General features: G+C 42.0%; 45 protein-coding genes, 7 tRNA genes, 3 rRNA genes and 1 other annotated feature (2 of these 56 only partly in view). Of the genes, 41 read left to right on the forward strand and 14 right to left on the reverse strand.

Going from position 1 to position 57,671, the window contains the following annotated elements:
* From nqrE to nqrM, 4 genes are all read left to right on the forward strand, one after another.
* Positions 1-202 carry the end of an NADH:ubiquinone reductase (Na(+)-transporting) subunit E gene (nqrE, locus tag M1E86_RS04540; protein WP_125893647.1) on the forward strand. 395 nt of this gene lie to the left of the window's left edge, so the window shows 202 of its 597 coding nt (coding positions 396-597); the start codon falls outside the window, past its left edge; its stop codon occupies positions 200-202.
* 15 nt (positions 203-217) lie between these two features.
* Complete coding sequence (nqrF, locus tag M1E86_RS04545) at positions 218-1,444, forward strand: NADH:ubiquinone reductase (Na(+)-transporting) subunit F (protein WP_213912863.1); 1,227 nt, start codon at positions 218-220, stop codon at positions 1,442-1,444.
* Positions 1,445-1,684: 240 nt separating this feature from the next.
* A complete protein-coding gene (locus tag M1E86_RS04550) occupies positions 1,685-2,716 on the forward strand; it encodes an FAD:protein FMN transferase (protein ID WP_125893643.1) in 1,032 nt (343 codons plus the stop codon).
* Positions 2,717-2,734: 18 nt separating this feature from the next.
* The gene (gene nqrM / locus M1E86_RS04555) at positions 2,735-2,962 is read left to right on the forward strand and encodes a (Na+)-NQR maturation NqrM (protein ID WP_102139747.1); all 228 of its coding nucleotides are present in this window, start codon (positions 2,735-2,737) and stop codon (positions 2,960-2,962) included.
* Positions 2,963-3,159: 197 nt separating this feature from the next.
* On the opposite strand, the gene M1E86_RS04560 is transcribed toward nqrM, so the two are convergent.
* Complete coding sequence (locus M1E86_RS04560; protein ID WP_213912862.1) at positions 3,160-4,056, reverse strand: glycerophosphodiester phosphodiesterase family protein; 897 nt, start codon at positions 4,054-4,056, stop codon at positions 3,160-3,162.
* A 282-nt stretch (positions 4,057-4,338) separates the two neighbouring features.
* Between M1E86_RS04560 and dinB the strand changes: the two genes are divergently transcribed.
* Positions 4,339-5,394: a DNA polymerase IV gene (gene dinB / locus M1E86_RS04565; protein ID WP_125893639.1), complete on the forward strand. Its 1,056-nt coding sequence runs from the start codon at positions 4,339-4,341 to the stop codon at positions 5,392-5,394.
* A gap of 47 nt (positions 5,395-5,441) precedes the next feature.
* On the opposite strand, the gene pepD is transcribed toward dinB, so the two are convergent.
* A complete protein-coding gene (gene pepD / locus M1E86_RS04570) occupies positions 5,442-6,902 on the reverse strand; it encodes a beta-Ala-His dipeptidase (protein ID WP_125893637.1) in 1,461 nt (486 codons plus the stop codon).
* A gap of 435 nt (positions 6,903-7,337) precedes the next feature.
* Here pepD and gpt point away from each other — a divergent pair, with 435 nt between their 5' ends.
* From gpt to luxS, 18 genes are all read left to right on the forward strand, one after another.
* A complete protein-coding gene (gene gpt, locus M1E86_RS04575) occupies positions 7,338-7,802 on the forward strand; it encodes a xanthine phosphoribosyltransferase (RefSeq protein WP_102139783.1) in 465 nt (154 codons plus the stop codon).
* A gap of 189 nt (positions 7,803-7,991) precedes the next feature.
* On the forward strand, positions 7,992-9,242 hold the full coding sequence (frsA, locus tag M1E86_RS04580) for an esterase FrsA (protein ID WP_213912861.1): 1,251 nt from the start codon (positions 7,992-7,994) through the stop codon (positions 9,240-9,242).
* Between the two features lie 71 nt (positions 9,243-9,313).
* The gene (gene crl, locus M1E86_RS04585; protein ID WP_213912860.1) at positions 9,314-9,715 is read left to right on the forward strand and encodes a sigma factor-binding protein Crl; all 402 of its coding nucleotides are present in this window, start codon (positions 9,314-9,316) and stop codon (positions 9,713-9,715) included.
* A gap of 116 nt (positions 9,716-9,831) precedes the next feature.
* The gene (gene proB / locus M1E86_RS04590) at positions 9,832-10,935 is read left to right on the forward strand and encodes a glutamate 5-kinase (protein ID WP_102139782.1); all 1,104 of its coding nucleotides are present in this window, start codon (positions 9,832-9,834) and stop codon (positions 10,933-10,935) included.
* 2 nt (positions 10,936-10,937) lie between these two features.
* Complete coding sequence (gene proA / locus M1E86_RS04595) at positions 10,938-12,191, forward strand: glutamate-5-semialdehyde dehydrogenase (RefSeq protein ID WP_213912859.1); 1,254 nt, start codon at positions 10,938-10,940, stop codon at positions 12,189-12,191.
* Positions 12,192-12,318: 127 nt separating this feature from the next.
* A complete protein-coding gene (gene aroL / locus M1E86_RS04600) occupies positions 12,319-12,816 on the forward strand; it encodes a shikimate kinase AroL (protein ID WP_125893629.1) in 498 nt (165 codons plus the stop codon).
* A gap of 140 nt (positions 12,817-12,956) precedes the next feature.
* A complete protein-coding gene (gene aas, locus M1E86_RS04605) occupies positions 12,957-15,104 on the forward strand; it encodes a bifunctional acyl-ACP--phospholipid O-acyltransferase/long-chain-fatty-acid--ACP ligase (RefSeq protein ID WP_213912858.1) in 2,148 nt (715 codons plus the stop codon).
* Between the two features lies 1 nt (position 15,105).
* Positions 15,106-16,308 (forward strand): lysophospholipid transporter LplT, encoded by a 1,203-nt coding sequence (gene lplT, locus M1E86_RS04610; protein WP_125893625.1) that lies wholly within the window; start codon positions 15,106-15,108, stop codon positions 16,306-16,308.
* A 14-nt stretch (positions 16,309-16,322) separates the two neighbouring features.
* Positions 16,323-16,826, forward strand: a complete 504-nt coding sequence (pncC, locus tag M1E86_RS04615) for a nicotinamide-nucleotide amidase (RefSeq protein WP_213912857.1) — start codon at positions 16,323-16,325, stop codon at positions 16,824-16,826.
* A 104-nt stretch (positions 16,827-16,930) separates the two neighbouring features.
* Positions 16,931-17,998 (forward strand): recombinase RecA, encoded by a 1,068-nt coding sequence (gene recA / locus M1E86_RS04620; protein ID WP_125893621.1) that lies wholly within the window; start codon positions 16,931-16,933, stop codon positions 17,996-17,998.
* Between the two features lie 326 nt (positions 17,999-18,324).
* Complete coding sequence (gene alaS, locus M1E86_RS04625) at positions 18,325-20,952, forward strand: alanine--tRNA ligase (protein WP_213912856.1); 2,628 nt, start codon at positions 18,325-18,327, stop codon at positions 20,950-20,952.
* 227 nt (positions 20,953-21,179) lie between these two features.
* Positions 21,180-21,365 carry a carbon storage regulator CsrA gene (csrA, locus tag M1E86_RS04630; RefSeq protein ID WP_004264815.1) on the forward strand — a complete coding sequence of 62 codons (186 nt, stop codon included), beginning with the start codon at positions 21,180-21,182 and terminating at the stop codon, positions 21,363-21,365.
* A 436-nt stretch (positions 21,366-21,801) separates the two neighbouring features.
* Positions 21,802-21,894 (forward strand) — tRNA-Ser (locus M1E86_RS04635).
* An 11-nt stretch (positions 21,895-21,905) separates the two neighbouring features.
* Positions 21,906-21,982 (forward strand) — tRNA-Arg (locus tag M1E86_RS04640).
* Between the two features lie 138 nt (positions 21,983-22,120).
* Positions 22,121-22,197: transfer RNA gene (locus M1E86_RS04645), tRNA-Arg, on the forward strand.
* 95 nt (positions 22,198-22,292) lie between these two features.
* Positions 22,293-22,369, forward strand: a tRNA-Arg gene (locus tag M1E86_RS04650).
* Positions 22,370-22,565: 196 nt separating this feature from the next.
* Entirely contained in the window at positions 22,566-24,125 is a 1,560-nt protein-coding gene (gene gshA, locus M1E86_RS04655; protein ID WP_125893617.1) for a glutamate--cysteine ligase, read from the forward strand.
* Positions 24,126-24,278: 153 nt separating this feature from the next.
* The gene (gene luxS / locus M1E86_RS04660; protein ID WP_125893615.1) at positions 24,279-24,794 is read left to right on the forward strand and encodes an S-ribosylhomocysteine lyase; all 516 of its coding nucleotides are present in this window, start codon (positions 24,279-24,281) and stop codon (positions 24,792-24,794) included.
* 84 nt (positions 24,795-24,878) lie between these two features.
* Here the strand turns inward: luxS and M1E86_RS04665 are convergent, their stop codons facing one another.
* Both M1E86_RS04665 and M1E86_RS04670 read right to left on the reverse strand, forming a co-directional pair.
* Positions 24,879-26,165, reverse strand: a complete 1,287-nt coding sequence (locus M1E86_RS04665; protein ID WP_125893613.1) for a CNNM domain-containing protein — start codon at positions 26,163-26,165, stop codon at positions 24,879-24,881.
* Positions 26,166-26,207: 42 nt separating this feature from the next.
* On the reverse strand, positions 26,208-26,999 hold the full coding sequence (locus tag M1E86_RS04670; RefSeq protein ID WP_102139731.1) for a cytochrome C assembly family protein: 792 nt from the start codon (positions 26,997-26,999) through the stop codon (positions 26,208-26,210).
* Positions 27,000-27,383: 384 nt separating this feature from the next.
* Between M1E86_RS04670 and ffh the strand changes: the two genes are divergently transcribed.
* The 8 genes from ffh to M1E86_RS04710 all read left to right on the forward strand — a co-directional run bounded on the left by ffh (position 27,384) and on the right by M1E86_RS04710 (position 35,531).
* Positions 27,384-28,745: a signal recognition particle protein gene (ffh, locus tag M1E86_RS04675; RefSeq protein ID WP_004914034.1), complete on the forward strand. Its 1,362-nt coding sequence runs from the start codon at positions 27,384-27,386 to the stop codon at positions 28,743-28,745.
* A gap of 136 nt (positions 28,746-28,881) precedes the next feature.
* Positions 28,882-29,130, forward strand: coding sequence for a 30S ribosomal protein S16 (gene rpsP / locus M1E86_RS04680; RefSeq protein WP_004264823.1), 249 nt, complete (start codon positions 28,882-28,884; stop codon positions 29,128-29,130).
* 18 nt (positions 29,131-29,148) lie between these two features.
* On the forward strand, positions 29,149-29,694 hold the full coding sequence (gene rimM / locus M1E86_RS04685; protein WP_125893611.1) for a ribosome maturation factor RimM: 546 nt from the start codon (positions 29,149-29,151) through the stop codon (positions 29,692-29,694).
* 38 nt (positions 29,695-29,732) lie between these two features.
* Complete coding sequence (gene trmD / locus M1E86_RS04690) at positions 29,733-30,497, forward strand: tRNA (guanosine(37)-N1)-methyltransferase TrmD (protein ID WP_125893610.1); 765 nt, start codon at positions 29,733-29,735, stop codon at positions 30,495-30,497.
* 41 nt (positions 30,498-30,538) lie between these two features.
* Complete coding sequence (gene rplS / locus M1E86_RS04695) at positions 30,539-30,892, forward strand: 50S ribosomal protein L19 (RefSeq protein ID WP_096864779.1); 354 nt, start codon at positions 30,539-30,541, stop codon at positions 30,890-30,892.
* Between the two features lie 525 nt (positions 30,893-31,417).
* A complete protein-coding gene (locus M1E86_RS04700) occupies positions 31,418-32,512 on the forward strand; it encodes a 3-deoxy-7-phosphoheptulonate synthase (RefSeq protein WP_319863389.1) in 1,095 nt (364 codons plus the stop codon).
* Positions 32,513-32,525: 13 nt separating this feature from the next.
* Complete coding sequence (gene tyrA / locus M1E86_RS04705) at positions 32,526-33,647, forward strand: bifunctional chorismate mutase/prephenate dehydrogenase (RefSeq protein ID WP_213912855.1); 1,122 nt, start codon at positions 32,526-32,528, stop codon at positions 33,645-33,647.
* A 315-nt stretch (positions 33,648-33,962) separates the two neighbouring features.
* On the forward strand, positions 33,963-35,531 hold the full coding sequence (locus tag M1E86_RS04710; protein WP_125893603.1) for a methyl-accepting chemotaxis protein: 1,569 nt from the start codon (positions 33,963-33,965) through the stop codon (positions 35,529-35,531).
* A gap of 48 nt (positions 35,532-35,579) precedes the next feature.
* Here M1E86_RS04710 and pheA read toward each other — a convergent pair whose 3' ends face one another.
* The 3 genes from pheA to bamD form a co-directional block, all read right to left on the reverse strand.
* Positions 35,580-36,752, reverse strand: a complete 1,173-nt coding sequence (gene pheA / locus M1E86_RS04715) for a bifunctional chorismate mutase/prephenate dehydratase (RefSeq protein ID WP_426099266.1) — start codon at positions 36,750-36,752, stop codon at positions 35,580-35,582.
* Positions 36,753-36,779: 27 nt separating this feature from the next.
* Positions 36,780-36,897, reverse strand: a sequence feature (Phe leader region).
* Between the two features lie 139 nt (positions 36,898-37,036).
* Positions 37,037-37,369 (reverse strand): ribosome-associated translation inhibitor RaiA, encoded by a 333-nt coding sequence (raiA, locus tag M1E86_RS04720; protein WP_036958924.1) that lies wholly within the window; start codon positions 37,367-37,369, stop codon positions 37,037-37,039.
* Between the two features lie 315 nt (positions 37,370-37,684).
* Positions 37,685-38,416, reverse strand: a complete 732-nt coding sequence (gene bamD, locus M1E86_RS04725) for an outer membrane protein assembly factor BamD (protein WP_102139722.1) — start codon at positions 38,414-38,416, stop codon at positions 37,685-37,687.
* A 137-nt stretch (positions 38,417-38,553) separates the two neighbouring features.
* On the opposite strand from bamD, the gene rluD reads away from it, so the two are divergent.
* The 9 genes from rluD to M1E86_RS04770 all read left to right on the forward strand — a co-directional run bounded on the left by rluD (position 38,554) and on the right by M1E86_RS04770 (position 49,208).
* Positions 38,554-39,531, forward strand: a complete 978-nt coding sequence (gene rluD / locus M1E86_RS04730) for a 23S rRNA pseudouridine(1911/1915/1917) synthase RluD (RefSeq protein ID WP_213912854.1) — start codon at positions 38,554-38,556, stop codon at positions 39,529-39,531.
* Positions 39,531-40,265, forward strand: coding sequence for a purine nucleoside phosphorylase YfiH (gene yfiH / locus M1E86_RS04735; RefSeq protein WP_213912853.1), 735 nt, complete (start codon positions 39,531-39,533; stop codon positions 40,263-40,265). The genes rluD and yfiH overlap by 1 nt, the downstream gene beginning before the upstream one ends.
* Before the next feature lie 123 nt (positions 40,266-40,388).
* The gene (gene clpB, locus M1E86_RS04740; RefSeq protein WP_213912852.1) at positions 40,389-42,962 is read left to right on the forward strand and encodes an ATP-dependent chaperone ClpB; all 2,574 of its coding nucleotides are present in this window, start codon (positions 40,389-40,391) and stop codon (positions 42,960-42,962) included.
* Positions 42,963-43,584: 622 nt separating this feature from the next.
* Positions 43,585-45,123: ribosomal RNA gene (locus tag M1E86_RS04745) — 16S ribosomal RNA — on the forward strand.
* 65 nt (positions 45,124-45,188) lie between these two features.
* Positions 45,189-45,265 (forward strand) — tRNA-Ile (locus tag M1E86_RS04750).
* A 139-nt stretch (positions 45,266-45,404) separates the two neighbouring features.
* A tRNA-Ala gene (locus M1E86_RS04755) sits at positions 45,405-45,480 on the forward strand.
* A gap of 315 nt (positions 45,481-45,795) precedes the next feature.
* Positions 45,796-48,813 (forward strand): 23S ribosomal RNA (locus tag M1E86_RS04760).
* A gap of 144 nt (positions 48,814-48,957) precedes the next feature.
* A 5S ribosomal RNA gene (gene rrf, locus M1E86_RS04765) occupies positions 48,958-49,073 on the forward strand.
* Together the 16S, 23S and 5S rRNA genes with 3 tRNA genes alongside form the textbook arrangement of a ribosomal RNA operon.
* A 58-nt stretch (positions 49,074-49,131) precedes the next feature.
* Positions 49,132-49,208, forward strand: a tRNA-Asp gene (locus M1E86_RS04770).
* Positions 49,209-49,407: 199 nt separating this feature from the next.
* Here M1E86_RS04770 and M1E86_RS04775 read toward each other — a convergent pair.
* The 7 genes from M1E86_RS04775 to M1E86_RS04805 form a co-directional block, all read right to left on the reverse strand.
* The gene (locus M1E86_RS04775) at positions 49,408-50,118 is read right to left on the reverse strand and encodes an ArsR/SmtB family transcription factor (RefSeq protein WP_125894254.1); all 711 of its coding nucleotides are present in this window, start codon (positions 50,116-50,118) and stop codon (positions 49,408-49,410) included.
* Positions 50,115-50,504: an amino acid-binding protein gene (locus M1E86_RS04780; protein ID WP_125894252.1), complete on the reverse strand. Its 390-nt coding sequence runs from the start codon at positions 50,502-50,504 to the stop codon at positions 50,115-50,117. The genes M1E86_RS04775 and M1E86_RS04780 overlap by 4 nt, the downstream gene beginning before the upstream one ends.
* Positions 50,497-50,820 carry an antibiotic biosynthesis monooxygenase family protein gene (locus M1E86_RS04785; RefSeq protein WP_102138272.1) on the reverse strand — a complete coding sequence of 108 codons (324 nt, stop codon included), beginning with the start codon at positions 50,818-50,820 and terminating at the stop codon, positions 50,497-50,499. The genes M1E86_RS04780 and M1E86_RS04785 overlap by 8 nt, the downstream gene beginning before the upstream one ends.
* A 115-nt stretch (positions 50,821-50,935) precedes the next feature.
* Positions 50,936-51,268, reverse strand: coding sequence for a YfiM family lipoprotein (locus M1E86_RS04790; RefSeq protein WP_213914217.1), 333 nt, complete (start codon positions 51,266-51,268; stop codon positions 50,936-50,938).
* Positions 51,269-51,341: 73 nt separating this feature from the next.
* Entirely contained in the window at positions 51,342-52,697 is a 1,356-nt protein-coding gene (gene pssA / locus M1E86_RS04795; protein ID WP_125894246.1) for a CDP-diacylglycerol--serine O-phosphatidyltransferase, read from the reverse strand.
* Positions 52,698-52,856: 159 nt separating this feature from the next.
* A complete protein-coding gene (locus M1E86_RS04800) occupies positions 52,857-55,502 on the reverse strand; it encodes a bifunctional acetate--CoA ligase family protein/GNAT family N-acetyltransferase (RefSeq protein WP_125894244.1) in 2,646 nt (881 codons plus the stop codon).
* Positions 55,503-55,730: 228 nt separating this feature from the next.
* Positions 55,731-56,432: a tRNA-uridine aminocarboxypropyltransferase gene (locus M1E86_RS04805; RefSeq protein ID WP_185746945.1), complete on the reverse strand. Its 702-nt coding sequence runs from the start codon at positions 56,430-56,432 to the stop codon at positions 55,731-55,733.
* A 169-nt stretch (positions 56,433-56,601) separates the two neighbouring features.
* Here M1E86_RS04805 and M1E86_RS04810 point away from each other — a divergent pair, with 169 nt between their 5' ends.
* On the forward strand, positions 56,602-57,671 hold the 5' portion of the coding sequence (locus M1E86_RS04810; protein ID WP_426099267.1) for a tRNA/rRNA methyltransferase. The gene runs 25 nt beyond the window's last position; the window shows 1,070 of its 1,095 coding nt (coding positions 1-1,070); it begins with the start codon at positions 56,602-56,604; its stop codon lies beyond the right edge, outside the window.

A 57,671-nucleotide genomic window follows, 5' to 3' on the forward strand; every position in this document is an offset into this window, starting at 1 on the left:
TGATTATAACTTTAGCGAATCGGTCGTGTATGGGTTTGGTTCGGGGATCGGTTGGATGCTCGCAATCGTATTACTGGCGGCTATCCGTGAGAAGATGAAGTACTCAGATATTCCATCGGGTCTAAAAGGGTTAGGTATCACCTTTGTGACAACCGGTTTAATGGCATTGGGCTTTATGTCCTTCTCCGGTGTGCAGCTATAAAGGCGAGAAGAATTCATGGAAATTATTATTTTAGGTGTCGTGATGTTTACCCTGATTGTCTTGGTGCTGACAGGTTTAATCCTGTTTGCAAAATCCAAGCTAGTCAATACAGGGAACATCAAAGTTGAAGTTAATGGCGATCCGGACAAAAGCTTTGAAGCTCCAGCGGGTGACAAGCTATTAGGCATGTTATCAAACCAAGGTATTTTTGTTTCATCAGCGTGTGGTGGTGGTGGTTCTTGTGGTCAATGCCGTGTGACAATCAAAGAAGGCGGTGGTGATATCCTGCCGACTGAGCTTTCTCACATTAATAAGCGCGAAGCAAAAGAAGGCTGCCGGTTAGCGTGTCAGGTCAACGTTAAACAAGATTTAAAAATTGAGCTTCCAGAAGAAATTTTTGGTGTGAAAAAATGGGAGTGTGAAGTTATTTCTAATGATAACAAAGCCACTTTCATTAAAGAGCTGAAACTGAAAATCCCAGAAGGCGAGGTTGTACCTTTCCGTGCAGGTGGTTTTATTCAGATTGAGTGTCCACCACATGTTGTCAAATATGAAGATTTTGATGTGCCTGAAGAGTACCGAGAAGATTGGGATAAATTTAACCTGTTCCGTTATGTGTCTGAGGTTAAAGAGCCAACTGTTCGCGCCTATTCTATGGCAAACTACCCGGAAGAGTATGGCATTATTATGCTAAACGTGCGTATAGCTACGCCACCTCCTCGTAATCCAGATGTCCCACCGGGGATCATGTCTTCTTATATTTGGTCATTAAAGCCAGGGGATAAAGTAACGATTTCTGGGCCGTTTGGTGAGTTTTTCGCGAAAGAAACGGATGCAGAAATGGTGTTTATCGGTGGTGGTGCAGGAATGGCGCCAATGCGTTCTCATATATTTGACCAGCTGCGTCGTTTGAATTCTAAACGTAAGATCAGTTTCTGGTATGGTGCACGTTCAGTCCGTGAAATGTTCTACACAGAAGATTTTGACCAACTGGCTGCAGAACATGAAAACTTTACATGGCATGTCGCGCTTTCAGACCCTATGCCTGAAGATAATTGGGATGGTTATACAGGTTTCATCCATAATGTTTTATATGAAAACTACTTAAAAGACCATCCAGCGCCAGAAGATTGTGAGTTCTATATGTGTGGGCCTCCAATGATGAATGCTGCTGTGATTAAAATGTTGAAAGACCTCGGTGTTGAAGATGAAAATATCTTATTGGATGACTTCGGTGGTTAAGCAACTCAGCTGATTTTATTAGACTTATCAAAGTCAGTAGGCAGTAATACTTTAAAGAGGGGAAATATTTTCCCTCTTTGTGATTTTAGTAAATCGATTAAGTGCTAATTTGTTAGCATTTAATCGATATATTTATAATTATTTTGACTGGAACATTCTCTGCATGGGTGACGATGTAAAGTGTGTTAATAGTCTGGGCGACCTTAACAAAATGCGCTCATGATTGACGCGGAGAAAATTATGCTAAGTAAAAGAATCTATACCCCAATACTGCTATTTGTTGCGGCTCTGTTTCTTACTGCCTGTGGTGGACCTGAACAACAGAACCTTCAGGGACAAACGATGGGCACGTACTATTCGGTTAAATATGTTACAGACTCTTCGGAGCCAAAGCCTGAAGCTATTCAAGCTGAAATAGATAAACGGTTAGAAGAAGTTAACGACCAAATGTCAACATACCGCCCAGATTCAGAATTAAGTCGTTTTAACCAATTTAAAGAAGTGAATACACCATTCCCTGTTTCTGCTGCAACGGCAACAGTGGTTAAAAAAGCGATTGAAATTAATAAGCTGACAAGTGGTTCATTAGATGTAACGGTTGGACCTTTAGTTAATTTATGGGGTTTTGGCCCTGAAGGAAGAGTGACTAAAGCACCTTCAGATGAAGAGTTGGCTAAACGTAGAGCCTGGACAGGTATCGAAAAACTCTCCGTTCAAGATAATAACCTAATTAAAACAATCCCTGAGCTGTACGTCGACCTTTCCTCAATTGCTAAAGGTTATGGTGTTGACGTTGTTGCTGAATATTTAGAATCATTAGATATCAATAATTATATGGTTGATATTGGTGGTGAAGTACGTACAAAAGGAACAAATGGTAAAGAAGTACCATGGCGTATTGCAATAGAAAAACCTGTAGCGGATGGGGTAAGCCAAACAGCACAGGAGGTCATTGAACCCGGTGACCGTTCTATTGCCACATCAGGGGACTATCGCAATTATTTCGAACAAGATGGTGTTCGTTTTTCTCATACCATTGACCCGAAAACAGGAAAACCAATCACCCATAATTTAGTTTCTATTACGGTGATTGCAGAAAATTGCATGAGTGCTGATGGCTTATCTACAGGGCTAAATGTTTTGGGGCCTGAAGCTGGCTTTGCTTTAGCTGAAAAAATGAATATTCCTGTTTTCATGATTGTTAAGACAGATAAAGGTTTTGAAGAGCGTTATACTAAGGCATTCGAACCGTTTTTAACCAAAAAACAGTAGTTGTGGGAGGACAAAAAAATGCTTAATATTTTCATTGCAGCCTTTGCACTGTTTTTGTTGGCCTTTTTAGGCATGTCACTTGGGTACATTATTAAGCGTAAGAGTATTCAAGGTAGCTGCGGTGGGTTAAGCAGTATTGGTGTTGAAAAAGTGTGTGATTGTCCCGAACCTTGTGATGCACGTAAGAAACGCATGGCACGCGAAGAAGCACGTAAAAAACTGCTCAATAAAAACCGTATTATATAATTCAACTCTTCATTTATAGACCTTAGCTAACAGTATTGTTGGCTAAGGTCGCTATGAAAGACCATTATACAATTTAATCTTACAGACATGCTTTAATATAACTTGTTATTATGTAATAAAATAAAATGATTATTTTAAATAATGTAAGTTAAAACTAAGCTATTATTGAAATAACTTAGTTTTTATATTGAAGTATATTATTTTCTAAATGCTTTAGGTGAATCAACCATTACAGCATCAGCACCAATTTCTTTTGCGAGTTGGTAGTCACTTTCATTATTAACACCAAAAACAATGATATAAGCCTTGCCATTTTTTCTAAAACAATCAATAGCTTCTTTGTCCCATGAAATAACCGCAGGTGAACGAGCTTCACCTAGAGTGTATTTCTCAACAACTTCAATTTTTCGATGTAATTCAAAACCGAACCAACGGGTTTCAGATTCATGATTTTTCATAGGACATTGATGGCTTATCACACTATTTGCCAGTATAGTGCGAGTTTCATCTCGGCTTTCGAATAACTGTAATTTAGGCTCAAGAGTTTTTAGTGCATTTAAAAATGCGCCATTAGTTGAATAAAAACGTACTCGATTAACACTATGTGTGTCTTTCAATAGATTAAGAATAGCTTTTGCTTGAATATTAGGGTCTGCATCAGGTGATTTCAGGTCAACATAGAAAGTTGTATTCGGATATTCTTGCAAAATAGTTTTTAACGTACTAATCGTGGTTTTCTGCAAAGGAAATTGTTGATTATGTTTTTGGCTAAATTGGTAAGCTGCATTGACTTGGTTTAGTTGCTCAGCTGTGTAAGTGGATACCTTACCTTTTTTATCGGTTAGTTCATCCAGTTTACTTGGACGATATAAAACTAATTGATTGTCTTTACTTAATTGTACGGTTATCCAAATCGCATCTGACTTATTTTTAATCGCTAAATCAATAGCGTAAAGCGTATTTTCAGGAGCATCCGCAGTTCCTGCTCGGTGCGCAACAATTTTAGGGGATAGTGCAAAAGCGGTCTGGCTAGCAAACAGTATTATGAGAGTTGCCATAAACTTAACATATTTTGATGTTGATATAATTGCCATAGATATAATCCATAGATAGTTTTCAAGGTATTGTCGTTGATAAAACAACTCTTTTTATTACTTTCTTGTTTAAAAGTAAGTATTAATGCTTGTTTTTAAGACAAACTTTAAATAAAGCATTTAATTAGGTAGCTTGGCAGATAATTATTGCAATATGATGAATTGCCTAATTATCATTAAGTTATCTCCCTGCTCATCAATTTTATGGTGACGTAGCAATAATTGCATAGCCAATAAATATACTGTATATTTAATCAGGTGTTTGATTGGCAGAGCTAACCCGTGCGTAAAATTATTCATATTGATATGGACTGCTTTTATGCAGCGATAGAAATGCGGGACGATCCCAGCCTTCGCAATGTGCCTATTGCGGTGGGGGGAAGTGCAGATCGTCGAGGTGTGATTAGCACTGCAAATTATGAAGCTCGTCGCTACGGTGTTCACAGTGCGATGTCCACAGCAATTGCACTTAGGCTTTGCCCGCACTTGAAAGTTGTTCCTGGGCATATGGCACTTTATAAAGAAACCTCTTTGCATATTCAAAAGATATTTGCACGCTATACAGACCTCATAGAACCTCTTTCTCTTGATGAAGCTTATTTGGATGTCACGGATTGCACACAATTGCACGGCTCTGCAACGTTAATCGCAGAGGCTATTCGTCAGCAAATTTTCGATGAACTGCAATTAACGGCTTCAGCAGGGATAGCGCCAATAAAATTTTTGGCAAAGATTGCTTCAGATATGAATAAACCTAATGGTCAATTCGTAATCACTCCGCAAAATATCGAACAATTCGTTCTTAACTTGCCTCTAAAAAAGATCCCTGGTGTGGGTAAGGTAACAGCCCAAAAATTAGCGGATATGGGGTTGATGACTTGTGCTGATGTTCAAAAATATGATGTTGTTGCATTGATTAAAAGTATGGGTAAATTTGGGCAGGTACTATGGGAGCGTTGCCATGGTATCGATGAGCGAGCTATTAACCCTGATAGGCTAAGAAAATCAGTGGGGGTTGAACGCACGCTTGCAGTGGATATTGACCAATGGACCGATTGTTTACAGTTACTTGATAAATTATATGACGAATTACAACGGCGTTTGGCGAAGGTAAAACCTGACCTACGAATTGCTCGCCAAGGTGTGAAATTTAAATTTGCAGACTTCCAGCAAACCACACAAGAACACGTATATCCAGTTCTTAATAAACAAGATTTGGTGCAAATAGCGAAACAAGTTTGGGATAATCGTCGCTTAGGGCGTGGTGTTCGGCTAGTTGGTTTACATGTCATGCTGCAAAGCCCGCAGCTTGAACGACAATTGTTACTCGAATTATAAAAACACCCATCTGGTGATGGGTGTTTGGCTTTTAGGTCATCAACAGTTTATTCTTTGACAGGAATAGCTTTTAAAACCGCTGTTAATAATTTCCAATACTCACCAACGCTTGCAATATGCACACGTTCATCAGGGGAGTGTGCACCGCGAATCGTTGGCCCAATTGAAACCATATCCATGTCTGGGTAAGGTTTTTTGAATAGACCACATTCAAGGCCTGCGTGGATCACCATCACATTAGGGATTTTACCAAACAGCTTGTTATAGGTCTCGCTGACTAAATGCATGACTGGTGAGTCTGCATCCGGCTGCCAACCAGGGTAACTGCCTTCTGCTCGGTATTGGGCTTGTGCTAGTTTACTGATAGATGTCAGCATGTTAACAACGTAGTTTTTACCGCTATCAATGAGTGAGCGAACAAGGAAGATAATTTCTGCTTTATCTTCAGTAAGGCGTACAACACCTTCGTTAAGTGACGTTTCAACGACGCCGATAGCAACATCACTCATGCGAATTACACCGTTTGGCGCCGCATTTAAGAAGAAAACAAAACGTTTTTGGCAGTCATCAGAAAGCGCTTTTAGCTCACTCTGTGTTTCGTCTAGTAGCAGCACAAGGTTAGGTTCGACGACAGCTAATTCGTTTTTCAGAATATCTTCATAGCGTGTTCTTAATGCCGTTAATTCAGTAACTTTGTTTGCTGGAACAGCAATAACGGCATAGGCTTCACGAGGAATCGCATTACGGACAGTACCGCCTCTGAAATCTAATAATTTTAGGCTTAAATCTTCTGCGTGTCCTGCCAGAAAACGCGCTAGCAGCTTATTGGCATTACCTAAGCCTAAATGTACATCACCACCTGAGTGCCCACCTTTCAAGCCTTTTAGGGTCATTGTGAAAGTTTTATAGCCTTGTGGTAATGCTTCACGAGTCAGGTCAAATGTGGTTGTGAAATCAACACCACCGGCGCAACCCATGTAAATTTCACCTTCTTCTTCTGAGTCGGTGTTAATCAGAATATCGGCTTGCAACCAGCCTGCTTTCAAGCCAAAGGCACCTTCCATACCGGCTTCTTCGGTCATGGTCAGGAGAACTTCCATTGGGCCATGTTCAACACTATCATCGGCAAGAACCGCCAATGCAGAAGCCAAACCAATACCGTTGTCAGCACCTAAAGTGGTGCCTTCAGCTGTGACCCACTCTCCGTTAACATATGGGCGAATTGGGTCGGTTTTAAAGTCATGTACCGTGTCGTTATTTTTTTGTGGCACCATGTCTAAGTGAGCTTGTAAAACAACACCTTTACGGTTTTCGTAACCAGGCGTAGCCGGTTTACGGATCAGAATATTGCCTACTTCATCACGTTCAACGTGAAAGCCTTTTTGTTTTGACCAATCAACAATATGTGCGGCTAAAGCCTCTTCATGGTATGAAGGGTGTGGAATAGAGCAGATTTTAGCGAAAATGTCCCATAGCGGTTGGGGGGATAATGTAGCAAGTTCAGACACGTTTTTCTCCTTTTCCCGTCATATTTTGAGTTGTAGCGTTGTTGGCTTCACTCGTAAACCCTAGTCACATACTTATGTATGTTCCTAGGGATTTTCTCATTTGCCGCCTAGCCACAACCCAAATTATTTAGGGAAAATATTTAATTTCCTTGGGGTATGGCATCACTAGTTTTATTGACCGAGCAACTCAAATTACCTCAGAGATTTTTAGTTGAGTTATGTTAGTTACTAGCTTGATATGCAAAATTAAATGATGCATTGCTGATAAACTCAGGATAACACTTTCTTTTAAGCAATGGACAGTGTAAATGATAATAATTAATGGTGAATGACGCTTTTTGCTGGTTTTTAACCGGCCAAATCACTATAATCTCGCGCAACCTTTTTTCCGCAAGACACATTTCAGATTTACTCAGCAGTCGGGACCCGAATTTTATGAGCGAAAAATATGTCGTAACGTGGGATATGTTGCAAATACATGCCCGTAAACTCGCACAACGTTTATTACCAGTAGAGCAATGGACTGGTATTATCGCGGTTAGCCGTGGTGGCCTTGTTCCTGGTGCACTTCTCGCACGTGAGCTTGGTATTCGTAACGTTGACACCGTTTGTATTTCTAGCTATGACCATGACAACCAGCGTGAATTAACCGTGATTAAACGCGCCGAAGGTGATGGTGAAGGCTATATTGTCATTGATGACCTAGTTGATACTGGCGGTACAGCACAAGCTATTCGTGATATGTACCCTAAAGCGCACTTTGTGACTATTTTTGCTAAACCAGCGGGTCGTCCATTAGTTGATGATTACGTAGTCGATATCCCACAAGACACATGGATTGAACAGCCATGGGATATGGGTGTCGTTTTTGTTAAACCGTTGTGTGAACAAGATAAATAAGTCTGTGTTTCAGGCGATTTTTAGGTGAAAAAACATTGTTATTATAAAGTGTTATCGACTTTATTGATTGCAAGAACACATTAATACCTAAAATATTTAAGCTAAACACGATATAATTTGGGGAATGCATTTTTGCATTCCCTTTCTTTTTTTTGGCCAAATTCAACTCCGATAGACAAGGAAATAGGGATGACTCAGCAAAACCTTTCAGAAAAACTTTTCAAACCTAAAGTCAGGCAAGTTGAAACGTCAACATTAGTCTCTTATTCATCTCAAACCATTTCTCAAATCAAAGAACATAGCGTGTTAAATGGGGCCCATCATGCGGGGTGGTATCGTATGATCAACCGCTTAATGTGGATTTGGCGGGGGATAGACGCCTTAGAAATTGAAGATGTACTGAGCCGTATTGCTATCTCTGATGCACAGCGCAGTAATGATAACTTATTGGATACCGTCATTGGCAATCGTCGCGGAAACTGGTGTTTCGAATGGTCCCAGCAAGCCATGCATTGGCAACAAAAAGCGTTAGAGTTTGAAAAAGGTGCAGAGGCAGGGGACGCTTGGTTGCGTTCAGCTAACTTGTACAGTATCGCTGCTTACCCATTTATTAAGGGCGATGAGCTTGCTGACCAAGCTATTTTGCTGGCATGCAAAGCTTATGATAGTGCAGCGAAATTTTCTCAATACCGCTTAAAGAAAATTCCATTTAAAGTTGATGGTGGAAAAGAAGTCTGCGGTTTTCTACATATCCCTTCACAGGGGCAAGGGCCTTACCCGACTGTGATGATCTGCGGTATGTTAGATAGCTTACAGATTGATTTTTGCCGCTATTTTCGTGATTACCTCGAACCTCTTGGCATTGCGATGCTAACACTGGATATGCCATCCATTGGTTATTCGGTTAAGCAAAAGTTGACGCAGGAAACAAGCACTTTACATGAGCAAATCGTTCGTCAACTAGGGGATATTGCTTGGATTGACCATACGCGTTTTGGTATTGTGGGCATGCGTTTTGGCGCAAATATAGCATTAAGATTAGCTTATATGTGCCCGGATAAAATTAAAGCAGTCGCTGTCATAGGGCCAATTGTGCACAGCTTATTGCATGAAGAGAAGTATCAGCAAGATATTCCTCGGATGGTTTTGGATGTGTTCGCCAGTCGTTTGGGTATTTATCAAGTTGATGGTTCTGCTTTACGGCATGAATTAAGCTGTTATTCACTTAAAAATCAGGGGCTTTTAGGGAAACGTAGTCAAGTCCCAATGTTATCAATTAGCCTTAAGGATGATATTTATAGTCCTAAAGCGGAATCTGATTTAATTCGACGTTCATCGATGGATGCTGACACGATAATGCTACCAAGCAAGCCTGTTTTTGCTAATTTCGAAAAGGCATTAAGTGAAACTACCAGCTGGTTGAAAGCAAAAATACTTTAATTTTATTTAATAACTTGCTTATTTTTTCCCATTTGTTAAAAAGGGGTCTTCCCAAGAAGGAGATCCTTAACATGGCTTTACCGACTGATTACTCAAATGGAAAGTATTTAAAGAAGTTTGCTACGATAGGACCTTATTTACGTGAAAAACAATGTGTAAATGGTTGTTATATATTTGATAGCCTTGTTGTTTGTGTAAACGCAAATATTGCGCCAGAAAAACGTGAATTTTGGGGGTGGTGGCTAAAATTGGTTGCAACTGATAAAGGCTTTGAGTTTACTTATCATTTTGGCCTATACAATAGCCATGGTAGTTGGCAAGTTAAAACACTGAAAGATGCAGCAACTATTGAGGCAATTGAGCAAAATTTAGTGTCTTTTCATCAAGCCCTTGCTAAACAATTATCTGAACTTGAGTTAAGCCTCTTTCCCTCCCCGCTAATGGCAGAATTAAAACTGGAATTAAGCGCATAAATTTGTTTTAAACCAACTTTTGTTGAATTTTGCGTTATGCCTGTTGGCATAACGCGCTTCTCCTGATAAAAATGATACCTACTTTTTGGTTTATTAATCCTAATGGCAGAAAAATGATGAAAAATAGCCAGACGCTGGTAGTTAAATTAGGGACCAGTGTATTAACAGGGGGCTCGCGCCGTTTAAATCAAGCTCATATTGTTGAGCTGGTTAGGCAATGTGCGCAGCAATATGAAAAAGGGCATCGTATTATTATTGTGACTTCTGGGGCAATTGCCGCAGGTCGTGAACACTTAAATTACCCCGAACTGCCGGCTACCATAGCATCTAAACAGTTGCTTGCGGCGGTCGGCCAAAGTCGTTTAATTCAGTTATGGGAACGGTTATTCTCCATTTATGGTATTCATATCGGGCAAATGTTACTGACACGAGCCGATTTAGAAGACAGAGAACGTTTTTTAAATGCACGAGATACCTTACAAGCACTGCTAGATAACGGAATCATTCCTGTTATCAATGAAAACGATGCCGTTGCTACTGCGGAAATCAAAGTCGGTGATAATGACAATCTCTCTGCTTTGGCTGCGATCCTCGGAGATGCTGACAAACTGTTATTACTGACTGATATCGAAGGCTTATATGATGCAGACCCACGCAGCAATCCAAATGCAAAATTGATCCCGGAAGTGTATGGTATTAATGATGAGCTTCGTGAAATGGCGGGGGGAAGTGTCAGCGGGTTAGGAACCGGTGGAATGGCAACTAAACTGCAAGCGGCAGATGTCGCGGGCCGCGCAGGGATTGATGTTATCATTGCAGCTGGAAATAAACCGGATGTGATTAATGCGGTTATTGAAAACCTTCCGGTTGGCACCCGTTTTTATGGGCAAAAAAATCCAATGGAAAATCGTAAACGTTGGATTTTCGGAGCTCCAGCCGCTGGGGATGTGTATATTGATGATGGTGCACAATTGGCGATCATGGAAAAAGGCAGCTCGTTATTGCCAAAAGGTATTCAGAAAATTGAAGGCGATTTCTCTCGAGGTGCAGTGATCCGTATTCGTAATATGGCAGGAAAAGACCTTGCTCATGGGGTCAGCCACTATAATAGTGATGCACTGAGAATGATTGCGGGGCACCATTCACAAGAAATCAGCAAAATACTTGGCTATGAACACGGTTCTGTGGCTGTTCATCGTGATGATATGATAGTGAGTTAATTATGTTAGAGACAATGGGTAAGGCAGCAAGGGTTGCTTCATGGCAATTAGCTCAGTTAAGCACCAAACAAAAAAATGCAGCATTATTACAAATTGCTGATCTATTAGAACAAGACAATGCCGTTATACTCGCAGCGAATCAAAAAGACATGGCGCAGGCAAAAGCAAGCGGTATGACCGAAGCGTTGCAAGACCGCTTATTATTGACGCCAGAGCGTTTAAAAAGTATTGCTGATGATGTCAGAAAAGTATGCCAATTAGCGGATCCTGTTGGGCAAATCATTGATGGAAGCCAATTGGATAGCGGCTTAAATTTACAGCGCCGTCGTGTCCCATTGGGGGTTGTCGGTGTCATTTATGAAGCTCGCCCTAATGTCACTGTTGATGTGGCTTCGTTATGTTTAAAAACAGGTAATGCGGTCATTTTGCGTGGCGGGAAAGAGACGCATCATACTAACCTTGCAGTAGTGAGTGTTATTCAAAAAGCATTAGAGAATAGCGGGTTACCAGCGGATGCAGTACAAGCTATTAATAACCCTGACCGTGAGTTAGTCGCACAATTACTCAAATTAGATCGCTACGTTGATATGCTAATTCCTCGGGGTGGTGCAGGTTTACATAAATTATGCCGTGAGCAATCAACGATCCCAGTCATTACGGGGGGAATTGGCGTTTGCCACACATTTGTTGATAAATCCGTAGATTTTAATAAAGCGATTAACGTGATTATTAATGCAAAAGTTCAGCGCCCAAGTGCCTGTAATTCACTTGAAACATTATTAGTTCATAAAGAGATTGCGAATGAGTTTTTACCGTTTTTAAGTGAAAAAATGGCGCAGCAACAAGTGACATTGCATGCGAGTGAGAAAGCGCTTCCCTTGCTAAAAGAAGGCCCAGCAAACGTTGTTGATGTAAAACCTGAAAACCTTGTTGATGAATGGCTATCACTGGATCTTAACGTCGAAATTGTTGATGATATTGACGCGGCTATCGACCATATTCGCCATTATGGCACCGCACATTCTGATGCTATCTTGACAGAATCCATTCATCAAGCTGACTATTTTGTTCAGTGTGTAGATTCAGCAGCGGTATATGTTAATGCAAGTACGCGTTTTACCGATGGTGGGCAGTTCGGTTTAGGTGCAGAAGTTGCCGTGAGTACGCAAAAACTGCATTCACGTGGCCCTATGGGGTTAGATGCTCTGACAACGTATAAATGGATCGGATATGGCGACTTTTTAAGTCGCCCATAAAGAGTCAACATGATGAGATAGCCACACTTGTGTGGCTTTCTTTTTTTATTTGCCAAATAAGGCAATTTATCATAAGCAAATTTGTAGTTAGTATTGCTTAGTATTTATGATGATGGGATGAAATTTAATGTTTTACATTATCGGTCCAAGAGGTTCGGGGAAAACCACAATAGGTAAAAAACTTGCAGAATCTAAAGGTTATCAATTTGTTGATACAGATAAATTGATTTTAGAAAAAGCTGGAAAAAGTATTGCTGAAATTGTTGAACAGCACGGCTGGGATTACTTTCGTCAATTAGAGACTGACGTTCTTAAGTCGATTAAGCAAAATAACATGATTGTATCTACTGGTGGAGGCCTTGTTCTTGCAGAAGAAAATCAGCAAATTATGCGTAATAACGGCACCGTTATTTATTTAAATACCAATCCTGAAGTTTTAGCAAAACGCCTTGCTGCGGAACCACAAGCCGATCAGCGGCCAAGCTTGACGGGGAAATCTTTAGTTGAAGAAATTGAAGAAGTGATGCAGCAAAGGGAGCCTATATATCGCGCGACAGCACACCATATTATTGATGCTGCGCAGCCAGTCGACGATATCATCACACAACTTAATGATTTAACTTAAACGTATTTATGGTAAGTCATCGGTATTTTAGGAATATACCAATTAGAGTAAATGGAGCGGCTCAGTAAGATAGACGCAGCTAAGGGTAGAAACGTATCACTCTAATATATCAAAATATAATCATAGTATAGGGATTCATTATGTTGGCAAAGGTAGTCAAAACAGTACTTAAATTTTTATTTCGTGTACAAGTTATTGGCGATGCGAAAGAATTTAATCAAGATAAATGCTTAATTACACCTAATCATGTTTCTTTTCTTGATGGTGTATTGATTGCACTTTTCTTGCCTGTTAAGCCTGTATTTGCTGTTTATTCGACATTTGCCACACCAAAAATGGTGAAGCGCCTTAAGCCTTATGCAGATATTGTTCCTCTTGATCCCGCCAACCCACTAGGTATTCGTCACCTTGTTAAAGAGGTAGAAAAAGGTCGTCCGATAGTTATTTTTCCCGAAGGTCGAATTTCAGTTCATGGTTCTTTAATGAAAATATACGAAGGTGCAGCGTTTGTGGCAGCTAAGTCAGGAGCAAAAATTGTTCCTATTCGTATAGAAGGTGCACAATATAGCCATTTTGGGCGTCTGAAAGGGATTTTTCCATTAAAATGGTTCCCGAAGATCACATTGCATATCTTGCCGGCACAAGAAATTCCTATGCCAGAAGCTCCTAGAGCGGTAGAACGTCGTGCTCTGGCGGGTGAACATCTGTACCAAATCATGAAATCCGCACGTATGTCTTGTTTACCACAAGTCACATTAGTTGAAGAATTTATTCAAAGTGTCCAGTTTTTTGGGCGCCGCACGCCTTGTATTGAAGACATCGCATTTAAAGAAGATTCATATCAATCTCTATTGAAAAAAACCTTAGGGGTTGGTCGTATTATTGAACGTTATACTCATGAAAATGAAAGGGTTGGCTTATTACTGCCAAATGCGACAGTCACCGCGGCTGCAATTTTCGGTGCTTTAATGAGAGGCCGAGTACCTGCTATGCTTAATTACACTGCGGGCAGTCATGGTATTAGCAACGCGTTAAAAGCTTCTGCTGCAAAAGTGGTCTTTACTTCCCGCCAGTTTTTGGAAAAAGGCAACTTAACGCATATTCCAGAGCAAGTGCCAGAAGCTAGTTGGATTTACCTTGAAGATTTAAAAGACACAGTAACATGGCAAGATAAATTATGGATTATTAAGCACTTATTTAACCCTAAAAAAGCTATTGTTCCCCGTAAACCGTCCGATGAAGCGATTGTTTTATTTACATCCGGCTCAGAAGGTACACCAAAAGGTGTTGTCCATAGCCATGCCAGTTTAATGGCAAACGTAGAACAAATTAAAACAATCGCTGATTTCACACCACGTGACCGCTTTATGTCGTCACTGCCGCTGTTTCATGCATTTGGTTTGACGGTTGGGCTATTTATCCCGCTATTTTCAGGGAGCCGAGTTTTCCTTTACCCAAGTCCATTGCATTACCGGATCATTCCTGAATTAGTCTATGACAAAAACTGTACCGTCTTATTTGGGACATCAACCTTTTTAGGTAACTATGCACGGTTTGCTCATCAGTATGATTTTGCACGTTTGCGTTATGTGGTTGCCGGCGCAGAAAAATTATCAGATAAAACGAAAAAGATCTGGTTTGATAAATTTGGTATCCGAATTCTTGAGGGCTATGGGGTAACTGAGTGTGCACCAATTGTATCAATCAATGTCCCTATGGCCGCGAAAGAAGGTTCTGTAGGGCAAATTCTACCTGAAATGGAAGCGCGAATTATCCCGATTTCTGGTATTGAGCAAGGCGGAAAATTACAGCTTAAAGGCCCAAATATCATGAAAGGGTATTTGCGTGTTGAAGCGCCAGGCGTACTTGAAACACCGCAAGCTGAAAATGCACAAGGTGAAATAGAGGAAGGTTGGTACGACACCGGTGATATCGTTGAATTAGATCATAAAAATTTCTGTACGATAAAAGGCCGTGTTAAGCGTTTTGCTAAACTTGCAGGCGAAATGGTTTCCCTCGAAAGTATTGAGCAAATGGTGGCCTCTCTTTCTCCTAATGCAAATCACGGTGTGGTGACAAAGCCAGATAGCAGTAAGGGTGAAGCGCTTGTTTTGTTCACAACAGATAAAGAATTAGACCGTAGTGCATTGTCTAGCGCAGCCAAAAGCAAAGGGTTAACCGAGTTAGCGGTTCCCCGCGATATTCGTTTTGTTAAAGAGTTGCCAGTACTTGGTAGTGGTAAAACGGACTTTGTTACATTAAAACAAATGGCATTAAAGGATGAATAAGATGCAAGAAAGTACTTCCAATTCGCCGTTAATGAGCAGAGGAATGAAAGCCGTACTTGCTTCACAGTTTCTCTCTGCATTTGCAGATAATGCACTATTGTTCGCCATATTAGCCCAGCTTAAAGCCGAGTTCTATCCTGAATGGAGCCATCCTATCCTGCAAATGGTGTTTGTTTTCACGTACATCGTTTTAGCGCCGTTTGTTGGGCAAATTGCAGATAGGTTCTCAAAGGGCCGAGTGATGTTGTTTTCTAACATCTTCAAATTTATTGGCGCATTAGGAATTTGTTTTGGCCTAAACCCATTCCTTTGTTATGGGTTAGTGGGGATCGGAGCCGCTTCATATTCGCCAGCTAAATACGGTATTTTGGGTGAACTGACCGGGGGAGATAACCTTGTTAAGGCCAATGGTGTCATGGAAGCTTCAACAATCGCAGCCATTTTAGTGGGCTCAGTTGTTGGCGGAATGCTTTCCGATATTAACTTAATCTTAGCGCTGGGAACATGTGCTGTACTCTACGCACTAGCCGTTATTGCGAATTTTTTCATCCCACATTTAGACGCTGCGAGGCCGGGAAAAGGTTGGGATCTTAAATTGCTGATGACGTCTTTTTTCAGTGCGTGCCGCGTGCTATGGGCAAACCAAGAAAGTCGTTTTTCACTAGTCGGAACCAGTTTGTTCTGGGGGGCCGGGGTAACACTGCGTTTTCTGCTTGTTGCATGGGTACCTGTGGCATTGGGGTTACAAGACAACACAACGCCGACTATTCTAAATGCGATGGTTGCCGTGGGAATAGTCGCAGGTGCTGGGCTTGCTGCCAAATTTATTACCCTAAAAACAGTTTATCGCTGCATTCCTGCAGGGGTTATTATCGGGGTGATGGTGGTGTTACTTTCCTTGCAAACAAATATCATTCCATCCTATTTCATTTTAATCATTCTCGGTGTTTTTGGTGGTTTATTTGTTGTTCCATTGAATGCATTATTGCAAGAAAAAGGGAAAGAAACCGTTGGGGCAGGGAATGCGATCGCGGTACAAAATTTAGGTGAAAATAGTGCAATGCTGATTATGTTAGGCTTGTACTCATTAGCAATTAAAGCAGGTTTGTCAGTTGTGAATGCAGGTATTGGTTTTGGTGCTGTCTTCGCAATTGCGATAGCGGGTTTATGGGTTTGGGATCGCGCTCGTAAAAAAATGGCATAAAGGTAGATAACATCATGATAGATGAGAAGCGGCTTGAAACATTGAGTATTCAGGTTGGGCTGAAACTGAAAGAACAGGGTAAAACAGTCACAACCGCGGAGTCTTGTACTGGAGGCTGGGTTGCTAAGGTTTTGACTGATATATCGGGTAGTTCCGACTACTTTCAGCGCGGTTTTGTGACTTACAGCAATGAGGCAAAGCACCAAATGATCGGTGTTAAAAGTGAATCTTTACAGCGGTATGGCGCGGTCAGCCAACAGGTTGTTTCTGAAATGGCGGAGGGCGCTTTACAAGCAGCTTGTACAGATTTTGCTATTTCAGTCAGTGGGATTGCAGGCCCGGGGGGCGGTAGTGTAGAAAAACCTGTTGGTACGGTATGGTTTGGTTTTGCACAAAAACAGGCAGACCAGACAGTATTTGTCACTACACAGCATAGAGTGTTTCAAGGAAACAGAAACGAAGTTCGTTTTCAATCAACAGTTTATATACTCGAAACACTTTTAGAGCAGTTAAATTAAAAATTTTCTTGATACTGTATGATTATACAGTATAATTAGTTTCAACAAACCGAATTCAATCGTTTTATCTGCAGTGGTCAAATCATTGCACTTAGGGAGTAAACATGGCTATTGATGAAAACAAACAAAAAGCACTTGCAGCAGCATTAGGCCAAATTGAAAAACAATTTGGTAAAGGTTCCATTATGCGTCTTGGTGAAGACCGCTCTATGGATGTTGAAACTATCTCAACAGGCTCCTTATCCCTTGATGTTGCATTGGGTGCTGGTGGCTTGCCACTAGGCCGTATTGTTGAAATCTACGGCCCTGAAGCTTCAGGTAAAACAACACTAACTCTGCAAGTTATTGCTGCCGCACAGCGTAGTGGTAAAACGTGTGCTTTCATCGATGCTGAACATGCTTTAGATCCCATCTATGCTAAAAAGCTAGGTGTAGATATCGATAACTTACTGTGTTCTCAACCCGATACCGGCGAGCAAGCCCTAGAAATTTGTGATGCATTAACTCGTTCAGGCGCAGTTGATGTGATCATCGTTGACTCCGTTGCCGCGTTAACACCGAAAGCTGAAATTGAAGGTGAAATTGGTGATTCACATATGGGCTTAGCAGCTCGTATGATGAGCCAAGCAATGCGTAAGTTAGCGGGTAACTTAAAAACATCTAACACTCTATTGATCTTCATTAACCAAATTCGTATGAAGATAGGTGTTATGTTTGGTAACCCAGAAACAACAACGGGTGGTAATGCATTAAAATTCTACGCATCTGTTCGCTTAGATATCCGTCGTATTGGCGCAGTGAAAAATGGCGAAGAGATCGTTGGTAGTGAAACTCGCGTTAAAGTAGTAAAAAACAAAGTTGCAGCACCATTTAAACAAGCTGAATTCCAAATTTTGTATGGTGAAGGTATTAATACCTTTGGCGAGTTAATTGACCTGGGTGTAAAACATAAGTTAATTGAAAAAGCTGGGGCCTGGTATAGCTATAACGGCGACAAGATTGGCCAAGGTAAAGCTAATTCAACAAATTATTTAAAAGAGCATCCAGACGTCGCTCAAGAAATTGATACTAAACTGCGTGAAATGTTATTGAACCACACGGGTGAATTTAGTAGTGCGGCAACAGACTTTATCAATGATGCTGATGAAGAAGAAGCACCAGAAGAATTTTAATATCAACATAATTATTTGATTTATATGTTATTTGTAGGCGTCCCGCTCAAGTGGTGGCGCCTGTTTTGTTTTAGACCTATCGCATTAATAGTTTATTGAACAGTTTTTCTGTGGAAAAATACATCAGTGCAAGGTATAAACATACTTTCAGAAAATATCTATACGCTTTACAATGAAAGCTGCGAATGGATGTATCTATATTTTACTTCTGCACAAAGAGACTTTATCTTATCAGTCACTTTTTAATCGGAGAGTTGATTAGAGGTGATGTTACATTCCATCTCAACAATTCGTAATTCTGTTTCCAGCTTGATATCGGGATAAATATGAGTAAAAGCACCGCTGAGATCCGTCAAGCGTTTCTCGACTTTTTCCATACAAAAGGTCATCAAGTGGTCTCTAGTAGTTCACTAGTGCCAAATAATGACCCTACACTATTGTTCACAAACGCAGGGATGAACCAGTTCAAAGATGTATTTCTTGGCCTGGATAAAAGAGCATATTCCCGAGCGACAACCGCGCAACGCTGTGTGCGTGCAGGTGGTAAACATAACGACTTAGAAAATGTGGGCTATACCGCCCGCCACCATACATTTTTTGAAATGTTAGGCAATTTTAGCTTTGGCGATTACTTTAAGCATGACGCTATCCGTTTTGCTTGGGAGTTATTGACTAGCGATGAATGGTTTAACTTACCAAAAGAAAGGTTGTGGGTGACCGTTTACGCAACTGATGACGAAGCTTATGATATCTGGAATAAAGAAATAGGTATTCCAGTTGAGCGTATTATTCGTATTGGTGATAACAAGGGCGCACCATATGCGTCAGATAACTTCTGGCAAATGGGTGATACTGGTCCTTGTGGCCCATGTACCGAGATTTTCTATGATCACGGTGATCATATATGGGGAGGGCCTCCGGGAAGCCCTGAAGAAGACGGTGACCGCTATATTGAAATTTGGAACTTAGTCTTCATGCAATTTAACCGTCAGTCTGACGGGACAATGGAGCCTCTACCAAAACCTTCAGTTGATACAGGAATGGGCTTAGAGCGTATTTCTGCGGTACTGCAGCACGTTAATTCAAACTATGAAATTGATATCTTCCGTGACCTTATCGCTGCGGCAGCTAAAGCAACTGGCGCAACAGATTTAGAAAATAAATCATTACGTGTTATTGCTGACCATATTCGCTCTTGCGCATTCCTTGTTAGTGATGGTGTTATTCCATCGAATGAAGGCCGTGGTTATGTTTTGCGTCGCATTATCCGTCGTGCTGTTCGTCACGGTTATATGCTTGGTGCAAAAGACACTTTTTTCTACAAATTAGTTGCGCCACTGATTAAAGTCATGGGGCCTGCGGCAGAAGAACTTGGACGACAGCAAGCGATAGTTGAAAAAGTTCTCAAGACTGAAGAAGAGCAATTTGCGCGTACTTTAGAGCGCGGTCTTCAATTATTAGATGAAGAACTTGCATCACTGAAAGGGGATACCCTAGATGGTGAAGCGGCATTCCGCTTATATGACACTTATGGTTTCCCAATTGATTTAACGGCAGATGTTTGTCGCGAACGCAATATTAAAGTCGACGAAGACGGTTTTGAGCGAGCGATGGAAGACCAGCGCCGTCGTGCGCGTGAATCCAGTGGTTTTGGTGCGGATTATAATTCTTTAATTAAAGTCGATAAGCGTAGTGAATTCTCCGGTTATCAATATGATGAGCAACAAGCTACTATTACTGCACTCTATAAAGATGGCCACCCTGTAGACAGCTTGAATGCTGGTGAAGAAGGCTTAGTTATACTCGATAAAACGGCATTTTATGCCGAATCTGGTGGGCAAGTCGGCGATACGGGTTACTTAAACAATGACAATGCAAGCTTTAAAGTCACTGACACACAAAAATATGGTCAAGCAATTGGGCATATTGGTAAGGTAGAGGTGGGGTCACTGGTTGTTAACCATAGAATTACAGCTTTTGTGGATAGCGCTAGACGTGATGCGATCCGCTTAAACCACTCAGCAACACATTTACTGCATGCGGCATTACGTCAAGTATTAGGCGACCATGTTTCTCAAAAGGGTTCATTGGTTAATGATAAATACTTGCGTTTTGACTTCTCTCATTTTGAGGCGATGACACAAGAACAACTACGTGAAGTAGAAGATATTGTGAATGCGCAAATTCGTAAAAATTCAGAAATTGAAACTGAACTAATGGATTTAGAAGGTGCTAAAGCAAAAGGTGCTATGGCATTGTTCGGTGAAAAATATGAAGAGCGTGTGCGCGTTCTGAGTATGGGGGATTTCTCTATCGAGTTATGTGGTGGCACACATGCGCGTCGCACTGGTGATATTGGTTTATTCCGTATTTTGAGCGAATCAGGTACGGCTGCAGGTGTTCGCCGTATTGAAGCGACGACAGGCTCAATGGCGATTGAAAGCATACATAATCAATCAGAGCAACTTTCGGCAATTGCACACCTAGTAAAAGGTGATATTAATAGCCTTGTCGAGAAAGTAAAAGCGGCATTAGATAAATCTCGCCAGCTCGAAAAAGAAATTGTGCAACTAAAAGATCAACAAGCATCTCAAGAAAGTGCTTCACTAAGTAGTAAAGCGAAAGAGGTGAAAGGCATCAAATTGTTAGTCACTCAATTAGGAGATACTGATCCTAAGTTATTGAGAACTATGGTTGATGACCTTAAAAATCAGTTGAAATCAGCGATTATCGTGCTTTCAACAACAAGTGGTGATAAAGTCAGTATGATCGTTGGGGTAACTAATGATTTGACGGCTAAAGTTAAAGCAGGGGATTTGATTTCCCACATCGCAAGCCAGGTAGGTGGTAAAGGTGGCGGTCGCCCAGACATGGCTCAAGCAGGAGGTACTGACGTTAGCGCATTACCTGCTGCTATGGCGAGTGTCGAAGAGTGGGTTGAAGCACGCCTGTAAGCACTTACAACGTTGCCTCATTGAAAAATGAGGCAACTTTAATCTGTTGCGGCATTGTTAATGTATCGTTTGTAGTGCTATATTTTGTTTGTAAATAATTAGAATGCTTGTATTGATGGCATCAATGCTTTAGGTGAATGTCATTGCTTTGCGTTTTCACGGTGTGTGATGGACAATAGCGGGGATACCTAGAGACCCGACTCTTTTAATATTTCAAGGAGCAAAGAATGCTTATTCTGACTCGTCGAGTTGGTGAAACACTCATGATAGGCGATGAGGTAACAGTTACTGTATTGGGTGTCAAAGGCAACCAAGTTCGTATTGGTGTTAATGCCCCAAAAGAAGTTTCTGTTCACCGTGAAGAAATTTATCAACGGATCCAGGCTGAAAAGACTCAACCAGATAATCAATAATAATGAATAAGCGTCCAATGATTGACCACACAGCAAGAATGGGCGCTTGTCTTACTCTCATTATTTCTAGGAACATCCTTTCTTTTTTATAACTATCTTTCCTCGAACTCATTTTATTGTTTAGTCTTAGGTCCCTTTGTGCTGAGAGTTTATTTTCTTTTGTTTGAAATATAGGCAAATCAATCCTGTGAACTCATTTTTATTCATTTATAGAATGATTTTGTCCCTGTATTTTTATTTATAAAGTTAGTGCCATAAGGGCTGAAATGTCTCTTTTTCGGTGTTAAACTAATCATCTTGCTTGTGAAATGTGCAAACAGACAACGGAATGCAAAAAGTTTGGAAAAATTGTTTGACTTCTAAGTCTAGGAAAGTAATATGTGCGCCACACAGCAACGAGATGTTTGAAAAAACAAATCGTGTGTAACTAAAATATGGTGAGGTGGCCGAGAGGCTGAAGGCGCTCCCCTGCTAAGGGAGTATGCGGTCAAAAGCTGCATCGAGGGTTCGAATCCCTCCCTCACCGCCATTTTAGATTATGCATCCGTAGCTCAGCTGGATAGAGTACTCGGCTACGAACCGAGCGGTCGGAGGTTCGAATCCTCCCGGATGCACCATCTTTAACCCTATGAGAACATCTGATGGGGTGTTGTTTCGGTTTTAGCAACCAAACAAAGCAGTAACTAAGAAATTGATTTATAGAAGTAGAAGTTGATAAAGAAGTTTGAGAGAGCAGCACATCTTGCATTAAGTATGCATCCGTAGCTCAGCTGGATAGAGTACTCGGCTACGAACCGAGCGGTCGGAGGTTCGAATCCTCCCGGATGCACCATCTCTTAGCTAATAACTTAGCGATATCAATAATACCTTATTAATTTAATTCAATAATAGTTATTGTAACTATCGATTTACTATCGACCAAATTTTGCATCCGTAGCTCAGCTGGATAGAGTACTCGGCTACGAACCGAGCGGTCGGAGGTTCGAATCCTCCCGGATGCACCATCATTAAGAAACTCCTCATTCGAGGAGTTTTTTTTTGTCTAAAATTGCCATTCATAAAATTAACTAAATCATATTTTCGATAGCTCTTTGATTTATTCCCTCATAAACAACACATCTAGACAGCGACAATTTCTGTGATTTAGGCTAAAGTAATTGCCTTAATAAAATAAATTAACATCACAGGCGGGAGGTCGACTTGATCCCGGACGTATCGAAAGCGCTCTCATGGTTAGAGGCGCACCCAGAAACACTAAATGGCATTCAACGTGGTATAGAGCGTGAAACATTGCGTGTAACCCCAACAGGCGCAATTGCAGAGACCTTGCATCCAGAAGGGCTGGGAAAAGCTTTAACACATAAATGGATCACGACAGATTTTGCGGAGTCCTTACTCGAATTTATTACTCCTGTAGATAAAAGCATTAGCCATAATTTGGCTTTTTTGCGGGATTTGCACCGCTATACTGCTCGTCACCTTCAAAATGAAAGAATGTGGCCGTTGAGTATGCCGTGCTTTATTGAAAGTGAAGATAGAATCACTCTTGCGCAATATGGCTCTTCTAATGTAGGGCAGTTTAAAACACTGTACCGTGAGGGCCTTAAAAATCGTTATGGCGCTTTGATGCAGACGATAGCAGGGGTGCATTATAACTTCTCTTTGCCGATTGAATTTTGGCAAGCATGGGCTGGTATTGAAGATGCAGAAAGTGGCAAAGAAAAAATTTCTGAAGGCTATTTGCGCCTGATTAGAAATTACTACCGCTTTGGTTGGGTTATTCCTTATCTATTTGGCGCATCTCCGGCTATCTGCGGCTCTTTTTTGAAAGATAGAGATACTACACTATCATTTGATAAAACGGACTGTGGTACGTATTACTTGCCTTATGCGACATCATTACGCATGAGTGACTTGGGGTATACAAATAAATCACAAAGTGATTTAAATATCACATTCAATAAACTGGATGAATACGTCGAAAGCCTAAAAAAAGCCATCCATAAGCCTTCAGCTGAATTTGAAAAACTGGGTGTAAAAAAAGATGGCAAATATATTCAACTGAATACGAATGTGCTACAAATTGAAAATGAGCTCTACGCCCCAATACGGCCTAAACGCGTACCTAAAGGTAGTGAATCACCGTCTGATGCGTTGTTGCGCGGTGGTATTGAGTACATTGAAGTCCGTTCACTTGATATTAATCCATTTAGTGCAATTGGTGTTAATGAAACTCAAGCTCGTTTTGTTGATCTATTCTTAATCTGGTGTGTACTTGCTGATGCACCTGAAATGAATGCACAGGAATTAGACTGTTGTCGTCAAAACTGGAATCGTGTCATCCTCGAAGGCCGTAAACCAGGTCAAGTTATTGGTTTCGGTTGTGGCAGTGAAGTTAAGCCATTAGTTGAAGTCGGGCAGCAATTATTTAATGACTTGATTCGCGTGGCTGAAGTATTAGACACTTGTTGTGATGCCAAGTATCAAGAGGTTTGTCACCAATTTGTTGCTATGTTTAAAGACCCTACTCTCACATATTCAGCACTTGTTATGGATGAAATGCTAGAGAAAGGCATTGGTGGCTACGGGTTAGAATTAGCTGAAAAATATTTTGAACAGTTAGTGAATGAGCCGTATGAAGTGATAACTGAAGAGCAATTTGAGCAAGCACGATTAGCTTCAATAGAGAAGCAAGCAAAGATGGAACAAAATGAGAGCGAAAGCTTTGAGGACTATCTGCGCATTCATGCAGGGCGTTAAAAGAAATGGCCACTCTAGGTGGCCAAATAAAAAATCTCTTAGAGAATTAGGGATGATAACAAATTGCGCGTCTTTCAATAATTCAGACTATGTATTTTCAAAATAGTTTCATTTATTTTAGAAAATATTTTTTATTTTCGAGGAGGTCACGAAATGCCATTATTAGATAGCTTTACTGTCGATCATACTCGCATGTCAGCACCTGCTGTACGTGTGGCAAAGACCATGAAAACACCAAGTGGTGATACCATTACGGTTTTTGATTTGCGCTTTACTGTGCCCAATGAAGAAGCCATGACAGAAAAAGGAACGCATACTTTAGAGCACCTTTTTGCAGGCTTTATGCGTGATCACCTCAACGGTAATGGTGTTGAAATTATTGATATTTCACCAATGGGGTGTCGTACTGGTTTTTATATGAGCCTTATCGGTCAGCCAGATGAACAGCGTGTTGCTAAGGCATGGAAAGCTGCAATGGAAGATGTTTTGCAAGTGAAAGATCAAAACAAAATTCCCGAATTGAATGTGTACCAATGTGGTACATACAAAATGCACTCGCTAGAAGAAGCTCAGCAAATTGCACGTAATGTTATCGCGTCAGAAATTGGAATCAATAAGAACGATGAGTTAGCACTACCAGCAGAGAAACTTGAGCAGTTACACGTTTAGTTTTTTATGGCATATCCGCTATTAAAAAGAGCCAATGAAGGCTCTTTTTTTATATGAGAATTTACTGGCAAGTTTATAGTCAACTCAAAGATCAGGGACTTGAGAACTAAAAGTAAGTGGCGTGATCCTCACCTGCTTAACGATATTTTCACTCATCGTTAATACTTCGATAAGGTAATGGCCTACCACGATTTGCTCTTCAGGTTGTGGGATGTCACCGATAACCTCTAAAACCATCCCATTAACCGTTCTAGGGCCATCTATAGGGAGATTCCAGTCAAAAGCCTTATTCAGTTCACGAATATTTGCAGTGCCGTCCACAAGAACACTCCCATCACTTTGTGGCAAGACTTCCTCGGCTAAGGATGGCGACATAGAGGTTGTAAAGTCACCCACTATCTCTTCTAATATATCTTCTACAGTGATAAGGCCTTGAATTTCACCGTATTCATCAACAATGATCCCGAGTTTTTCTTTATTGTGCTGGAAATTAACTAACTGAACATTTAAAGGTGTACTGTTAGGAATAAAATAAATGTTATCAGCAGCTTTTATGAGGTTTTGCTTATTAAACTCACGTTTTTCCATCATAAGACGGTAGGCTTCACGGACACGTAAAATACCAATAGAGTCATCGAGTGAGTCACGGTATAACACAATACGGCCATGAGGTGAGTGGGTGAGCTGCCGAATAATTGACTTCCAGTCATCATTGACATCAATGCCAACAATTTCATTCCTAGGCAGCATAATATCGCCGACAGTGACTTTGTCTAAATCTAAAATTGAAATCAACATATCTTGATTTCGGCGGCTAATTTTATGCTTTGATTCGTTAACAATAGTGCGTAACTCTTCCTTATTAACCGCATCAGTTCTTGCGGTTAGTGATTTCACGCCAATGCAACGTAACAGCAACGCTGAAATCGTATTAAATGCCCAAACAATGGGCATCATGACCACTTGTAATGGTTTTAAGAAATAACTACTTGGAAATGCGATTTTTTCAGGGTAGAGCGCAGCCAGCGTTTTGGGCATAACTTCAGCAAAAATGAGGATCACAAAGGTCAGGATCCCCGTCGATATCGCGACTCCTGCGTTACCATACAGCCTCATACCGATAATCGTCGCTAATGCAGAAGCGACGATATTAATTAAGTTGTTACCGATAAGGACGAGACTTAACAGCTTGTCTGGATGTTTAAGAAGTTTTTCAACACGGATCGCTGAGCGATTGCCTTGTTTTGCTAAATGTTTTAACCGATAACGGTTTAGCGTCATCATCCCTGTTTCTGATGCAGAAAAATAGGCTGACATAAAAATTAAAACAATCAATATGATGATTAGCGTACTCGTGGACACATCATCCAAAACAAGTTTCCTTATGCTGTGAAAAGAGTGACTTTATTTGTGTCAAAATACCATAAACTCCTGTATTAGACGGTTACCAAAAAAAGCCATGGTTAAAATGATTGACCCGCCAACATGGAAAAATAAGACGCGCTTACCTCGCCATCCTCCATGGAAATGGCCCCAAAGTAGAGTGATATAAACAAACCAGGCGATCACGGATAACACCGATTTATGGATATTTTCTTTATCAAAAATATTATCCATATAAATAAAGCCGGTACATAAGGTAAGAGTCAGCAAAATGACGCCAACTTGAGTGACGTGGAACATTTTACGTTCAATTACCATCATAGGTGGCATATCGGGACTAAATTTTAAGGTTTTGTTTTTTAGCTGATGGTCAATTAAAGCCACTTGTAACGCATATAAGGCGGCAATAAGAAGTGTTGCATAGCTCAATAAAGCGAGGCCAATATGAACAAAAAGTGGTACTCGTGCTTCGAGATGCGTAATAAACTCCCCAGGCATTAGCGTCGACAACATCAAGTTAATGATGGCAAAACTATAGACGATGGGCGTTAAGTACCAAGCTTTTCCCCAATAAGCGACAACAGTCATAATCACACACATGAGCAAGCTCACTGTTGAGCCTAAATTCAGCAGTGTGAGGTTTTGTCCTTCGGCTTCACTGAAAATCAAAAATTTCAATGTAATAGCGTGAGTTACTAACGCAATCACAGCAAGAAAAAGTGCAAGATAGCGGTAGAGTGGCTGCTTACGCACTTGGCCAGGGACGATCAGTAATAGACTGACCATGTATGTACAAACTGCTATGACTGCAAATACGGGCATAGTATAGTGTCGTTAATCGTTTTTAGTGGAAAGTTATTTCATAGTATAACTTGTACGAGTGTAGGCTCCAACTATTGGACGGGCCAATCACAATATATTCATTGCTGATAGCACTTCATGCGCCTACTGCTTGGTTCGTATTATTAAATTCAAGCCATAATAACCTGTATCATCTGTTTCAAACAGGGGGCAGCGAAAAAACTGTGGGCATGTTACAATGGGGCATTATTTTGCCGCGATTATTTTTAGTGTTGGTTTCCCTTCATCATAGTGAAGGCATTGATGCTTATAATTCAAGTTGTTAGATAATGACACTTGAAATTATCTGTATTAGCAACCAGATCAGGCTGACATCGGCCCATCAACAGAATTGAGCTAAGACATATGTTTGATAATTTAACTGACAGACTATCGCGCACGTTGCGCAATATCAGTGGGCGTGGCCGTCTAACTGATGAAAATATTAAAGAAACACTACGCGAAGTTCGCATGGCCTTACTGGAAGCTGACGTTGCTTTACCAGTTGTCCGTGAATTCATTCAAAAAGTTAAAGAAAATGCCGTTGGGCAAGATGTCAATAAAAGTCTAACACCTGGCCAAGAGTTCATTAAAATAGTTCAAAATGAACTGACTAGGGCGATGGGGGACGAAAACCACCAACTTAATTTGTCTGCACAACCCCCCGCGGTTGTTTTAATGGCGGGGTTGCAAGGTGCCGGTAAAACAACCAGCGTTGCAAAATTAGGTAAGCTATTAAAAGAAAAGCAAAAGAAAAAAGTATTAGTTGTCTCTGCTGACGTTTATCGCCCTGCAGCGATTAAACAACTAGAGACATTAGCTGAAAGCGTTGGAATTGACTTTTTCCCTTCAGAAGTACAAGAAAAACCCGCAGCAATTGTTCAAAAAGCATTAAAACATGCACAATTGCAATTCTACGATGTGTTGTTGGTGGATACCGCAGGTCGCTTGCATGTCGATGAAGCGATGATGGAGGAAATCCAAGAGGTTCACCGCATTATTAAGCCCGTTGAGACCTTATTCGTCGTTGATGCGATGACAGGGCAGGATGCGGCAAACACAGCGAAAGCATTTAACGAAGCCTTACCACTGACAGGGGTTGTGTTGACCAAGGTGGATGGTGATGCACGAGGCGGTGCGGCGCTTTCAATTCGTGCGATTACGGGGAAACCTATTAAGTTCTTAGGTGTTGGTGAAAAAACTGATGCCTTAGAACCATTCCATCCAGAGCGTGTAGCGTCTCGTATCCTTGGTATGGGGGATGTGATTTCTCTGATTGAAGAGATTGAGCATAAAGTTGACCGTGATGAAGCTGAAAAGCTTGCTAAAAAACTTAAAACGGGAGATGGCTTTGATTTAAACGACTTTTTAAGTCAATTAAAGCAAATGCGTAATATGGGCGGCATGGCGAGCATGATGAGCAAAATGCCAGGAATGTCTCAGTTACCGGATGCCGTTAAGTCCCAAATGGATGATAAAATCACCGTTCGTATGGAAGCGATGATTAATTCCATGACACGTAAAGAACGTGAAAAACCAGAAATTATTAAAGGTTCACGAAAACGTCGTATTGCGGCAGGTTCGGGAACTACCGTGCAAGAAGTTAATCGCCTCTTAAAACAATTTGATGACATGCAACGCATGATGAAGAAAATGAAAAAAGGCGGCCTAGCCAAGATGATGCGCGGCATGAAGGGTATGATGCCACCGGGCTTTCCGGGGCGTTAAGCAATAAAGCCTCAAACAAAACGCACTTTTGATTGATTTTTGCGTCAAAGTGAGTAAACTTTTCGGGCTTTTTATATGACAGCCGGACTCTATCCCTCGATGGAGTCTGGTTGTTTTGTTAACTAATGAGGATGTTATGGTAACAATTCGTTTATCTCGTGGCGGCGCTAAAAAACGTCCGTTCTACCAAATCGTTGTGACTGATAGCCGCAATGCGCGTGACGGTCGTTTCATTGAGCGTATCGGTTTCTTCAACCCGATCGCTGCAGGTCAAGCAGAAGAACTGCGTTTAGACCTAGACCGTGTTGAGCATTGGGTTGGCTTAGGCGCAACTATTTCTGACCGTGTTGCACAACTGGTCAAACAAGCTAAGAAAGCAGCTTAATCTGTCGCGGTGGTAACAATGAGCAAGCAAACTAAACTACAGCCACCTGAAAACCCAATAGTATTGGGGAAATTAGGTGCGGCATACGGTATTCGTGGTTGGCTCAAAGTTTTTTCGTCCACCGAACATGCTGAAAGTATTTTTGAGTATCAGCCTTGGTTTATCCAACGTTCAGGTCAATGGCAACACATTGAAATTGAAGATTGGAAACATCATAACAAGGATATCATCGTCAAGCTGAACGGGGTCGATGACCGCGATGCAGCAGCACTCTTGACTAATTTTGAAATTGCGGTTGATTCAACCCAACTTCCTGAGTTAGAAAACGAATACTACTGGAAAGACCTGATGGGCTGCCACGTAGTGACGTTACAAGGGTATGACCTTGGTACCGTCACTGACATGATGGAGACCGGTTCAAATGATGTACTGGTCATTAAGGCGAATTTAAAAGATGCATTTGGCATCAAGGAGCGGTTGGTTCCGTTTCTTGATGGGCAGGTTATCAAGAAAGTCGATCTCGATGCTAAACTTATTGAAGTGGATTGGGATCCTGGTTTTTAAATCTCCGGTTGAACGGTTTTGATGAGTGGGACAAAATCATGTGGATTGGTGTAATTAGCCTGTTTCCCGAAATGTTCCGCGCAATAACCGAGTACGGGGTAACTGGCCGGGCAGTGAAAAATGGCCTGCTAACATTTGAGTGCTGGAATCCGCGAGATTTTACTCACGATAGGCACAAGACTGTTGATGATCGCCCCTATGGTGGTGGTCCAGGCATGCTGATGATGGTGCAGCCGCTTAAGGATGCAATCAACGCAGCAAGAACTGAGGCTGGTGAGGGTGCAAAGGTTATTTATCTTTCACCGCAAGGGCGCAAACTCAGTCAAGACGGTGTTTGCGAGCTGGCAACTAATGAGAAGTTAATTCTTGTTTGTGGCCGCTATGAAGGCATTGATGAACGTATCATTCAAACCGAAGTTGACGAAGAATGGTCAATCGGTGATTACGTTCTCAGTGGTGGGGAACTTCCCGCGATGGTGTTGATTGACTCAGTTTCACGGTTTATACCCGGGGTACTTGGTCATCAAGCTTCTGCCCAAGAAGATTCTTTTGCAGATGGTTTGTTAGATTGTCCACACTATACCCGCCCTGAAGTGTTAGATGGCATGCAAGTTCCTGATGTTTTACTTTCAGGAAACCACGCTAAAATAGATAGCTGGCGCATGAAACAATCACTCGGCCGTACCTGGCTTAGAAGACCTGAGCTTCTGGAAAGCCTAGCTCTGACTGACGAGCAGAGGATGTTGCTGGCTGAATTCCAACGGGAATATCAGTCTGAGCAACAAATGAATCCAGACAATTAATTGTCTAAATATATCAGTTTACCTAGGGTAAGAGAGTTATTATGAGCAACATTATTAAACAAATCGAAGAAGAGCAAATGAAGCAGGACGTACCTTCATTCCGTCAGGGTGACACCGTGGAAGTTAAGGTATGGGTCGTAGAAGGCTCTAAAAAACGTCTGCAGGCATTCGAGGGCGTGGTTATCGCTATTCGTAACCGCGGTCTGCACTCTGCATTCACTGTTCGTAAAATTTCTAACGGCGAAGGTGTTGAGCGTGTATTCCAAACTCACTCTCCAGTCGTAGATAGCATTGCTGTTAAACGTCGTGGTGCTGTTCGCAGATCTAAACTGTACTACCTGCGTGAGCGTTCTGGTAAGGCAGCTCGTATCAAAGAGCGTCTGAACGCCAAGTAATACGCTTTCGCTACATCCGAAAGTTATGTTATAGAGAGGCCCGCTTTTGCGGGCCTTTTTATATTCGCCACTATATTCTTCATATTTCAAGTTGTAGCTATGTTGGCTGCGTTCAGTCACACTAGTCACATCTATATTCGTCATATTTCAAGCTGTAGCTGTGTTGGCTTTGTTCAGCCACACAGGTCACATACTGATGTATGCTCCCTGCGATGTCCTCACTTTGCCGCCTTGCTACAACTTGAACTATTTAGAATATAGCTGGTAACTCATACTTATCTGTAAATAAATATTTACAGATAAGTGATTTTCAACTCTAATTTAAATGGTGGAAATATCTATCTTTCTTTGATTTATTTAACTATCAATTAGATATATTTGTGTAAATAAAAATATACATCAATAGAGATATTTTACATAAATGGATTGAATTGTTTACGATGCATGGTATGTTATTACTCATGCACTCAAACACAATACGTAAATAATAAACTAAGCAAATATAAGCTAATAAGTAGGTAAAAAATGATCATGCAAAAAGATGTACTCAACAACGTGAATATTCAAGACGAGCAGGTATTAATCACTCCTGAGAGTCTGAAAGAGAAATATCCGCTGAGTAACAGCAGCCTGCATGCCATTGCGACATCGCGCCAAGTGATTGCTGATATCATTCACCAACGTGACCCTCGCTTACTCGTGGTATGTGGTCCTTGCTCAATCCATGACGTGGATGCCGCTATTGAATATGGTGAGCGTCTAAAAGTATTAGCCGAAGAATTAAGTGATAGCTTATATATTGTGATGCGTGTCTATTTTGAAAAACCTCGTACAACAGTGGGTTGGAAAGGCTTGATTAGTGACCCATTTATGGATGGCTCTTTTGAAATGGAAAAAGGCCTACATATTGCTCGTGACTTATTAACTAATTTAGTGAATATGGGGCTACCATTAGCAACAGAAGCACTGGATCCTAACAATCCCCAATACTTAGGGGATCTATTCAGTTGGTCTGCAATTGGTGCAAGAACGACTGAGTCACAAACACACCGTGAAATGGCATCAGGCTTATCTATGCCAGTTGGTTTTAAAAATGGGACAGATGGAAGCTTATCTACAGCAATTAATGCATTAAAAGCTGCTGCCATGCCACACCGTTTTATGGGAATTAACCAATCTGGCCAAGTTTGTTTATTACATACTAAAGGGAATAGTAATGGCCATGTCATTTTACGTGGTGGAAAAATGCCAAATTACAATGCGGAAGATATCGCGGCTTGTGAAGCGGAAATGAAAAAAGCAGGTTTAGCGCCATCGCTTATGGTGGACTGTAGCCATGGAAACTCAAATAAAGATTACCGGCGTCAACCATTAGTTGTTGATTCTATTATTGAACAAATTATTAATGGTAATGAATCAATTACAGGTATTATGTTAGAAAGCCATATTAATGAAGGGAATCAAACATCTGAACAAGCCCGTGACGCAATGAAATACGGTGTGTCAGTGACAGATGCCTGCATTAACTGGCAAACGACGGAAACGGTATTGCGTAATTTACATCAGGCATTGCTACCTGTGCTTAAACAACGTGCGCAAAAATTGAGTAAAGTGAGCTGATCAAGGTATTGGTATGTCTGTTGAGTTAACCCATTTACGGGAACAAATTGATGAAGTTGATAAATCTTTACTCGATTTATTAGCAAAAAGGCTGCAACTGGTTGCTGAAGTTGGTGAAGTGAAAAGCTTACACGGCTTACCGATTTATGTGCCTGAACGAGAAACAAGCATGTTGGCAGCACGCCGTGCCGAAGCTGAGCGTATGGGGATCCCGCCTGATCTGATTGAAGATATTCTTAGACGGATCATGCGTGAATCTTATGCACGTGAAAATGATAAAGGGTTCAAAACACTGAACCCATCAGCAGGACCAATTGTGATTGTCGGTGGCGATGGGAAAATGGGACGGCTATTTCATCGTCTCCTTAACTTATCAGGCTACCAAGTTAAAACCTTGAACGAAGGTGATTGGCCGCAAGCAGAGTCTATAGTTGCTGGTGCTAGCATCGTGATGATTAGTGTACCAATACATTTAACGGTGCAAGTCATTAACCAACTGCCGAAACTGGATAAAAGCACTATCTTAATGGATATCGCATCGGTTAAGCAGCAACCGTTAGATGCGATGTTAGCGGTACATGATGGGCCCGTACTTGGACTTCACCCGATGTTTGGCCCTGATATTGGTAGTGTTGCAAAGCAAGTATTTGCTTACTGCAATGGCCGTAGCTCAGAGGCTTATCAGTGGTTCCTTGAACAACTATTAGTTTGGGGAGCTCGCTTGAAAGAAATATCAGCCGAAGAGCATGATAAAAATATGAGCTTTATTCAGGCGCTACGCCATTTTACAACATTTACTTACGGGCGAAACCTTGCTGAGGAAAATATCGATTTACAGCAATTACTTGATTTATCATCGCCTATATACCGTTTAGAGCTCGCGATGGTTGGGCGGTTATTTGCCCAAGACCCTCAGCTATATGCAGACATTATTATGTCTTCAAATGAAAATGTTGAATTGATACGTCGATATCACCAGTTGTTAGGTGATTCAATCGCACTACTAGAGAACAAAGATAAAACAGAATTTATTCGCCAATTTAATCAAGTTAGCCAGTGGTTCGGCGAAGATGCCTATCATTTTATGAAAGAAAGCCAATCATTATTGCAACGAGCAAATGATAATCGGAAATAATCATCCCCCGCTCTCTATCGTATTTTATAGCGGTAGGGGGCTTTAATTTCTGTTAATTTATTATTATCTTCCATAGCCTCCTGTTTTAGCTAATCTTTCCGTATATATTTATTTAAAATAAGCAATTGTACTTATCTATATAATTTCTATCGAATAATATGCCACTCAGTCGAAAATTAAATTTATTCACTATTTAATTCTAAATTAATCGATTTATAAAATTAATATTTATGAATCGATCGATTTATATGATAAAGATTTCATCTATTTTACCGATAACACTACTCATTAAATGATGGTTAGCGTGGTAAATATATGTTTTTTAAAAATCTTAAAATCAGTATGAAGTTAACGGTAGCATTTGGTAGTTTTGTTGCGCTTATTATCTTAAGTTCAATATTTTCTTTAGCGAATATGAATCGAGCTAATGATGGCATGAAACAAGTGTTGTATGAAAGTTATCCTATCGCCTCTACCGCAGGGCAAATGATGGATAACTTCTATTCTTTTATAGGGATCCAAGAGCTAATTTTACTGGATGATCGTGGTAGTGATAAACGCAGAGAAGAATTGGCTAAAATTACATTAAAAATTAATGAATTGATGGAAAACTTAGAAAATAACGTTACAGATGATCGCTCTAAAGAAGTCTTGGCTGATTTGCGTGTTATTCGCCAACAGTTTCATTCATCAATTACTCGCATCAATACCTTTTTATCAGAGAATAATCGCCAGGCTGCTATTGACGAAATGATGACGAAAACGTCGAGTATTCAGCGTGATTATCGAGAACAAATTCAAACGTTAATGGCAATTCAAGATTTGCAGATGCAAGAGATTGGCCGGAAAGTTAATGCAGACTATGAAAGTAATAAAATATTACTGGCAGTGCTATCGATCTTGAGTATTGGCGTGGGCTGCGTAATGGGGTGGTATATTACGACAATAATTACCAGGCCATTGGAAAATGCAGTTAATTTCGCTCAGTCAATTGCAAATGGGGATTTGACTAAAGATATTCAGGTTACTTCAAAAGATGAAACGGGTGTGTTGCTAAATGCACTGAATGCAATGAAAGAACACTTGCTGGAAATCGTCCAAGAGGTTCAGCAAGGTTCTGAAAGTATTTCGGCAGCAGCAGGGCAAATTGTTGCGGGGAACCAAAACCTGGCCGCGCGTACTGAAGAGCAAGCCGCATCAGTTGAAGAAACAGCCAGTTCAATGGAACAAATCACGTCAACGGTTCAAAACACGACTGAACACACTCATGAAGCAAGTATGCTTGCAGACCAAACTGCGATTATTGTACAAAACAATGGTGATATGATGAGCCAAGTTACGAATAAAATGCGTGCAATTAATGGCTCATCATCACAGATGACAGAAATTATTAATCTCATCGACTCCATTGCATTCCAAACTAATATTTTAGCATTGAATGCATCAGTGGAAGCGGCAAGAGCGGGTGAGCATGGGCGAGGCTTCGCTGTTGTTGCTGGAGAAGTAAGGTTGCTAGCACAGAAAAGTGCTGCTTCCGCGAGTGATATTCGTGGGTTGATTGAAAATTCATCGTCCCAAACACAAGAAGGCATGGAACTTGTCGAAAAAGCAACGCAACAAATACATGGTATGGTTGATAGTGTAAAAGAGATGAATGCGTTATTACGTGAAATTGGGCAAGCTAGCCGTGAGCAAAGCGATGGTATTTCTCAAATTAATAGTGCGGTCGGGCAGCTTGATTTAACCACACAACAAAATGCGAGTTTAGTTGAAGAATCTGTTGTCGCAGCGGACTCATTAAATGAACAGGCGTACCATTTGAAGGAGCTAGTCAATTATTTCAGAGTGAAATCGTCGAATCACCAACCTGAAGTGAGAGTATAGTTTCAGTTTAATAGGCTGCACTGAAAAATGCAGCCTAACTATATCTTATTAAGGTGTAATTTTTTCAGGTTCAACAGGAACCACATTTTCGGATGGGTAGCAGCCTAATATTTTAATTGACCTAGTAATTGTTGAAAGTTCTCTTAAAGCTTGTTGCATATTATCTGAACGCAAGTTTGCATGAACATCGACATAAAACATCTCTTCCCAGGGTTTTCCATTAATTGGGCGTGATTCTAACTTGCTCATAATTATCTTATTATTTTTCAAAATAACTAATGCATCAACTAAAGCACCAGCTTGTTGGCCAGTGGTCAGAAGCAGTGTTGTTTTTGCAGGAACTTGTTCTGTGACTTCAATTGGTTGTGGTGCAACAACAATAAAGCGAGTCATATTAATTTGCTGATTAGCAAGGTTATGCTCTATTACACTTAAATCGTATAATGCGCCACCGGCTTCACTTCCAAGAGCTGCGACACTCGGTGAGTTTTGATCGGCAACCATTTGCATTGCGGTCGATGTGCTATCACAATATTTTATTTCCCAGTGTGGGAATTGCGCTAAGTACTGGCTACATTGCTGGAAAGGCTGTGGGTGGCTATAAACGGTTTTGATCTGGCTGAGATCGGTATTTCCTGTCGTTAAGAGGCAATGATTAATTGGGAGTCGAATCTCTCCGACGATTGATAATGACGTATTTTGCAGTAAATCGTAAACATCGTTAATTGCACCTGAACTGGTATTTTCTATTGGCAAAATACCGTATTCTGCTTGCCCATTTTCAACTAATGAAAAAATATCTTGGAATTTGTGGCAACTGCATTCAACCAACTGGTCAAAATGACGGGCTGAGTACTGGCGTGCAGCAATGTGTGAATAAGAGCCTTTCGGCCCTAAAAATGCGAAACGGGCAGTGTCACTAGGGGTTAAATTTAAATGCTTTTGTAAAATCGCCTGTTGTGTAAGAACAGAGTCCTCAATAATCATTTGAAATAAACGAGTAATATAAAAACCATCAAGTCCTAGAGGTTTGCCTTTGTTAATTAAAACATCCAAAAGCAGGCGTTCACGGTCTTTATCGCGAATCGGGCGGCTATCATCAATTTTTGTTTCAGCAACTTCAACAGCATAACCACGGCGCTTTGCTAAAAGATTGAGTAACTCACTATCTAGTTGGCTTATTTTTTCTCTTACTTTCAATAAATTAGTGCTGTTTTCCATTCTGCCCACCCCTGTTAATATTATGATATAAAAAAAGCCCCCTAGAGGGGGCTTTTTAATTTTGTCTTCTTTTCTTTCTCGAACGACAAAAGCCCCTAATTAGGCGTTGCTAAAGAAGAAAAAGAAAACAAAATTAAGATTCATATGGATACCTTTCGTCAGATTCAATTTAAATAAACCCGATACTCACTCAGAAGTCAATAGATAAGGTTCAGAAACATAAAAAACGCGCCCATAGTGAGCGCGTTTATAAGGTTCAAGATTAGTTGATAGATAATATAAAATTATAACGTAACAGTATTATTCGCTTCTTTTACACTATTATAGGCTCTTCTTGATTCTCCTTTATGTTGCACTTTATTGAGTTGTCTTTCGAGTTTGTTAATTAGTTCATTAATTGCAACGTACATATCTTCATGCTTGGCACTTGCGACCAATTTTCCTGTCGCTGTTTTTATGTTGGCATCAACCATAAAACCTTGTGGCTCTTTTGATAATACAACATGGGTATTTATCAGAGATACTTGCCACTTGTCGAGTTTTGTTAGACGGCTCTCAATGTGCTCACGAATCGCTGGGGTAATGTCCATTTGCTTGCTAGTAATGTTCACTATCATATAGTTACCTCTCATTGTTTCCGTCTTTGTTGAGTTCAGAATACCTGTTCTTGCTAAGAAAAAATTGATGTAGATCACATCTCATTCAGGGGAAGAGTTGCACCCATCCGAAGTGTGATTTCACGTAAAAAAGGGGCGAAAAAGCATTGCCAAGATGAATGGTTTAAGGGAAACTGATTGGGTTGGCTAACGGAACGGTTATTGGCCTGAGCTTTTTTTGGGTTAAAATTAGTAACTTAAATGAGCAAGCAACTAAATCACTGCTAACAAAGAAAAACAGCAGCCATGGCTGCTGTTTTAGATCTTACGATGGTATTATTGTGGGTTTGCAGCAATAATACTCGCAACTTTATTCGCTTCTTGGTTTAGCCCCATCTCATTATAAGCAATTTCCATGTATGCTAAGGCATTACGTGTTGCTTCTGTGTCTGGGTAGTCTTTTAGCATTTGTTGAACACGATTAACAACCGCGACATAAGCACCGCGTTTGTTGTAGTATTCGACAACAGAAAGGTCGAATTTCGCTAAGCGGTCTTTTAAGAAGACTAACCGCTTACTCGCATCATTGGAGTATAGGCTGTTAGGGTAGTAGCGCACTAGCTGACTGAAATCTTTGAATGCAACTCGTGCATGCTGTGGGTCTCTGTCTGAGCGGTCGATACCAAAAAGGCCTTGCAATAAGCTATCATCCAGAGCCATTGCGGTTAAGCCTCGCATATAGAGGACATAATCAATATTTGGATGAGTTGGATTCAAACGCATGAAACGGTCAATCGCGGCTATCGCCATTGGCAGCTCTGCTGATTTATAATATGCATAAATCAGGTCTAATTGAACCTGTTGAGCATATGGACCAAATGGATAACGGTTATCAAGAGCTTCAAATTGTTTAATCGCTGCTTTAAAATTGCCGTCCTGTAACTTTTGCTGACCCGTTGCATATATTTCAGCAGGGGAGCTATCAGGGCTGACTTCAGGAGTGCTGGAACAGCCGACTAAAATCAGGCTCAACGTGGCTGCAGCCACCAGATTTTTCATACGTATCATCACGTGTAGGTTATCCTCTGAGTGTTTCGAGGGAGTCTATCCATAAGGCTCCCGGCAAAATTCGAGTTACAATAGCATATATTTTAAATGAAACGGCGCTGCCGTCAAAATACAAACACCAAAAAGTAGATTAATTTATGGCTCAACAAGTACAACTTAGTGCAACTATCGCTGAATCACAGCTTGGTCAACGTTTAGATCAGGCTTTGGCCGAATTGTTCCCTGATTATTCACGTTCTCGCATAAAAGAATGGATTTTAGCTGATAGAGTGCAGGTTAATGGCAAAGTTATCAATAAGCCAAAAGAAAAAGTTTTCGGCAGTGAACAAATTTTAATCGATGCCCTCATTGAAGAAGATAATCGCTGGGAACCACAAGATATCCCACTTAATGTGATTTATGAAGATGAAGATATCCTAATTATTAATAAACCACGTGATTTAGTTGTTCACCCTGGTGCAGGGAACCCTGATGGCACAATTTTGAATGCGTTGTTATATCGCTATCCTGAAATTGCAGATGTGCCAAGAGCCGGTATTGTTCATCGTTTAGATAAAGACACCACTGGCTTAATGGTTGTAGCAAAAACAGTTCCTGCTCAAACCCACCTCGTCGAAGCATTGCAACGTAGAGAAATTACGCGTGAATATGAAGCGGTTGCGGTAGGCCGTATGACAGCGGGTGGCATGGTAGAAGAGCCTATTTCACGTCATCCTACCAAAAGAACGCATATGGCTGTTCATCCAATGGGGAAACCTGCGGTAACGCATTATCGAATAATGGAGCACTTTAGAGCCCATACTCGGTTACGTTTACGTCTGGAAACGGGGAGAACCCACCAAATCCGTGTTCATATGGCCCACATCAATCATCCATTAATTGGTGACCCTTTATACGGTGGCCGTCCGCGTCCATTAAAAGGGGCGACAGAAGAATTTCTGGAAGTGATGCGTAATTTTGATAGGCAAGCACTGCACGCCACCATGTTACGCTTATATCACCCAATTTCAGGTATTCAAATGGAGTGGCATGCACCGTTACCTGATGATATGGTTAAGCTTATTGAAGCTCTAAAAGCAGATACTGAACTGTATAAAGACGATATGGACTGGTAATGAATACATTGATTTTCCCTGATTGGCCACAACCTAACAATATAGCTAGCTGTAGTACAACGCGTGCTGGTGGAGTGAGCCTGCCACCTTTCGATAGCTTGAATTTAGGTGATCATGTTGGGGATATCCCCAATGCCGTCAGTGAAAATCGTCAGCGTCTTGAAAAACTTGCTCAGTTACCGCAACAGCCTGTTTGGCTTGAGCAAGTTCATGGGACGGATGTACTCGATCTTGTTGGTAAGAAAGTTCACAATAGGCAAGCAGATGCCGTGTATAGCAATCAGGTAGGGCAAGTTTGCGCTATTATGACAGCGGATTGCTTGCCTGTGTTATTGACTAATCAAGCAGGAACGGAAGTGGCAGCAGCCCACGCAGGGTGGCGCGGGCTATGTCATGGGGTTCTTGAAAATACAGTTGCTCAATTTATTAGTCCTGCAAATGAAATTATTGCTTGGCTTGGTCCCGCTATTGGTGCTGAGAAATTTGAAGTCGGTCAGGAAGTCAAAGCGGCTTTTGTTAATCAATCATCTGATTTAGCCTCTGCTTTTATTCCTTATAATGATAAATATCTGGCTGATATTTATTTATTAGCACGTAAAAAACTACAGGCTGCTGGCGTAACGAAGGTCTATGGTGGTGATTTTTGTACCGTAACAGACAAAAACAGATTTTTTTCCTATCGAAGAGAAGGAAAGACTGGCAGGATGGCCTCGTTGATATGGATAAATACCTAGTTTTGGTTTTTTATTCTAAATTAACGAATATAACAAAAATAATTCCTTGCAAAACTTGAATATTTAAAAACTGACCTCATCTAGTATCCAGTAGCAAATTTAATCTCATTTATTGGAGGTGTTATGCGTCTGGACCGTTTAACGAATAAATTCCAGCAAGCTCTCGCTGACGCCCAATCACTAGCCCTTGGGCGCGAAAACCAGTTTATCGAACCTATTCATCTATTAAGCGCCCTTTTTAATCAAGAGGGTGGCACCGTTCGTCCATTGCTGACGACGTTAGGCGTGAATGCCGTACAATTTCAGCAAAAAGTCGAAGATGCATTAGGGCGTTTACCTCAAGTGCAAGGTGTAGCAGGCGATGTTCAACCATCAAGTGACTTAATACGTCATTTGAATTTATGTGATCAGTTGGCACAAAAGCACGGAGATGAATTTATCTCCTCAGAATTATTTCTTGTCGCTGCTTTAGAAGCCAATACGACATTAGCAGATATGCTCAAAGCTGCTGGTGTTAATAAAGATAATTTAAAAAAGGCAATAGAACAGATGCGTGGTGGAGAAAAAGTGAATGACCAAAGCGCTGAAGACCAGCGCCAAGCCTTGAAAAAATACACTGTTGATTTAACCGAACGTGCAGAACAAGGCAAATTAGACCCAGTGATTGGTCGAGATGAAGAAATTCGTCGGACCATTCAAGTACTGCAACGCCGTACTAAAAATAACCCAGTGCTGATTGGTCAGCCAGGTGTTGGTAAAACAGCCATTGTTGAAGGGTTAGCACAACGTATTGTAAATGGTGAAATACCTGAAGGGTTAAAAAATAAGCGCGTACTATCCCTAGATATGGGGGCGCTGATTGCAGGTGCGAAATATCGTGGTGAGTTTGAAGAGCGTTTGAAAGCGGTTCTAAATGACCTTGCTAAACAGGAAGGTAACGTCATTCTGTTTATTGATGAGTTACACACCATGGTTGGTGCAGGTAAAGCCGATGGTGCGATGGATGCGGGTAACATGTTAAAACCGGCTCTAGCTCGCGGTGAATTACATTGTGTTGGTGCAACCACATTAGATGAATATCGCCAATACATAGAAAAAGACCCAGCTTTAGAGCGTCGTTTCCAGAAAGTGTATGTGGCAGAGCCATCGGTTGAAGACACAATTGCCATTTTACGTGGTTTAAAAGAGCGGTATGAATTGCATCATCACGTACAGATAACAGACCCAGCGATTGTGGCGGCAGCAACGTTATCGCATCGGTATATTACTGACCGTATGTTACCTGATAAAGCAATTGACTTGATTGATGAAGCGGGTGCGAGTTTACGTATGCAAATGGATTCGAAACCTGAATCCTTAGATAGGCTGGAACGTCGTATTATTCAGCTCAAACTCGAACAGCAAGCATTGAAAAAAGAATCGGATGACGCGAGTAAAAAACGTCTTGAAATGTTAGAAGAAGAGCTCGCTGAAAAAGAGCGTGAGTATTCTGCGTTAGAAGAAGAATGGAAAGCTGAAAAAGCATCATTAACGGGTACTCAGCATATTAAAGCTGAACTTGAAAATACACGTATAGAGATGGAAAAAGCACGCCGTATGGGTGATTTGGCAAAAATGTCCGAATTGCAATACGGTAAAATTCCAGAATTGGAAAAACAGCTGGAAGCAGCAACGAAAGCTGAAGGTAAAAGCATGAAACTGTTACGTAACAAAGTAACAGATGTCGAAATTGCTGAAATCTTAGCGCGTTGGACAGGTATCCCAGTATCTCGAATGCTAGAAAGCGAAAGAGAAAAACTGTTACGCATGGAACAGCAACTCCATCAGCGTGTTATTGGGCAAGACGAAGCGGTCGTTGCCGTATCGAATGCAATTCGTCGTAGCCGTGCAGGGTTATCTGACCCAAATCGCCCAATTGGCTCGTTTATGTTCTTAGGGCCAACAGGGGTAGGTAAAACTGAGTTGTGTAAAGCGTTAGCAAACTTCATGTTTGATAGCGATGATGCAATGGTTCGTATCGACATGTCTGAATTTATGGAAAAACATGCGGTATCACGCTTAGTGGGCGCACCTCCAGGTTATGTCGGTTATGAAGAAGGTGGGTATTTAACCGAAGCTATTCGACGTCGTCCATATTCCGTCATTTTATTGGATGAAGTTGAGAAAGCACACCCTGATGTTTTCAACATTTTATTACAAGTGCTTGATGATGGACGTTTAACAGATGGGCAAGGTAGAACGGTAGACTTCCGTAATACGGTGATCATTATGACATCTAACTTGGGTTCTGACTTAATCCAAGAAAGATTTGGCATGATTGGTTATTCAGAAATGAAAGATATGGTCATGGAAGTGGTATCCCATAGTTTCAGGCCTGAATTTATTAACCGTATCGATGAAGTCGTCGTGTTCCATCCATTAGGTAAAGAGCAAATTACGAATATTGCCAATATTCAACTGGCTCGTTTATACAAACGTCTTGAAGAGCACGGTTATGAAGTCAGTGCGACACCTGCTGCACTGGAGAAAATTGGGGAGGCTGGTTTTGACCCAATCTTTGGAGCAAGGCCATTGAAACGTGCAATTCAGCAGGAAATTGAAAACCCTCTGGCACAAGAAATCCTGTCAGGTAGGTTATTGCCAGGTAAACCAGTCATTTTAGATGTAGAAAATGACGAAATCATTGCTAAACAGTAATTGATATTATTGTAGAATTAAAAGGTGGCTATCATTAGCCACCTTTTTTATATCAAATTACGTATAAAACCGCTTTTTTTGGTTGCGAGTTAGCCGTAAAGTATAAAATATAGTCACTTAAGAGTTTTTTTCAAAAAAAACACTTGCTAGATTTTTCTGACTCCCTATAATGCGCCACCACTGACCGGGAACAAGACAACGCAAAGCGCGATGAACACTGAAACGGCAGCGAGAGATTCTGAAAAGAAAAAGCAAAAAATTGCTTGACTCTCACGGAGGAAAACGTAATATACGCCTCCTCGCGACAACGACCTCGAAGTCGAAAATCGAAAGATTCAGTCGCAACGCTCTTTAACAATTTATCAGACAATCTGTGTGGGCACTCACAGGACACTATCAAAAAAATATTTGATTTTAAGTCTTGAAGAGTGACTAACACGTTAATTCATATATATGAAATAAGGTAGTAACGCTTATTTTGGAAGGATAACGCGAAGGCAAGCAGAGATAACCCGAGGCAGTACTTAGGTACGGCGAGGGGAAGCGATGCGAAGCCGACAAAGTTAGCCGAACAAAAGAACGTTACGGTCAGTAAGACATTCTTTGAGCATCAGACTACTTTTAATTGAAGAGTTTGATCATGGCTCAGATTGAACGCTGGCGGCAGGCCTAACACATGCAAGTCGAGCGGTAACAGGGGAAGCTTGCTTCTCGCTGACGAGCGGCGGACGGGTGAGTAATGTATGGGGATCTGCCCGATAGAGGGGGGTAACCACTGGAAACGGTGGCTAATACCGCATAATCTCTTAGGAGCAAAGCAGGGGAACTTCGGTCCTTGCGCTATCGGATGAACCCATATGGGATTAGCTAGTAGGTGGGGTAATGGCTCACCTAGGCGACGATCCCTAGCTGGTCTGAGAGGATGATCAGCCACACTGGGACTGAGACACGGCCCAGACTCCTACGGGAGGCAGCAGTGGGGAATATTGCACAATGGGCGCAAGCCTGATGCAGCCATGCCGCGTGTATGAAGAAGGCCCTAGGGTTGTAAAGTACTTTCAGTCGGGAGGAAGGCGTTGTTGCTAATATCAACAACGATTGACGTTACCGACAGAAGAAGCACCGGCTAACTCCGTGCCAGCAGCCGCGGTAATACGGAGGGTGCAAGCGTTAATCGGAATTACTGGGCGTAAAGCGCACGCAGGCGGTTGATTAAGTTAGATGTGAAATCCCCGGGCTTAACCTGGGAATGGCATCTAAGACTGGTCAGCTAGAGTCTTGTAGAGGGGGGTAGAATTCCATGTGTAGCGGTGAAATGCGTAGAGATGTGGAGGAATACCGGTGGCGAAGGCGGCCCCTGGACAAAGACTGACGCTCAGGTGCGAAAGCGTGGGGAGCAAACAGGATTAGATACCCTGGTAGTCCACGCTGTAAACGATGTCGATTTGAAGGTTGTTCCCTTGAGGAGTGGCTTTCGGAGCTAACGCGTTAAATCGACCGCCTGGGGAGTACGGCCGCAAGGTTAAAACTCAAATGAATTGACGGGGGCCCGCACAAGCGGTGGAGCATGTGGTTTAATTCGATGCAACGCGAAGAACCTTACCTACTCTTGACATCCAGAGAACTTAGCAGAGATGCTTTGGTGCCTTCGGGAACTCTGAGACAGGTGCTGCATGGCTGTCGTCAGCTCGTGTTGTGAAATGTTGGGTTAAGTCCCGCAACGAGCGCAACCCTTATCCTTTGTTGCCAGCGATTCGGTCGGGAACTCAAAGGAGACTGCCGGTGATAAACCGGAGGAAGGTGGGGATGACGTCAAGTCATCATGGCCCTTACGAGTAGGGCTACACACGTGCTACAATGGCGTATACAAAGAGAAGCGACCTCGCGAGAGCAAGCGGAACTCATAAAGTACGTCGTAGTCCGGATTGGAGTCTGCAACTCGACTCCATGAAGTCGGAATCGCTAGTAATCGTAGATCAGAATGCTACGGTGAATACGTTCCCGGGCCTTGTACACACCGCCCGTCACACCATGGGAGTAGGTTGCAAAAGAAGTAGGTAGCTTAACCTTCGGGAGGGCGCTTACCACTTTGTGATTCATGACTGGGGTGAAGTCGTAACAAGGTAACCGTAGGGGAACCTGCGGTTGGATCACCTCCTTACCATTGAAGTGTTTTTGTGAAGTGCTCACACAGATTGTCTGATGAAATAGAGTAGCGGTATCGATAGGCTTGTAGCTCAGGTGGTTAGAGCGCACCCCTGATAAGGGTGAGGTCGGTGGTTCAAGTCCACTCAGGCCTACCACTTTTCTCTTATGCTGCGTTATGGCTCAGCTCGTTTACCCAAAAGTAAACTTCGCTAACCCACGCCTTGCCTAAGAAAAAAGACCTCCGAATAAGAAAGTCTTATTAGGAGATTAATTGATACCGAAAAATACCTTTATGGGGCTATAGCTCAGCTGGGAGAGCGCCTGCCTTGCACGCAGGAGGTCAGCGGTTCGATCCCGCTTAGCTCCACCATAAATTTTTCTGATTATTCAGAATAGATTAGTCAACTAGTCTATTGCGAATAATTATGCTCTTTAACAATCTGGAACAAGCTGAAAATTGAAAACAACGCACATTGTTTATCGCTTAAACAATGTGAGAGTCTCTCAAAAATCTCAACTTGAATAGTGTACTTTGAACTATCGAGTCGACGAGCGAAATGAGTTCAAGGCAGCCCGCGCACAGCAAGCGCAGCGTACTTTAAGTACGTGAGCATTGCGCGCACGGACTAACGCCGAAATCATGAAGCACAGTCACTCGTTGTAAGAAGACACCTTCGGGTTGTGAGGTTAAGCGACTAAGCGTACACGGTGGATGCCTAGGCAATCAGAGGCGATGAAGGACGTGCTAATCTGCGATAAGCGTCGGTAAGGTGATATGAACCGTTACAACCGACGATTTCCGAATGGGGAAACCCAGTGCAACTCGTTGCACTATCGTTTGATGAATACATAGTCAAACGAAGCGAACCGGGGGAACTGAAACATCTCAGTACCCCGAGGAAAAGAAATCAACCGAGATTCCCCTAGTAGCGGCGAGCGAACGGGGAGCAGCCCAGAGTCTTAATCAGCATTAGCATCAGGAGAACGGTCTGGAAAGTCCGGCAGTAAAGGGTGATAGCCCCGTATCCGAAGGTGTTAGTGTTGTGAACTCGACGAGTAGGGCGGGACACGTGTTATCCTGTCTGAATATGGGGGGACCATCCTCCAAGGCTAAATACTCCTGATTGACCGATAGTGAACCAGTACCGTGAGGGAAAGGCGAAAAGAACCCCGGCGAGGGGAGTGAAATAGAACCTGAAACCGTGTACGTACAAGCAGTGGGAGCCCCACCACCAAAGCATTTTCTGGTGTTGAGGACAACTTTGAAGTGACATTCAACACGCGTTGGCGGAGCGCTTTTTGCGACGCCCAACACACAAAACAAGCAGTGAATGTGCTTTGGGGTGGGGTGACTGCGTACCTTTTGTATAATGGGTCAGCGACTTATATTCTGTAGCAAGGTTAACCGTATAGGGGAGCCGTAGGGAAACCGAGTCTTAACTGGGCGAATGAGTTGCAGGGTATAGACCCGAAACCCGGTGATCTAGCCATGGGCAGGTTGAAGGTTGGGTAACACTAACTGGAGGACCGAACCGACTAATGTTGAAAAATTAGCGGATGACTTGTGGCTGGGGGTGAAAGGCCAATCAAACCGGGAGATAGCTGGTTCTCCCCGAAAGCTATTTAGGTAGCGCCTCGTGAACTCATCTTCGGGGGTAGAGCACTGTTTCGACTAGGGGGTCATCCCGACTTACCAACTCGATGCAAACTACGAATACCGAAGAATGTTATCACGGGAGACACACGGCGGGTGCTAACGTTCGTCGTGAAGAGGGAAACAACCCAGACCGCCAGCTAAGGTCCCAAAGTCATAGTTAAGTGGGAAACGAAGTGGGAAGGCTCAGACAGCCAGGATGTTGGCTTAGAAGCAGCCATCATTTAAAGAAAGCGTAATAGCTCACTGGTCGAGTCGGCCTGCGCGGAAGATGTAACGGGGCTAAACTATGCACCGAAGCTGCGGCAGCGATATGTAAATATTGTTGGGTAGGGGAGCGTTCTGTAAGCCTGTGAAGGTGTACTGTGAGGTATGCTGGAGGTATCAGAAGTGCGAATGCTGACATAAGTAACGATAATGCGGGTGAAAAACCCGCACGCCGGAAGACCAAGGGTTCCTGTCCAACGTTAATCGGGGCAGGGTGAGTCGACCCCTAAGGCGAGGCAGAAATGCGTAGTCGATGGGAAACGGGTTAATATTCCCGTACTGGTGATAATTGCGATGGGGGGACGGAGAAGGCTAGGCTATCCGGGCGACGGTTGTCCCGGTTTAAGAATGTAGGCAGGTGAATTAGGCAAATCCGGTTCACTACATGCTGAGGTTCGATGACGAGTCACTACGGTGATGAAGTAGCTCATGCCCCGCTTCCAGGAAAAGCCTCTAAGCTCTAGATTATCATTAATCGTACCCCAAACCGACACAGGTGGTCAGGTAGAGAATACTCAGGCGCTTGAGAGAACTCGGGTGAAGGAACTAGGCAAAATGGTGCCGTAACTTCGGGAGAAGGCACGCTGGCGCTAGGTGAAGTCCCTCGCGGATGGAGCTGAAGCCAGTCGCAGATACCAGCTGGCTGCAACTGTTTATTAAAAACACAGCACTGTGCAAACACGAAAGTGGACGTATACGGTGTGACGCCTGCCCGGTGCTGGAAGGTTAATTGATGGGGTTATCCGTAAGGAGAAGCTCTTGATCGAAGCCCCAGTAAACGGCGGCCGTAACTATAACGGTCCTAAGGTAGCGAAATTCCTTGTCGGGTAAGTTCCGACCTGCACGAATGGCGTAATGATGGCCAGGCTGTCTCCACCCGAGACTCAGTGAAATTGAACTCGCTGTGAAGATGCAGTGTACCCGCGGCAAGACGGAAAGACCCCGTGAACCTTTACTATAGCTTGACACTGAACATTGAGCCTTGATGTGTAGGATAGGTGGGAGGCTTTGAAGCGTGGACGCCAGTCTGCGTGGAGCCAACCTTGAAATACCACCCTTTAATGTTTGATGTTCTAACGTTGCCCCGTTATCCGGGGTGCGGACAGTGTCTGGTGGGTAGTTTGACTGGGGCGGTCTCCTCCCAAAGAGTAACGGAGGAGCACGAAGGTTGGCTAAGCATGGTCGGACATCATGCGGTTAGTGCAAAGGCATAAGCCAGCTTGACTGCGAGAGTGACGGCTCGAGCAGGTACGAAAGTAGGTCTTAGTGATCCGGTGGTTCTGAATGGAAGGGCCATCGCTCAACGGATAAAAGGTACTCCGGGGATAACAGGCTGATACCGCCCAAGAGTTCATATCGACGGCGGTGTTTGGCACCTCGATGTCGGCTCATCACATCCTGGGGCTGAAGTAGGTCCCAAGGGTACGGCTGTTCGCCGTTTAAAGTGGTACGCGAGCTGGGTTTAGAACGTCGTGAGACAGTTCGGTCCCTATCTGCCGTGGGCGTTGGAAGATTGAAAGGGGCTGCTCCTAGTACGAGAGGACCGGAGTGGACGCACCACTGGTGTTCGGGTTGTCATGCCAATGGCATTGCCCGGTAGCTAAGTGCGGAAGAGATAACCGCTGAAAGCATCTAAGCGGGAAACTTGCCTTGAGATGAGTCTTCCCTGACCCTTTAAGGGTCCTAAAGGAACGTTTAAGACTAAGACGTTGATAGGTTGGGTGTGTAAGCATAGCGATATGTTGAGCTAACCAATACTAATGAACCGTGAGGCTTAACCTGACAACACCGAAGGTGTTTTAGAGAGACAGAGTTGTTTTCGATAGAGAGTGAGAAGCCGAAAGGTGAAGGACACACAGCTTGTTTGAGATTGACGTTCTGGTTTAGTGTATAAAAGTGACATTAAACGGGAACAAACAGAATTTGTCTGGCGGCAATAGCGCGGTGGTCCCACCTGACCCCATGCCGAACTCAGCAGTGAAACGCCGTAGCGCCGATGGTAGTGTGGGGTCTCCCCATGTGAGAGTAGGGAACTGCCAGACATTAATTAAAAGTTTATTGCTCAATAGCAGTAAGCTGCCGAAAGGCAAAAGAATAAGTGGAGCGGTAGTTCAGTTGGTTAGAATACCTGCCTGTCACGCAGGGGGTCGCGGGTTCGAGTCCCGTCCGTTCCGCCACTTATTTAAAGCCCCGTGATGAAAATCACGGGGCTTTTTTACATTATTAACATATTGAATTTTATGGATAATGACCCATTGTGGCTTGGAGCGTTATTTGAGGAAAACACAGTCTTACGTCTGCTTTAATTGGTTCTACAACTATATTATTAAATCGTTTTAGGATAGAAAGTAACTGTTCACTATTTGGGGGGAGAATTTAAGCTATATTAATATCAAATATACGCTTTAAGGCTTTTTTACCATCCGAAGTAAAAGTAACTTCTCTATAGCCTTTTGTTTTATCTATCCATTTGTTTTCTTCAAAGAATTGTAGCAGTAATGATCCTGCGAGCCCTCCTAAGTGCATACGTCTTTCACTCCAATCTAAACAAGCACATGCTATTTTCCGTTTTGTATGAGGAACAATATCTATCCCCAATTTTTTGAATTGGTCGGTACCAATCATCGATAATTTATTTTCTTTAGCTGTAAACCAGCCATTTTTATCCATAAATTCGTAGATCTGAACGGCAATTTCTCCTGCTAAGTGGTCATAGCAGGTGCGTGCTTTTCGTAGATGTGTAGGTGTTGTTATTGGGTGGGTATACTCTAATTTCATAGATACCCCCATTAATGTTTCTAATAATTCGGCAATGTCTGAGCCAGCAAGTCGATAATAGCGGTGCCTTCCTTGAGATAGACAACTAATTAAGTGGCTATTTAAAAGCTTAGCTAGATGTGCACTTGTTGTTGATGGCGCTATATCTGCAACTGCGCTTAATTCAGTTGCTGTCCACGCTCTGCCATCCATTAATGCACACAAAATGCTGACCCTTGAAGGATCAGCAATTGCAGAAGCAACTTTTGCGATGGATTGTTCTAATGGTTCTTTTTCTTCAATGAGGATGCTATTTTTGCTGGGTATCATGGTAGGCTTTCCCATGGTTTTGTTACTTCAGCAGTTACTATATCATTGTCTGTTATTAATATTAGCCTGTTATTGTGGTCGCTATATTGGACTAAGATATTAATGTGGTGAAGCGCGAGTTGCGAAACAATTTCGCCGAGCTCGCCAGGACGCTCTTGCTTTAATTTGCGGATAACCGGTTGTGTAATACTCTCAATCTGTAAACCCACCGTTGCTAAGGCACTACGCGCTTTTTCTGGCTGGGTAACAAGAAAATGCGCGTGGCTTTTTCCTTCGATAGAAAAAACACCACCGCCTTCAAGACCAACACCATGTTTCCCTAATGTTGTTGCCAATAGTGCTAAAGTTCCCACTTGGTTTTCAAGAATAACATGAATGTCATACATCGGAACTATCCTCTTTATTGAATGAATAATCCTTTAGTGTATGGGCAATTCGAATTCGATAATGAGAAAAAATGGCTTGCTGCCCTTCAACTTGTGCATTGATATGCATGAAGTGGTTTTTCCATTTTTTTATAGCTTCTTCTGTTTCCCACCATGAAAGTGAGAGGATTTTTCCTTCTGTTGTGACAGATTGAAAACGCTCGACAGCAATGAACCCTTCAATGTTCATCAGTTCAGATTTAAGTTTGGCTGCCAATTCGAAATAACGGTCTTTTTGCGCAGGTATTGGGATGGCTTCAAAAATAACGGCAATCATAAAACTCTCCTTAATGTAGATGGCTCAACTATAAGGATTTAATTGATAGTTACTTCGATGGTGAGCGAAATATTGAAAATAGGAATGTAAAAGATTGGAAAAAGAAAGGTGAGGATCATTTGAAGGATTGATACATGCTATATCCAGCGACTGCTCCGGCGACATCATAGGCAAAATCATGCCAACTCCAACCGGTGCCCGTAGGCCTACTATCATAAAGCTCTTTTGCTACGCCAAGAGATACAGAAAAAAGAATACCGAATATGGCTGCATCACGGTGTTGTATATTTTGTTTATCTGCATAAGCATTGCTAGCGGCAGCCATAGCCGCTGAAAATGCAAAATGCTGAGCTTTATCTTTACCTTGCCAATTATCATTAGCCCAATGAAAACCATGACATCCAGCCAAAATAAACATAAATAAGCTAATGATTAGTAATTTGAGCATATTTGCTGAAATACCTAGAAAATTAAAGTTGCAAAATAAAAGCGCCACTGGTGTGACGCTTATTGTTTAAATTCTAAAGAATGCGGCTAATTAAGCGATCGACCCGTATTCGACGTAGCCGTCGGATTAATTTTTTCACTTTAACTGGATAGGTTTGAATGCTGTCCAGTTCACGATAATGGTTAACAACTTTTGTATGCGTTCGGATACACGCGAGTTCGTGGCTACGCTGTTCTTGCAATTGTTGTTTTGGATCGTGAATTAATACTGCATTTTCAAGATCTAAGCCCCATGCTCGAGGGTTTAAGTTATTACCCGTGATCAACTGCCACTGATTATCAACCCACATACCTTTTAAGTGATAGGTATTATCGCCATCTTTCCAGAGCCTGACTGTGAGTTGTTGGCTGTCAATAAAGCGTTGTAAGCGGCTGACAAAACGACGCAGATTAATTTCGTAGAGATAGGGTAATGCACCTATAATTTTAAACGGCTCTTCGGGAGGAATATAAAAATCATTGGCGGTTTTATCACCAATGATAATTTCAACCTGTTTACCATCACGCAGTAACCTGCTGATAATCCGGACTAAAACCGCGGGTAAATTAAAATAAGGTGTACAGATAGTTAATTTATTACTGGTCGAACCCATTAAGTGGGTGATGACTCGGTTTAAATCGTTTTTCTTACCAAGCCCGACAAAAGGGGTAACCGATAATGCGTCATTTGATGCATTTCCTGTAAATTGGTAAGAAGCTCCCCTTAAGCTTAAGCGAAATTGTTTGATTAAATGCTTAAATTCTGCTGTTTTAGGACGAGTTTCAGTATTGAGCAAATGAACCGCTTCGGCAGGCAATAATGATGCATCAATGAATTTTTTCATTGATGCGGTGAGCTGCCCATTTTTAATCAGGTGGTATCTGTCATAACGGTATCTATCATGACGTTGTAAATACACGTCATTAATACTCGCTCCGCTATATAGCAAGGTATCATCAAATAAAAAGCCTTTGAGGTGTAGTACACCAAGGGCTTCTCGTGTATTGACAGGAATACCATAAATAGGAATTTCGATATCAGGATAATGCTGAGCAACATCATAATACCAATCGGCATTAGTTGCATTTGCAGCAACGCCTATACGCCCTCGTTGAGCACGGTGCCAGTCTACGAGAATTTTGATATCCAATGATGTATTAGCTTGTTTTGCAGCATATAGCGCATGAAGTACGTCTTTGCCTGCATCGTCTTTCTCTAAATACAAAGCCGTTATGTAGATAGTATTTTGAGCTTGAGAGATTTGCTTAAGCAGTTCATCACGAAAATCTTCTGTCTTATATAGCGTTTTTACATCAGCAACTTCTTGAGATAGTTTTGGTAAACTGGCCAAATATTGTTGATGTTTTGCTTGTTTTAATTTTGACAACATCACAGTGTGAATTTTCTCTTATTAGTCCAATAGCAACTCGCTTTGCGCACATTTTTAAGCGAATGATCTGTGGATGATAGCATATTTAACCAAACCATTTAGTATAAATTGACGACTTGTTTAATTACTATACAAATTGAGCCCTGTTCTTAGGGGTTTTTATAAATGAAGCGTCAGATTAACCACTCCATCTTCAAACTGAACGTCAATCTCAAAGCCCAGTTTTTTCGCTAGGCTTATCATATTACGGTTTTCAGGCATGGTTATTGCTGTTAGCTTTTTAATGCCGTGACTCCGAGTGTAGCTAAGTAGCTTTTGCATAAGTTGATAACCCAGTGTTTGCCCCTTCATATCGGAGCGAACCAGTACTGCAAATTCGGCTTCTTGGTTATCAGGGTCAGCCATTGCTCGTGTGACCCCGATAATTTCAGGCGCAGTATTTGGGTTTTTTACCGCAACGAAAGCCATTTCTCGGTCATAATCAATTTGGGTCATATTGGCGAGGTCATCATGGGTAAATTCGCTGATCTCGCTAAAATAGCGATAATAAAGATCCTCTTTTGTCACTTGTTCTATAAAGGATTTTAGCAACGGTTCATCTTCAGGAAGGATCGGACGTAGCAAGCACGTAAGATCTTCTTTTAAATGGATTGTTTCTTCTAGTTCACTAGGGTAAGGCCGGATCGCTAGCCTTGATGTGGTCGCATCATCTGTTGGGCTTAATGTCATTGAGACATCAAGTAAAGTGAATTCATCCCCTGAAGCGAGCAATGGGTGGATGTCTAACCTTGTAATATTTGGGCAATCTATAATTAAATTTGAAACGCGCACTAATAAAGCTGACAGCCCTATAATATTTAAGGGTTCTAAAGCGCTTCGAGATTTGATTTTATAACTTTTGATAGCATTAATAACGAGGTAGCGAGCTAAAGCCATATTTAGTGGAGGAAGAGCAACTGCCGCTTGGCTCTCTTGTTGCCACTCAATGCCACCTTCTCCGAGCATGATAAGAGGACCAAAAACAGGGTCTAGCTCAACAGCGATTCTGAGTTCTTGAGCGCCAGCTCGATTTGCCATACTTTGTACTAATAGCCCTTCAATTCGAGCATTAGGAAAATTTGTTGAAACACGCTCCATAATCGCTTTCGCTGCATCTTCTACCTCTTTAGCATTGCGCAAATAGAGCATGACCCCTTGTACTTCTGACTTGTGTACAATATCAGGAGAACGCAGTTTCAAAGCAACGGGGTAACCAATTTTTTCTGCAATTTCAATGGCTTCATTGCTAGAGTGCGCTATCCATGTGGGTAAACTATTTAACCCGTAGGCTTTTAAAATAGGTTGAACTTCATGTGTATCCAGGTGCAACTTATTATTTTCCAATGCTTGCTGAATATATTCATGAGCCTGTTGTGTATTAGCGGTGATACCTACTGGAAGGGCTGGCGTTTCTTTTAATTGTTTTTGGTTGCGGCGATATTCCACCATATGCATGTAAGCGGTTATTGCCCCTTCTGGGGTACGGTAGGTTGGGATCCCCGCTTCACTAAATAGCCGACGAGATTCTTGAGATGAATATTCACCACACCAGTTAGTTAAGATAGTTAGCCATTTTCCGCGTGGGTGCTGTTTTATGGTTTTAATGATTTTTTCTGCCATGGTTTTGCTTTCAGTAATCGCACTGGGGGTGTGGATAAGCAATAAAGCGTCATGGTCGTGACTGTCGAGCATTTTGTTCAATACATTGATATAGCGCTCAACGGTGGAGTCATCTCCTAGGTCAATTGGATTTTTCGTCGATAAATCAAGCGGTAGAAGTGAACTTAATTCATTTTCTGTTTCAATACTTAACGTTGCAAGTTTGCCACTTCGCAAGAGAAGTTCATCGAGTGCCATCGCGGCAGGGGCTGAGCCATTGCTCATGATTGAAAGGCGTTCACCGCGTAATGGCGTCATGTAGCTTAATGTTTCGACAGCAGAAAACATTTCGTGAGTATCCTGTACACGAAGTAGCCCTGCACGCTGTATCGCAGCATCATAGGCAGCATCTAGGCTCGGTTTATCGCCTAGAAGTTCTTGTGCTTTGCGGGTTCGACCGCTTTTTATCACCAATATAGGTTTATTACGTGAGGCACTGCGAGATGACGATAAAAAGCGCCGTGCATCACTAATGCTTTCGAGGTACAACAAAATGGCACTGGTTTTGCTGTCACGCGCTAAATAATCGAGTAAATCGTCAATATCAATATCGATGCTATCACCCAAGGCAATAAAATAAGAAAAACCGATGTCTCGGTGCCTTGCCCAATCCAGAACGGTATTTGATACCGCAGCAGATTGAGAGATAAAAGCGAGTTTTCCTTTTAAGATTGGAATTGGCGAAAAACTGGCATTCAAGCCCTGCCAAGGGGCTAAAAAACCTAGGCTATTCGGGCCTAATAGGCGAATTTGATATTGCTGGGCAACTTTTTTTAATTCATTAAACTGAATTGAAGGGGACGATAAAATAATCACCACTTTACAGCCCGCTTCCCCTAATTGCTGTAAACAGGTGATATTACGAGAGTAATGAGTACAGATAACGGCAAGGTCAGGTTTGAGCGGTAATTTATCTATAGACGGATAGGCAAGCACACCAAGAACAGAGTCTCGGTTTGGGTTAACAGGCAGAATAGGGCCTTTAAAGCCACTGGTAAGAAGGTTTTTCATCATTACCGAACCTGCACGGCCCGGATTTTCAGATGCTCCAATGACAACGATAGACTTTGGCCTGAATAAAGATTCTAACTGACTGACTAAACCCATAGTTGATAACCCTTTGCTTTGCTGAACGAGATAAGCGGCCAATAGATAAAAATTGGCTGAGTAATACTTATGAATACTATGCCTTATCTTTGCGATTGCGCTAGTTTATCCGGTGAGTTTAGTTAATTTATACAAGCACGTTCACGTTTTATTAGCACGACGATCTAAAAGTTGTCATTTAATGGTACTGGGCTCGAAAAGAAAGAGGAAAACAGTACCAATAAATAGTTAGAGGTAGGATTCGGTAAGTAGCTTCTGTGCAATAGGGTGGTGTGGTTTTCCTTCAAGATATTTTTGACGGAAAAGATTGAAGTGGCTAAATAGTTGTTTTGACGCGTTTAAATCTCCCGCGAGTTCTAAAACGGTAGCGGCGACCTCAGCAGTACAATGTTGTTCTTCCCTTGATGGCGTACGTAGTAAATAATCCGTTCTTGCTTTGGTATTAATTGAAAGCATCGGAATATCATTAAGGTAAGGACTTTTACGAAACATTTTACGAGCTTCTGGCCAGGTCCCATCGAGTAAAACAAATAAAGCGGGTTTATCCGACAAAGTAGGTTCATTGACCACGACACGTTCATTTTGAGCGTAGCTTTCTGGAAAAATAAGGTAAGGTTGCCTTGTAGTGTCTTGCAATGCCGCCAGTAGTTGCGCATCAGGCTCTGTTCTTGACCATTGAAAGGCCAAAGTATCGGGTAAAATATCTGCAATCAGTTTTCCCGTATTACTTGGCTTGAATACTTCGCCATCAAACATAATCAAGCAGAATTGACTTTTTGCTTGTGACGATATGGTGTCTTGGCACAGGCATTGTGGAATAGGTAACAAGCAATATTGGCAACGTTTTACTCGGCAGCCCCGCGCTTTAAACGGTTTAGTCGATAACGCGAGGCGTTGTTGACGCAGGTGATAAACGGCATTCGGAGTCATGTTAAGTGATATTTTTTAGGCCTAAAATGAAAGCGCATATTGTACGCAAAACGATTTCTATACGATAGAAGTATATTCAATAACTTTTAGATGAGATAATAGTGTGAATCGGTAGCGTAGCCATGCAACATCATGTAATCTTCGCGCCATAGCTTAGTAGGGGATAGTGATGAACGACTCGAATGATTTTAGTGGTAAAAACGGCAAAGTAAAAGTGATGTATGTCCGCAGTGAAGAGCAGGGCAACACGACAGGTAATGATAAACGCCGAGGCGGTGGCCGTGATGATAGGTGTGGTAATGACAAACGTGGTGGCGATAGACGAGATGGTGCTCGCCAAGATCGTGGCGGTCGCTCAAATCGCCCTGAAGGCGGTCGTGAAGGTCGTCGCTCCGATAACCGTAATGATGCACCTCGTGAACGTTCACCTTGGCGCACTGTTTCTAAGCCAGATAGCGAAGAGTTAGCGAATGACCATGGTGGAATTGTCGGTAAGAGCCAAATTGACCCTGAACAATTGCGTAAGCAGCGCCAAGAAGAAACCCGTATCTATGGTGAGAATGCATGTCAAGCCATGTTTAAAAACCGCCCTGATGCGATTGTTCGCGCGTGGTTCTTGCAATCTGTCACGCCACGTTTTCGTGATGCATTAAAATGGATGGCTGCAAATCGCAAGGCTTACCACGTTGTCGATGATGAAGAGTTATCGAAAGCATCGGGAACTGAACATCATGGTGGTGTGTGTTTTATCATCAAAAAACGTGGTGGTATGAGTGCCGATGCTTACTTGCAGCAAGCGACAGGCAATGACTGTGTATTAGCGCTGGAAGATGTGGGAAATCCACATAATCTGGGCGGTATTATGCGTAGTTGTGCACACTTTGGTATCAAAGGGGTGATTTTGCAGGATGCTGGCATGCTGGAGTCTGGTGCGGCAATTCGTACCGCAGAAGGTGGTGCTGAGCACATTAAAGCGATTGATGCCGATGGATTAACGGACACTTTGGATAAATTCCGCAAAGCGGGTTATACCATTGTGACGACTTCCAGCCATAAAGGCAGCCAAGATCTCGCAAAAGCGAAGTTACCTGCCAAAATGGTCTTAGTTTTAGGCCAAGAAAGTGATGGTTTAAGTGATAGCACGTGGGACCAAGGTGATATGAGCCTGTATATCGGCGGAACAGGTAAAGTGGAAAGCTTGAACGTGTCTGTTGCAACGGGAATTATGCTGGCGCAGTG

Origin of the sequence: Providencia sp. PROV200 (assembly GCF_049901995.1) — a bacterium.
GTDB classification, from domain to species: Bacteria; Pseudomonadota; Gammaproteobacteria; order Enterobacterales; family Enterobacteriaceae; genus Providencia; species Providencia rettgeri_E.

Coding starts and splice junctions, on each gene's coding strand:
- nqrF (WP_213912863.1), top strand. CDS start 218: ATGGAAATTATTATTTTAGGTGTCGTGATGTTTACCCTGATTGTCTTG.
- M1E86_RS04550 (WP_125893643.1), top strand. CDS start 1,685: ATGCTAAGTAAAAGAATCTATACCCCAATACTGCTATTTGTTGCGGCT.
- nqrM (WP_102139747.1), top strand. CDS start 2,735: ATGCTTAATATTTTCATTGCAGCCTTTGCACTGTTTTTGTTGGCCTTT.
- M1E86_RS04560 (WP_213912862.1), bottom strand. CDS start 4,056: ATGGCAATTATATCAACATCAAAATATGTTAAGTTTATGGCAACTCTC.
- gpt (WP_102139783.1), top strand. CDS start 7,338: ATGAGCGAAAAATATGTCGTAACGTGGGATATGTTGCAAATACATGCC.
- frsA (WP_213912861.1), top strand. CDS start 7,992: ATGACTCAGCAAAACCTTTCAGAAAAACTTTTCAAACCTAAAGTCAGG.
- crl (WP_213912860.1), top strand. CDS start 9,314: ATGGCTTTACCGACTGATTACTCAAATGGAAAGTATTTAAAGAAGTTT.
- proB (WP_102139782.1), top strand. CDS start 9,832: ATGAAAAATAGCCAGACGCTGGTAGTTAAATTAGGGACCAGTGTATTA.
- proA (WP_213912859.1), top strand. CDS start 10,938: ATGTTAGAGACAATGGGTAAGGCAGCAAGGGTTGCTTCATGGCAATTA.
- aroL (WP_125893629.1), top strand. CDS start 12,319: ATGTTTTACATTATCGGTCCAAGAGGTTCGGGGAAAACCACAATAGGT.
- aas (WP_213912858.1), top strand. CDS start 12,957: ATGTTGGCAAAGGTAGTCAAAACAGTACTTAAATTTTTATTTCGTGTA.
- lplT (WP_125893625.1), top strand. CDS start 15,106: ATGCAAGAAAGTACTTCCAATTCGCCGTTAATGAGCAGAGGAATGAAA.
- pncC (WP_213912857.1), top strand. CDS start 16,323: ATGATAGATGAGAAGCGGCTTGAAACATTGAGTATTCAGGTTGGGCTG.
- recA (WP_125893621.1), top strand. CDS start 16,931: ATGGCTATTGATGAAAACAAACAAAAAGCACTTGCAGCAGCATTAGGC.
- alaS (WP_213912856.1), top strand. CDS start 18,325: ATGAGTAAAAGCACCGCTGAGATCCGTCAAGCGTTTCTCGACTTTTTC.
- csrA (WP_004264815.1), top strand. CDS start 21,180: ATGCTTATTCTGACTCGTCGAGTTGGTGAAACACTCATGATAGGCGAT.
- luxS (WP_125893615.1), top strand. CDS start 24,279: ATGCCATTATTAGATAGCTTTACTGTCGATCATACTCGCATGTCAGCA.
- M1E86_RS04670 (WP_102139731.1), bottom strand. CDS start 26,999: ATGCCCGTATTTGCAGTCATAGCAGTTTGTACATACATGGTCAGTCTA.
- ffh (WP_004914034.1), top strand. CDS start 27,384: ATGTTTGATAATTTAACTGACAGACTATCGCGCACGTTGCGCAATATC.
- rpsP (WP_004264823.1), top strand. CDS start 28,882: ATGGTAACAATTCGTTTATCTCGTGGCGGCGCTAAAAAACGTCCGTTC.
- rimM (WP_125893611.1), top strand. CDS start 29,149: ATGAGCAAGCAAACTAAACTACAGCCACCTGAAAACCCAATAGTATTG.
- trmD (WP_125893610.1), top strand. CDS start 29,733: ATGTGGATTGGTGTAATTAGCCTGTTTCCCGAAATGTTCCGCGCAATA.
- rplS (WP_096864779.1), top strand. CDS start 30,539: ATGAGCAACATTATTAAACAAATCGAAGAAGAGCAAATGAAGCAGGAC.
- M1E86_RS04700 (WP_319863389.1), top strand. CDS start 31,418: ATGATCATGCAAAAAGATGTACTCAACAACGTGAATATTCAAGACGAG.
- tyrA (WP_213912855.1), top strand. CDS start 32,526: ATGTCTGTTGAGTTAACCCATTTACGGGAACAAATTGATGAAGTTGAT.
- M1E86_RS04710 (WP_125893603.1), top strand. CDS start 33,963: ATGTTTTTTAAAAATCTTAAAATCAGTATGAAGTTAACGGTAGCATTT.
- pheA (WP_426099266.1), bottom strand. CDS start 36,752: ATGGAAAACAGCACTAATTTATTGAAAGTAAGAGAAAAAATAAGCCAA.
- raiA (WP_036958924.1), bottom strand. CDS start 37,369: ATGATAGTGAACATTACTAGCAAGCAAATGGACATTACCCCAGCGATT.
- bamD (WP_102139722.1), bottom strand. CDS start 38,416: ATGATACGTATGAAAAATCTGGTGGCTGCAGCCACGTTGAGCCTGATT.
- rluD (WP_213912854.1), top strand. CDS start 38,554: ATGGCTCAACAAGTACAACTTAGTGCAACTATCGCTGAATCACAGCTT.
- yfiH (WP_213912853.1), top strand. CDS start 39,531: ATGAATACATTGATTTTCCCTGATTGGCCACAACCTAACAATATAGCT.
- clpB (WP_213912852.1), top strand. CDS start 40,389: ATGCGTCTGGACCGTTTAACGAATAAATTCCAGCAAGCTCTCGCTGAC.
- M1E86_RS04775 (WP_125894254.1), bottom strand. CDS start 50,118: ATGATACCCAGCAAAAATAGCATCCTCATTGAAGAAAAAGAACCATTA.
- M1E86_RS04780 (WP_125894252.1), bottom strand. CDS start 50,504: ATGTATGACATTCATGTTATTCTTGAAAACCAAGTGGGAACTTTAGCA.
- M1E86_RS04785 (WP_102138272.1), bottom strand. CDS start 50,820: ATGATTGCCGTTATTTTTGAAGCCATCCCAATACCTGCGCAAAAAGAC.
- M1E86_RS04790 (WP_213914217.1), bottom strand. CDS start 51,268: ATGCTCAAATTACTAATCATTAGCTTATTTATGTTTATTTTGGCTGGA.
- pssA (WP_125894246.1), bottom strand. CDS start 52,697: ATGTTGTCAAAATTAAAACAAGCAAAACATCAACAATATTTGGCCAGT.
- M1E86_RS04800 (WP_125894244.1), bottom strand. CDS start 55,502: ATGGGTTTAGTCAGTCAGTTAGAATCTTTATTCAGGCCAAAGTCTATC.
- M1E86_RS04805 (WP_185746945.1), bottom strand. CDS start 56,432: ATGACTCCGAATGCCGTTTATCACCTGCGTCAACAACGCCTCGCGTTA.